At 73.0% G+C, this 40,611-nt stretch carries 44 protein-coding genes and 1 tRNA gene (1 of these 45 cut by a window edge); 32 read left to right on the plus strand and 13 right to left on the minus strand.

What is annotated here, in order from left to right; genetic code table 11:
• Positions 1 to 257: the 5' portion of a hypothetical protein gene (locus AB0F11_RS04030; RefSeq protein ID WP_362168101.1), read on the minus strand. The gene continues 220 nt to the left of window position 1, outside the view; the window shows 257 of its 477 coding nt (coding positions 1–257); it begins with the start codon at positions 255 to 257; the stop codon falls past the left edge of the window.
• Positions 258 to 268: 11 nt separating this feature from the next.
• Positions 269 to 739 carry an NUDIX domain-containing protein gene (locus AB0F11_RS04035; protein ID WP_362168103.1) on the minus strand — a complete coding sequence of 157 codons (471 nt, stop codon included), beginning with the start codon at positions 737 to 739 and terminating at the stop codon, positions 269 to 271.
• 18 nt (positions 740 to 757) lie between these two features.
• On the opposite strand from AB0F11_RS04035, the gene AB0F11_RS04040 reads away from it, so the two are divergent.
• The 11 genes from AB0F11_RS04040 (at position 758) to AB0F11_RS04090 (ending at position 7,805) form a co-directional block, all read left to right on the plus strand.
• Positions 758 to 1,537 carry a GntR family transcriptional regulator gene (locus tag AB0F11_RS04040; protein ID WP_362168106.1) on the plus strand — a complete coding sequence of 260 codons (780 nt, stop codon included), beginning with the start codon at positions 758 to 760 and terminating at the stop codon, positions 1,535 to 1,537.
• Positions 1,538 to 1,673: 136 nt separating this feature from the next.
• Positions 1,674 to 2,012, plus strand: coding sequence for a hypothetical protein (locus tag AB0F11_RS04045; RefSeq protein WP_362168108.1), 339 nt, complete (start codon positions 1,674 to 1,676; stop codon positions 2,010 to 2,012).
• A 2-nt stretch (positions 2,013 to 2,014) separates the two neighbouring features.
• The gene (locus AB0F11_RS04050; protein WP_362168111.1) at positions 2,015 to 3,343 is read left to right on the plus strand and encodes an FtsK/SpoIIIE domain-containing protein; all 1,329 of its coding nucleotides are present in this window, start codon (positions 2,015 to 2,017) and stop codon (positions 3,341 to 3,343) included.
• A 108-nt stretch (positions 3,344 to 3,451) separates the two neighbouring features.
• Positions 3,452 to 4,090 carry a DUF2637 domain-containing protein gene (locus tag AB0F11_RS04055; RefSeq protein ID WP_362168112.1) on the plus strand — a complete coding sequence of 213 codons (639 nt, stop codon included), beginning with the start codon at positions 3,452 to 3,454 and terminating at the stop codon, positions 4,088 to 4,090.
• Between the two features lie 9 nt (positions 4,091 to 4,099).
• Complete coding sequence (locus AB0F11_RS04060) at positions 4,100 to 4,291, plus strand: mobile element transfer protein (RefSeq protein WP_361712970.1); 192 nt, start codon at positions 4,100 to 4,102, stop codon at positions 4,289 to 4,291.
• Between the two features lie 18 nt (positions 4,292 to 4,309).
• Entirely contained in the window at positions 4,310 to 4,468 is a 159-nt protein-coding gene (locus AB0F11_RS04065; RefSeq protein ID WP_107087187.1) for a hypothetical protein, read from the plus strand.
• A gap of 23 nt (positions 4,469 to 4,491) precedes the next feature.
• Complete coding sequence (locus AB0F11_RS04070; RefSeq protein WP_362168115.1) at positions 4,492 to 4,803, plus strand: SpdD protein; 312 nt, start codon at positions 4,492 to 4,494, stop codon at positions 4,801 to 4,803.
• 89 nt (positions 4,804 to 4,892) lie between these two features.
• A complete protein-coding gene (locus AB0F11_RS04075) occupies positions 4,893 to 5,078 on the plus strand; it encodes a hypothetical protein (RefSeq protein WP_362168117.1) in 186 nt (61 codons plus the stop codon).
• Positions 5,075 to 6,466: a replication initiator protein RepSA gene (repSA, locus tag AB0F11_RS04080; protein WP_362168120.1), complete on the plus strand. Its 1,392-nt coding sequence runs from the start codon at positions 5,075 to 5,077 to the stop codon at positions 6,464 to 6,466. The genes AB0F11_RS04075 and repSA overlap by 4 nt, the downstream gene beginning before the upstream one ends.
• Positions 6,463 to 6,651 carry a helix-turn-helix domain-containing protein gene (locus AB0F11_RS04085; protein WP_361712978.1) on the plus strand — a complete coding sequence of 63 codons (189 nt, stop codon included), beginning with the start codon at positions 6,463 to 6,465 and terminating at the stop codon, positions 6,649 to 6,651. Before repSA ends, AB0F11_RS04085 begins: the two co-directional genes overlap by 4 nt.
• Positions 6,651 to 7,805 carry a site-specific integrase gene (locus AB0F11_RS04090; RefSeq protein ID WP_362168122.1) on the plus strand — a complete coding sequence of 385 codons (1,155 nt, stop codon included), beginning with the start codon at positions 6,651 to 6,653 and terminating at the stop codon, positions 7,803 to 7,805. The genes AB0F11_RS04085 and AB0F11_RS04090 overlap by 1 nt, the downstream gene beginning before the upstream one ends.
• Before the next feature lie 76 nt (positions 7,806 to 7,881).
• Here AB0F11_RS04090 and AB0F11_RS04095 read toward each other — a convergent pair.
• Positions 7,882 to 7,957 (minus strand) — tRNA-Arg (locus tag AB0F11_RS04095).
• A 161-nt stretch (positions 7,958 to 8,118) separates the two neighbouring features.
• Between AB0F11_RS04095 and AB0F11_RS04100 the strand changes: the two genes are divergently transcribed.
• The 3 genes from AB0F11_RS04100 (at position 8,119) to AB0F11_RS04110 (ending at position 11,451) form a co-directional block, all read left to right on the plus strand.
• Positions 8,119 to 8,379: a contact-dependent growth inhibition system immunity protein gene (locus AB0F11_RS04100; RefSeq protein WP_362168208.1), complete on the plus strand. Its 261-nt coding sequence runs from the start codon at positions 8,119 to 8,121 to the stop codon at positions 8,377 to 8,379.
• A 272-nt stretch (positions 8,380 to 8,651) separates the two neighbouring features.
• Positions 8,652 to 9,254: a hypothetical protein gene (locus AB0F11_RS04105; RefSeq protein ID WP_362168124.1), complete on the plus strand. Its 603-nt coding sequence runs from the start codon at positions 8,652 to 8,654 to the stop codon at positions 9,252 to 9,254.
• Positions 9,255 to 9,330: 76 nt separating this feature from the next.
• Positions 9,331 to 11,451 carry an NB-ARC domain-containing protein gene (locus AB0F11_RS04110; protein WP_362168125.1) on the plus strand — a complete coding sequence of 707 codons (2,121 nt, stop codon included), beginning with the start codon at positions 9,331 to 9,333 and terminating at the stop codon, positions 11,449 to 11,451.
• Here the strand turns inward: AB0F11_RS04110 and AB0F11_RS04115 are convergent.
• A complete protein-coding gene (locus AB0F11_RS04115) occupies positions 11,338 to 13,086 on the minus strand; it encodes a hypothetical protein (protein WP_362168127.1) in 1,749 nt (582 codons plus the stop codon). The two genes, AB0F11_RS04110 and AB0F11_RS04115, sit on opposite strands and share 114 nt — an antisense overlap.
• Before the next feature lie 68 nt (positions 13,087 to 13,154).
• On the opposite strand from AB0F11_RS04115, the gene AB0F11_RS04120 reads away from it, so the two are divergent.
• Together AB0F11_RS04120 and AB0F11_RS04125 are read left to right on the plus strand one after the other, a co-directional pair.
• Complete coding sequence (locus AB0F11_RS04120; RefSeq protein WP_362168130.1) at positions 13,155 to 13,619, plus strand: hypothetical protein; 465 nt, start codon at positions 13,155 to 13,157, stop codon at positions 13,617 to 13,619.
• Between the two features lie 133 nt (positions 13,620 to 13,752).
• A complete protein-coding gene (locus AB0F11_RS04125; RefSeq protein WP_362168133.1) occupies positions 13,753 to 14,631 on the plus strand; it encodes a xanthine dehydrogenase family protein subunit M in 879 nt (292 codons plus the stop codon).
• Here AB0F11_RS04125 and AB0F11_RS04130 read toward each other — a convergent pair.
• Positions 14,618 to 15,895, minus strand: coding sequence for a M6 family metalloprotease domain-containing protein (locus AB0F11_RS04130; protein WP_362168136.1), 1,278 nt, complete (start codon positions 15,893 to 15,895; stop codon positions 14,618 to 14,620). The genes AB0F11_RS04125 and AB0F11_RS04130 overlap by 14 nt on opposite strands.
• A gap of 281 nt (positions 15,896 to 16,176) precedes the next feature.
• On the opposite strand from AB0F11_RS04130, the gene AB0F11_RS04135 reads away from it, so the two are divergent.
• The 4 genes from AB0F11_RS04135 (at position 16,177) to AB0F11_RS04150 (ending at position 20,801) form a co-directional block, all read left to right on the plus strand.
• A complete protein-coding gene (locus AB0F11_RS04135; protein WP_362168139.1) occupies positions 16,177 to 16,905 on the plus strand; it encodes a helix-turn-helix domain-containing protein in 729 nt (242 codons plus the stop codon).
• A 104-nt stretch (positions 16,906 to 17,009) separates the two neighbouring features.
• Positions 17,010 to 18,557, plus strand: a complete 1,548-nt coding sequence (locus AB0F11_RS04140; protein WP_362168142.1) for an MFS transporter — start codon at positions 17,010 to 17,012, stop codon at positions 18,555 to 18,557.
• Positions 18,558 to 18,691: 134 nt separating this feature from the next.
• Positions 18,692 to 19,459 carry a class III extradiol ring-cleavage dioxygenase gene (locus tag AB0F11_RS04145; protein WP_362168211.1) on the plus strand — a complete coding sequence of 256 codons (768 nt, stop codon included), beginning with the start codon at positions 18,692 to 18,694 and terminating at the stop codon, positions 19,457 to 19,459.
• A gap of 364 nt (positions 19,460 to 19,823) precedes the next feature.
• Positions 19,824 to 20,801: a sigma-70 family RNA polymerase sigma factor gene (locus tag AB0F11_RS04150; RefSeq protein WP_362168145.1), complete on the plus strand. Its 978-nt coding sequence runs from the start codon at positions 19,824 to 19,826 to the stop codon at positions 20,799 to 20,801.
• A 104-nt stretch (positions 20,802 to 20,905) separates the two neighbouring features.
• On the opposite strand, the gene AB0F11_RS04155 is transcribed toward AB0F11_RS04150, so the two are convergent.
• Positions 20,906 to 21,874, minus strand: coding sequence for a YafY family protein (locus AB0F11_RS04155; protein ID WP_362168148.1), 969 nt, complete (start codon positions 21,872 to 21,874; stop codon positions 20,906 to 20,908).
• Positions 21,875 to 21,937: 63 nt separating this feature from the next.
• On the opposite strand from AB0F11_RS04155, the gene AB0F11_RS04160 reads away from it, so the two are divergent.
• Positions 21,938 to 23,509, plus strand: coding sequence for an MFS transporter (locus AB0F11_RS04160; RefSeq protein ID WP_362168151.1), 1,572 nt, complete (start codon positions 21,938 to 21,940; stop codon positions 23,507 to 23,509).
• 108 nt (positions 23,510 to 23,617) lie between these two features.
• Positions 23,618 to 24,568 (plus strand): 1-phosphofructokinase, encoded by a 951-nt coding sequence (pfkB, locus tag AB0F11_RS04165; protein WP_362168153.1) that lies wholly within the window; start codon positions 23,618 to 23,620, stop codon positions 24,566 to 24,568.
• Between the two features lie 12 nt (positions 24,569 to 24,580).
• Here the strand turns inward: pfkB and AB0F11_RS04170 are convergent, their stop codons facing one another.
• Positions 24,581 to 25,363 carry a DUF6227 family protein gene (locus AB0F11_RS04170; protein WP_362168155.1) on the minus strand — a complete coding sequence of 261 codons (783 nt, stop codon included), beginning with the start codon at positions 25,361 to 25,363 and terminating at the stop codon, positions 24,581 to 24,583.
• 192 nt (positions 25,364 to 25,555) lie between these two features.
• Between AB0F11_RS04170 and AB0F11_RS04175 the strand changes: the two genes are divergently transcribed.
• Positions 25,556 to 26,197 (plus strand): vitamin K epoxide reductase family protein, encoded by a 642-nt coding sequence (locus AB0F11_RS04175; protein ID WP_362168157.1) that lies wholly within the window; start codon positions 25,556 to 25,558, stop codon positions 26,195 to 26,197.
• Positions 26,198 to 26,346: 149 nt separating this feature from the next.
• Here AB0F11_RS04175 and AB0F11_RS04180 read toward each other — a convergent pair whose 3' ends face one another.
• Positions 26,347 to 26,757 carry a rodlin gene (locus tag AB0F11_RS04180; protein WP_362168214.1) on the minus strand — a complete coding sequence of 137 codons (411 nt, stop codon included), beginning with the start codon at positions 26,755 to 26,757 and terminating at the stop codon, positions 26,347 to 26,349.
• A 229-nt stretch (positions 26,758 to 26,986) separates the two neighbouring features.
• Here AB0F11_RS04180 and AB0F11_RS04185 point away from each other — a divergent pair, with 229 nt between their 5' ends.
• Positions 26,987 to 27,502, plus strand: coding sequence for a hypothetical protein (locus AB0F11_RS04185; protein WP_362168158.1), 516 nt, complete (start codon positions 26,987 to 26,989; stop codon positions 27,500 to 27,502).
• A 172-nt stretch (positions 27,503 to 27,674) separates the two neighbouring features.
• Complete coding sequence (locus tag AB0F11_RS04190) at positions 27,675 to 27,914, plus strand: chaplin (RefSeq protein WP_362168160.1); 240 nt, start codon at positions 27,675 to 27,677, stop codon at positions 27,912 to 27,914.
• 80 nt (positions 27,915 to 27,994) lie between these two features.
• Here AB0F11_RS04190 and AB0F11_RS04195 read toward each other — a convergent pair whose 3' ends face one another.
• The 5 genes from AB0F11_RS04195 to AB0F11_RS04215 all read right to left on the minus strand — a co-directional run bounded on the left by AB0F11_RS04195 (position 27,995) and on the right by AB0F11_RS04215 (position 31,062).
• Positions 27,995 to 28,342: a hypothetical protein gene (locus AB0F11_RS04195; protein ID WP_362168163.1), complete on the minus strand. Its 348-nt coding sequence runs from the start codon at positions 28,340 to 28,342 to the stop codon at positions 27,995 to 27,997.
• Positions 28,343 to 28,502: 160 nt separating this feature from the next.
• Positions 28,503 to 29,702 (minus strand): chaplin family protein, encoded by a 1,200-nt coding sequence (locus tag AB0F11_RS04200; protein WP_362168166.1) that lies wholly within the window; start codon positions 29,700 to 29,702, stop codon positions 28,503 to 28,505.
• A 122-nt stretch (positions 29,703 to 29,824) separates the two neighbouring features.
• Entirely contained in the window at positions 29,825 to 30,058 is a 234-nt protein-coding gene (locus AB0F11_RS04205) for a chaplin (protein WP_362168167.1), read from the minus strand.
• Between the two features lie 220 nt (positions 30,059 to 30,278).
• Complete coding sequence (locus AB0F11_RS04210) at positions 30,279 to 30,689, minus strand: rodlin (protein ID WP_362168216.1); 411 nt, start codon at positions 30,687 to 30,689, stop codon at positions 30,279 to 30,281.
• Between the two features lie 130 nt (positions 30,690 to 30,819).
• Positions 30,820 to 31,062, minus strand: coding sequence for a chaplin (locus tag AB0F11_RS04215; RefSeq protein WP_362168169.1), 243 nt, complete (start codon positions 31,060 to 31,062; stop codon positions 30,820 to 30,822).
• A gap of 181 nt (positions 31,063 to 31,243) precedes the next feature.
• On the opposite strand from AB0F11_RS04215, the gene AB0F11_RS04220 reads away from it, so the two are divergent.
• The 7 genes from AB0F11_RS04220 to AB0F11_RS04250 form a co-directional block, all read left to right on the plus strand.
• A complete protein-coding gene (locus AB0F11_RS04220) occupies positions 31,244 to 32,347 on the plus strand; it encodes a DUF3344 domain-containing protein (protein WP_362168172.1) in 1,104 nt (367 codons plus the stop codon).
• A gap of 121 nt (positions 32,348 to 32,468) precedes the next feature.
• The gene (locus AB0F11_RS04225) at positions 32,469 to 33,608 is read left to right on the plus strand and encodes a glycosyltransferase (RefSeq protein WP_362168175.1); all 1,140 of its coding nucleotides are present in this window, start codon (positions 32,469 to 32,471) and stop codon (positions 33,606 to 33,608) included.
• Positions 33,605 to 35,116, plus strand: a complete 1,512-nt coding sequence (locus AB0F11_RS04230) for an exopolysaccharide biosynthesis polyprenyl glycosylphosphotransferase (RefSeq protein ID WP_362168178.1) — start codon at positions 33,605 to 33,607, stop codon at positions 35,114 to 35,116. Before AB0F11_RS04225 ends, AB0F11_RS04230 begins: the two co-directional genes overlap by 4 nt.
• 138 nt (positions 35,117 to 35,254) lie before the next feature.
• Positions 35,255 to 36,583 carry an O-antigen ligase family protein gene (locus AB0F11_RS04235; RefSeq protein ID WP_362168218.1) on the plus strand — a complete coding sequence of 443 codons (1,329 nt, stop codon included), beginning with the start codon at positions 35,255 to 35,257 and terminating at the stop codon, positions 36,581 to 36,583.
• Positions 36,580 to 38,460, plus strand: a complete 1,881-nt coding sequence (locus AB0F11_RS04240; protein WP_362168180.1) for a lipid II flippase MurJ — start codon at positions 36,580 to 36,582, stop codon at positions 38,458 to 38,460. The genes AB0F11_RS04235 and AB0F11_RS04240 overlap by 4 nt, the downstream gene beginning before the upstream one ends.
• Entirely contained in the window at positions 38,441 to 39,229 is a 789-nt protein-coding gene (locus tag AB0F11_RS04245; protein ID WP_362168183.1) for a polysaccharide deacetylase family protein, read from the plus strand. The genes AB0F11_RS04240 and AB0F11_RS04245 overlap by 20 nt, the downstream gene beginning before the upstream one ends.
• 62 nt (positions 39,230 to 39,291) lie before the next feature.
• Positions 39,292 to 40,611 (plus strand): glycosyltransferase (locus AB0F11_RS04250; RefSeq protein WP_362168220.1); only part of this gene is annotated, 1,320 nt, incomplete at its 3' end.

Here is a 40,611-nt window from a genome sequence, read left to right on the forward strand (position 1 = left end):
GCCGTGCATTGGTCTGAGAAGTCGTACGGCAGGTAGACGGTGCCACCCACACCACGGAGCCCATCGACCTGAGTGCTCCACTGCTCCAGCAAGCGCGCGAGCGCGCCACCCAAGTCATCTGTGTCAGTCGGGTAGAGGTCAATCGTTAGGTACGACGAATCGCATATGTGCTCAAACGAGTCGATGGTCAACTTGAGGTCATCGTAGGAGAACGTCTCAGGTAGGCGATCGAAGCTCAGGGCAACGTCACCCGACACAGCGGATTCCTTCACCTTGTGCTCGCGGCGAGCTGTCGGCCGTCGTGGCTGCGGACGTGGGGGCCCGCGTTGTCCAAGGCGTCCAAGAGGCGGATCGCGTAGACCTCGGACATCTGGGCTGAGATCTCCTCCGGGGTGAGCCAGGCGACCGCGGTCGATTCCTCCGACGTGCGCTCGGTCCCGCCGGTCGGCTTGCAGCGGAAGACCAGGGCGACGATGCCTCGGGTGGTGTTCTTGTAGACCCCGGTGAGCTCGGCGACGTCGACCTCGATGCCCGTTTCCTCCAGGACCTCGCGGCGGACGCCGGCCTCCGGGGGCTCGGTGAGTTCGAGGACTCCGCCCGGGAGCTCCCAAGTTCCGTTGTCCGCTCGGCGGATCGCCAGGAGTCGGCCGTCCTCGCGGATCACTGCCCCGGCTACGGACACGGAGTGCAGTGGCGTTGACTTGGCCTGCGGGGAACCCGTACTCATGTACAGGAGCATAGGAGGAAGAGAAGGACTATGGGAACCGCAGCGGGAGGTGGCCGCGCCGTACCGAGGTACGTGCAGATCGCCGATGACATCGTGCAGCAGATCCGGGCCGGGGTGCTGGGCGCCGGCGACATGGTGCCGAGTGAGTCCGAGCTCGTGGACCGCTACGGCGTCTCCGGCGGGACGATCCGGAAGGCCATGGTGGAGGTTCGGGCCAGTGGGCTCGTGGAGACTCGGCACGGCAAGGGGTCGATGGTGAAGGCCCGGCCGCCCGTGCGGCACCGGTCCTCGGACCGCTTCCGGCGTACGCATCGGCAGGAGGGTAGGGCGGCGTACCTCGCCGAGTCGGCTCAGTCCGGGGCAGAGGCCAAGGTGAGCGTGCTGTTCATCGGGCCCATGGAAGCTCCGGAGGAGGTCGCGGAGCGGCTCGGTGTCACCGCGGGGACTCAGGTACTGGCCCGGCGGCGGCTGTACTTCCGGAACGGGACACCCGTGGAGACGGCTACTTCGTACCTGCCGTGGGACGTGGTGAAGGACATCCCCGAGCTGTTCGCCGAGAACCCCGGTCCCGGTGGCATCTATGCGCGGCTGGAGGACCACGGCCACGTCTTCGCCGAGTTCGTGGAGACGCTCCAGGCCCGGCCGGCGGCCAAGGCTGAGGCGTCCGAGCTGTCGCTGAGTCCCGGCGCGCCGGTGGTTCACCTCCTTCGTGACGCCGTCACCGAGGAAGGTCGTGTGGTCGAGGTCTGCGACACCCTCATGGCCGCTGACCAGTTCGTTTTCGAGTACAGGATCCCCGCGCGCGACTGACGCCCGCTCAACTCCCCGCAGCCCGCTACGAGTTTCTCTTCGTAGCGGGTTGACTCATGTATAGGAGTCGGGCACTCTTCTTCATGTCACTCATATACATGAGTGGCGGAGTCCGACCTCTATAGAGGAGTGATCTGTGCGTCAGATTCCCGTCGACACGAGCGGCGCGACCGTCATGGTTGCCCTGCCCCCGCAGCTCAAGATGCGCGACAAGAAGACCGGTCAGGTCGCGCAGGACAACGAGACCGGAAGCAACCTCATGACTGTTGACGTGCTGTTCGTGATGAACGGCAACGCCGAGGTCATCTCCGTGACCGTGGCGGAGCCCGACGTCTCCGGCGAACTGGCCATGGGCACCCCCGTCGCGCTCACCGGCCTGGTGGCCCGCCCCTGGGAGAACGAGTTCAACGGCCAGAAGCGCCACGGCATCAGCTTCCGCGCCGTCGCCGTCACCTCGCTGGCCAAGGCGGGCTGAGCATGAACGCCTTATGGATCACGCTGCTGGTGGTCCTGGCCCTCGCGCCCCTCCTGCGCTGGCTGCGGCCCACCTGGTACTGGATGACCTTCGGGGTCACCTTCGCGACGATCCGCGTCCTGATCCGCTATCGCTCGGTGATGGATGCGTGCGGGCTCACGGTCCCGCCCTCCCGCTGGCGGCTCACTGTCGCCCGGGTCAGCAACCGCCCTGTCCCCGAAGCCCGGTCGCCGCGCATCCTGCGGCTTCGCCCCACCGCGACCGGCCTCGTCCTTCGGCTGAAACTCCGCCCTGGTCAGGACGCGTTCGACTTCTCCGCTTCCTCCGATCGGCTACGGCACTCCTTCGCCCTCCACAACGTCGTCTCGCGGGAGATCCGGTCCGGCGTCGTAGAGCTGCGGATGACCGGATACGACGTACTCAAGCGGGTGCGCATGCCTGCGGTCCTGCCCTCTGACGTGCTCCGGGTGCCGGTGGCCCTGCGGGAGGACGGGGAGGTGCACTACCGGGACTACCGACAGGTCCCGCACGCCCTGAACGTCGGCGCGACTCAGTCGGGGAAGTCCGTCTACCAGCGCACCCTCGTCGCCGGTCTCGCACCGCAGAACGTCGCCCTCGTCGGCATCGACTGCAAGAACGGTGTGGAACTCGCCCCGCTGGCCGCGCGGTTCACTGCACTGGCGGACCATTCGGATGCCGCGGCCGAGTTGCTCGCCGCGCTCGTCGAGCACATGGGCCGCGTTTATCAGCTCATCCGGACCGAGCAGCGCATCAGCGTCTGCCTGCCGGACGCGGAGATCACCGCCGATATCTGGGATCTGCCCGCGCACCTGCGTCCCGTACCCGTCGTGCTCCTGGTGGACGAAGTCGCAGAACTGGCCCTCGCCGCCAACAAGGCGGAGGAGGCCCGGCGGGACCAGATCGTCACCCACCTGGTTCGTCTCTCCCAGCTCGGCCGCGCCGCCGGCATCTATCTGGAGATCTGCGGGCAGCGCTTCGGCTCCGAACTCGGCAAGGGGATCACCATGCTCCGCGCCCAGCTCACCGGCCGTACCGCCCACCGCGTCAACGACGAGACCTCGGCGAACATGGCCTTCGGGGACGTCTCCCCGGACGCCGTCCTCGCGGCCGTCCAGATCGACAAGGACCGCCCCGGTACCGCCGTGGCCGGTGACTCCTCCGGCGGCTGGTCCCGCATCCGGGCCCCGCACACCACGCTCCGCCAGGCCGTGGACACCTGCAACGCCCACGCGCACCGCACCCCGAGCATTCCGGAGCTGGACCGCTTCCGGCCTGCGGTCCCCGTGCGTGTCCTCGTCGGCAAGGTTTAGCCGAAGTCCGCCTCGGCGCCTGCCTTCTGATCACTCGTCCTACCCGGTCGGCGCGGCCTCATCGCGCCAGGTCCCTACCCACCCCATGCCTGCAAGGAGGTGAAGACCATGACCCGCCTGGTCCGACCGGACGCCGTCCTCGTCCAGGCCGTCATTGCCGGGGCTCTCTCCTTCGCCCACCTGCATGACCTCGCCGAAGCGGCGGGACAGCGCGGCTGGAAGGCCTGGGCCTACCCGATCAGCGTGGATCTGCTGCTCGTCGCCGCCTGGCACCGCCTGCGCAGCCTGCGGGCCGCCGGGGAGCCCTCGCGCTCGGCTTGGTCCTGGTTCGCTGTCGCCCTCGCGGCCTCGCTCGGCGCGAACGTCGCAACTGCCGGCCTTCTCGATCTGAGGGACGTCCCGGCCTGGCTCCGGATCCTCGTCGCCGGTTGGCCCGCCCTCGCCTTCCTCGGCGGCACGCTCCTGGTCCACCGGCCTACCTCGCCAGGTGAGCCGGATCCAGAGTCTGCCCCGGCACCCCCGCCCGTGGTCGAGCGGGAGCCACGCCCCGAAGCCGAGGCTCCGCCGGTTCCTGTCCCGGCCCTGCCCGCGCCGGTCACTGCGCCGCCCGCCCTCGTCGCCCACGCCCAGAAGATCGCCGCCGACCACCGAACGCGTACCGGCTCGGACATCGACACCGAGACCCTGCGCGCCCGGCTCGGCGTCCCGTCCCCGATGGCCGAGGCCATCGCCGCCCAGCTCGCCTGAGGAGACCCGATGCCCGCCCGGATCAACTTCCGCTCGCTGATGAAGATCGGCCCCGTCCAGATCGGCACCTACCGCGACCGCCACGGCCGCACCAAGGACGCCGCCGTCTGCACCGCCGACTCCTGCGGCTGGTCCTCCGACTACAGCTCCTCGACCGCCGCCCAGCTCGCCGCCCGGTCCCACCGCTGCCGCGTCAGCTGACACGAAAGGCCACACGTCATGGACGTCCCGCTCTGGCTCGCTCTGATCGTCGTCGGCGCCCTCGGCATCAAGCTCATCCGCCCGCCCTGGTGGCTCGTCGCCGTGATCCTCCTCGGCGGCTTCCTCCTCGCGGACAGCTTCCTCGCCCCCGCCATCGACACCGCGATCAACAAGTAACCCGCCCCGGAAGGAGAACGCCCATGTTCAAGCCCGAGTACCCCAGCCCCGACACGTATATCCCGGCGACCATCCGCTCGGCCCCTGCGCCCGCCGAGCGCTCCGCGTCGGCTCCAACCCCCAAGCTCTCCAGCGCCCTCGGCGGCCTCGTTCAGAACTCGCCCGGTACCGCGCTGGCCCTCGCCGCCGGCGGAATCGCCGGAGTCCTCGCCTTGGCCTCCGTCGCCGTCTCGCTGCTCCTGGCCGTCGCCGTCACCGTGGTCGCCCTGTCGGTCAGTGCCGTCGTGCTGCTCTTCCTCGTCCGCGCCCTGCGCCAGGAGTTCAAGAGCCGTTGACCGGCCCCGGGACGGCCTCAACCGCCAAGTCTCCGCCGTCCCGGCGCCGCGCTCCTGCCCGATCCAACGAACCGGAAGGAAGCACCATCATGGACCAGCCCACTGCCTCGCCCGCCCAGGTCTGCCCCGACTGCGACGGCTTCTCCGCCGTGCACATCACCCTCGGCGGCCGTGACCGTACGGGCGCCCTGCGCACCATCACCGCCCACTGCCCGACTTGCCACGGCACCGGCCACCGCTCCGTCCGCCGGGCACGCCGGGCGGTGATCGCGTGACCAACCCCGCGACCGCCGCGGACCTGGACCCTGGCCTCCTCGGCGACATGCTGAAGGTGGCCGGGGCCCCCGGTTACGCCCGGTGGGAAGACCAGATCCGCCGCACCGGCGGCTGCTCCGATCCCATCCACATCACCGGCTGGACCGTCGCCAAGGACAAGACCTCCGGCGAGATCCTGCACCGCTACTCGACCGCCGACGAACCCGGCGCCCGCCTCCGGATCGCCTGCGGCAACCGCCGTGCCTCCCGCTGCCCAGCCTGTGCGTGGACCTACGCCGGAGACACCTACCACCTCATCCGTGCCGGCCTTGCCGGAGACGACCGCCGCGACATCCCCGCCACCGTCCGCGAACACCCCCGCGTCTTCGCCACGCTCACCGCCCCGTCCTTCGGCCCCGTCCACAACCGCCCCGCCGGCCGTCCATGCCGCTGCGGCAAGCACCACCAGGAGGACGCGCCCGAACTCGGCACCGCCCTTGACCCGAGTACGTACGACTACGCCGCCGCCGTCCTCTTCAACAACCACGCCGGACAGCTGTGGCAACGCTTCACGACCCGCCTGCGCCGTGAGATCGCCGCCTACGCCGGACTGACCCAACGCGAACTCAGGGAGGAAGCCCGCCTCTCCTACGGCAAGGTCGCTGAGTTCCAAAAACGTGGCGCCATCCACTTCCACGCCGTGATCCGCATCGACGGCCCCGACGGACCTGCCAGCCCTCCGCCCGCCTGGGCCACCACGGAGCTCCTCGACCGCTCGATCCGCGCCTCGGTCGCCCACTCCTACACCTCGGTCACCGTCCCGGCTGCCGCCGACCAGCCCGCCCGCACCTTCCGGTGGGGCATGCAGCTCGACGTCCGCCCCATCAAGGCCTTCGGGGACGGCTCCGACATCACCGAACAGGCCGTCGCCTCCTACGTCGCCAAGTACGCGACCAAGGCAGCCGAGAACACGGGCACCCTCGACCGCCGGATCGGCAATCGTGAGGCCCTCGTCCTTCTCGACGTGCCCGACCACGCCGCCCGCCTGATCGTGGCCTGCCTCGACCTGGACCCGCTCTACCCGGACCGCCGCCTCGCCGCCTGGGCCCACATGCTCGGCTTCCGCGGCCACTTCTCCACCAAGTCCCGCCAGTACTCCACCACCCTCGGTGCACTCCGCCAGACCCGCGCCGACTACCGCGCCGCCCAGGAACGCGAAGCCCGCGGGCTCGACGCAGTAGAGCCGGACACCGTGCTCGTCCTCGCCTCCTGGCAGTACGCCGGCCACGGCCACAGCCCGGGGGAGTCCGTCCTCGCCGCCACCATCGCCCGCGGGATCCAGCTCAACCGCCAGACCGCCCGCGAAGCCCTGTCCGACCAACTCGCCCTGGAAGGAGCCGCGTCATGACCACCGCCACCCCCGAGCTGCTGACCGTCCCCGAGGTCATGGGGCGGCTCAAGCTCGGTCGCTCGACCGTCTACGACCTCATCCGCTCCCGGCGCCTCGTCTCCATCACCATCGGCCGCGCCCGCCGTATCCCCGCCGATGCCGTCCGGAAATTCATCGACCACGAGATCGAGGAGGCCGCCTGATGGCCACCCCGCGCAAGCGCAACCCGAACGGCGCCGGGACGATCACCAAGCGCAAGGACGGCCGCTACCAGGCCGCCGTCTACGTCCTCCAGCCCGACGGCACCCGCGCTCGGAAGTTCGCCTACGGCAAGACCTGGGCCGAGTGCGACGCCAAGCGTCGAGAGCTGCTCGCCAAGGTGGACCAGGGCGTGCCCGTGCCCACGCGGTCGGCCAAGCTATCCGAGTGGCTGCCGTACTGGCTGGACCACTACATCCAGCCGCCCCGGCGGACCCCCGCCACGTACGAGAAGTACGAGGCACACGTCCGTCTCTACCTGGAACCCATGATTGGCTCGAAGCGGCTCGAATCCCTGGGCGTGACCGACGTCCGCGGCTTCCTCAAGCGGCTGGAGGCGCGGACCACGGCCGCCACGGCGAAGGAGGCCCACCGGGTGCTGCGCTCGGCGCTCTCCGCGGCGTGCCGGGAGGAGCTGATCACGCGCAACGTGGCCAAGCTGGTCGAGCCGCCCCGGGCAGCCTCGCGGGAGCTGTCCCCGTGGTCGCTGGACGAGACGCTCGACTTCCTCGCCGCCTCCCGCCGGGACCCGCTCTACGCGGCCTTCGTCCTCGCCATCGCCATGGGCCTGCGGCGCGGGGAGATCGTCGGGCTCCGGTGGTCGGACATCGACCTCGACAAGAGGGTCCTCCACGTCCGCAACCAGACCCAGCGCCGACGCGGGGTGCTCTACGACGGGGATCCGAAGAGTCGCCGGCGCCGGGTCGTCCCGCTCCCCGGGCTGTGCGTTGCTCCGCTGCGCTGGCACCGCATGCGGCAGGCCGAGATCCGGGCCAAGGCGGGGGATGAGTGGGAGGACTCCGGGCATGTCTTCGTCACTCGGAGTGGTCGCCCGGTCGAGCCGCGGAACGTCTACCGCTCCTTCACCCGGGTTGCGCAGGCCGCCGGGCTTCGCGTGATCCGGTTGCACGACGCCCGCCACGGCACCGCGACGCTCCTCACGGCCGCCGGCGTCGCGCCCCGCGTCGTGATGGAGATCCTCGGACACAGCCAGATCAGCGTCACCATGAACGTATACACGCACGTCGTCCAGGACACGCAGCGCGAGGCCATCAGCCACATGGACCGGCTGCTCAAGAGACGGCCCAACCGCCCCTGACCGCCGCCGTTGATGTCAGGCATAGATGTCCGAGGGGGGTCACATACCGAAATCGGTATGTGACCCCCCTCTGATCTGGTGCCCCCGGCAGGATTCGAACCTGCGACACCCGCTTTAGGAGAGCGGTGCTCTATCCCCTGAGCTACGAAGGCGTGCCGGCAACCGGTACAGGCCCGGCCACCGCCGCCAGTGTAGCGGGTGGTGACTGATCCGTAAGCGGAGATACTTGCGCCACGGATCAGGCCTTGAGGGGAGAGGCGATCCTGGGCCGTAGGGGGCGAGGGCACTGACCGAACGTGAGCGCTTTCCGGAGCTGGCGCATTTGCTGGGGGCGTACTTCCACCAGGACTGCCTGTGCGAGTACGCGTCGCATGAGGAGGCGCTGGCCGACTACCTTTCAGGCGCTTCGGAGAGCGACCGCCGAAGAGCGGCGGAGGAGATCCGTGACCTCTTGGGCGCCCATGCCTCGGATGCGGACCTCAAGCAGGCCGCTGTTGCACTGGGACTCTGCGTGCTTCCGCCGCGGCGGCTTCGGCGGTGGCTCGCGGAAGTGCAGGAGGCGATGGCCCCGTGACGTACAACCTGCTCGTTGTGGATCGGCTTCGGGTTGAGGGGATGGGGGTTGCGGTTGCGCGGGGGGTTGGGGTGGATGTCGGGGCGGTGGAGGTTGCCGATGCCGATGGGGATCCCGAGCTGCGGAACTGGGATGCGGACGTCTCGTGTGAATTCGTGGGTGTCCTTGGGGACTTCGCCTGGTCGTTGAGCATTTACGTTCAGGATGTGGTCGGACCGCGGCCGACTGAGGCGGAGTTTGCCGCGCGGTTCGCGGAGGTTGCGGGGAGCACGGTGCTGTATCCCGCCGTGGAGGCGCCGCCCAGTGCCTACTGGGCCGTGACGCCGGAGGGGCTCGTCGCCCGGGCCCGGCTTGAGCTGTCCGACGACGAGCCGCCCGTGCTCACCGTCACCGCGGTCGAGGCGCCGGTGCCGCAGCTGCCGCGGGCGGCGGTGACGTGGTTCGAGGAGATCGTGCGGGAGCAGCGGCCCGCCACCCCTGTGGCCGAGGGATTCGTGGCGGCGGTGGGCGGGCGGTCGGACAGCGGGCTGCTCAGGTCCGTGACGGGCTCGCTGGTGGTGTGGGAGCGGCTTGTCCGGCAGATGGAGTCCGGGTGGGCTCCGTCGGGCTGGTACCCCGCCGCTCTGTACCGGGAGCGGCTGGAGGCCCGCGACTGCCTCGCGGAGGACGCGCCCCGCCTGCCGCGTGATGTTGCCGCGCTGCTCGGTCGGGCGCTGGAGACCCTGGACGGGCGCTTCGCCGAAGCAACCGAGGAGGACTGCGCCGGTGAGCTCCTGAGAGGGCTCGAACTCCGGTCCGACGTGGCCGCCCCCGTCGGGTGGTGGTGGTTTCGGCGGCCCGCGGTCGTGCCGTGGGAGCGCGGTCAGGGAGGGTAATCGGCCATCGGGGTGGGCCAGTTCGGGAATTGCTGCGAGACTGCGCGGCGTGGAGGCGTACTCGGGATCGGGTGATGTGCGGAACAGCATTTCGGGCGGGACCTTCTACGGGCCCGTGGTGATGGGGCGGGATGTCGGCGGCCCGCTCGTCGGGGGCTTCGGCTCCGTTGTGCCGCGGATGTTGCCCTTCGGGCCCGACGGGTTCGTCGATCGGGACGAGGCCCGGGCGCGGCTCGATGCGGTGCTCGCCGGGCGCGAGCGGCAGAGCGCGCCGGTGCTGGTGGTGCTGCACGGCACCGTCGGGGTCGGCAAGACCGGGCTGCTGCTGCACTGGGCGCAGCAGCAGCCCAAGGAGGCTTTCCCCGGCGGGGTGTTCTACGCCGCCATGGGCGAGGGCGTCGAGGACGCGGCCGTGCTGGAGTCGTTCATCGGGGTGCTCGGCACGCCGCGGGCCGAGTTGCCCGCGACTCCCGACGCGCTGGCGGCGCGGTTTCGGAGTCTGACCGCCGACCGGGCGTGTCTGGTGGTGCTCGACGGGGTCGTCTCGGCGGCGCAGGTGAGCCGGCTCGAGCCGGGCCATCCCGGCAGCATGGTCGCCGTCACCAGCCGGTTCCGCCTCTCCGCGATCGAGCAGCAGGATCCGGCCGGGCGGCTGCCGGTCCGGCTCGCCGTGCCCGAGCTGGGGGCCGAGGCCTGCGCCGAGTTGTTCCGGACGGTCCTGGGGGACGCGGCCGGTCCCGACGGCCCGTCGCTCGACGCGGTCGTACGGGCCTCCGCCGGGCTGCCGTACGTCGTGCGGATCGCCGCCGCCCGGGCGGCGGACCCGGTGTCCGACGGGGTCGAGGGGCTGGCCGCCCGCATCGCGCGGGAGAACATCCTGGAGGCGCTCGACATGCCGCGACGCGTCTTCGACCTCGCCTACGAGGGCCTTGAGCCCCATGTGCAGCGCGGGTTCCGGCTCCTGGGGGCGCATCCCACGGCCGAGTTCGCCGACGCGCTGCCGGACGAGCTGGCGCCGGGCGTACGAGGGCCCCTGTACGCGGCCGGGCTGCTGGAGCGGTCCGGGCCGGGCCGCTCCCGCCTCAACGGGGTCGTGCACGGCCACGCGCAGCTCCTCGCGGCCGCCGACCCGGAGGCGCCCGGGCTGCTGCGGGCCGTCGTCGACTGGTACGTGCGCCGGGCCGCGGCCGCCGAGCTGCGGCTGTCCGGGCGCTGGCGGCTCGGGGCGCTCTTCTCCGGCCCCGGCGCCCCGGCCGGTGTGTTCGCCGACAAGGCCGAGGCCCTGGCGGCGCTGGAGCCCGACCGGCACAACCTGCTGGCCGTCGCCGAGCTCCCGCAGACGGAGCCCGGGCAGCTGTGCCTGCTGGCCGAGGCGGTGCACGGGCTGTTCCTCGACCGGGGCCACCACACCCTGTGGATCCGCATCGCCCGTCTCGCCGTCGCCGCGGCCGGCGACACCGCGGCCGGCGACCCCGCAGCCGACGGGCTGCTCCTGGCCCGGATGCACTTCGAGCTGGCCTTCGCCCTGACCGACCGCGGCTCCGCCGAGGACCTGGAGGAGGCGCGGGCCCACTACGACGCGGCCCGCGAGAGCGCCCGCCGCGCCGGGGGCCACCCGCGCACCGAGTCCTCTGCCCTGGAGGGCCTCGGCCGGATCGCGGCCGCCCGCCGGGACCCGCGGGCGGCGATGGAGCTGTACGGGCAGGCCCTCGCCGCCCTCGGCGATACGGAACACCCGCGCGGGCGGGCCCTGTTGGCGTACCACCGCGGGAACGCGGCCAGCGCGGCCGGGGAGCACGAGCAGGCCGCCGCGCTGCTCGGCGAGGCGCTGGAGGCGTTCCTGGCGCTGCCCGAGCCGGACACGCAGAACGCGGCCAAGACCCGGCTGCGCCAGGCCATGGCCCGCCTCGCGGCCGGCCACCCCGCCGAGGCGCTCGCCCCGCTGGCGGCGGCCCTGGAGGCGTTCGCCGCGCCCTCGCTCAACCGGGCCGACGCCGTGCTCGTACGGGGGGACGCGGCCGAGGCCCTCGGTGACCCGGCGGCCGCCCGGGCCGACTGGCAGGAGGCCCTGGATCTGTACACGTCACTGCGCAGCATCCGCGTCGAGGAAGCCCGCATCCGCCTCGCCCGCAGCGACGGCGCCCCCGGCCCCGACAGCCCCGCCCGACGCGACGGCCCCCACAGCCCCGAGCCGTAGCTCTGAGGCCGCACCCCCGACCCGGACCGTGAACGGCCCCTGCGGATCGAGGCCTTCGCCCAGCACCGCCAGCAGCACCGACCCCGCCACCCCCGGATCCACCCCGCCCGGCACCGTGAACTGCCGTCCCGACCGCAGCACGAGCCGCCCCGGCCCGGCCACCAGCACGCAGCCGGGGTTGCGGGCGAACACGCCCGCCGGATCCGCCCCGGGCCGCGCCACCAGCACATCGGCGAGCCCGCGCAGCCGCGGATCCGGCTCGGCGGCTTCGGCCGCCACGTGCGGATCGGGGCCCAGGTAGGGGCCGCCGCCGCGCTGCGGTTCGGCCGGGTAGCGGCGTACGCGGACCTCGCGGCCGGCGACGCGGACGTCCACGTACAGCGCCGGCGCGGCCGGACCGCGCCCCGCCGTACCGGCCTGCAGAGGCACCGCCGGCACCGGCACCGGACGGGCCACGCACGCCGACTCCGGTTCGGGCAGCCCGAGGTGGCGGTAGCACAGGGCGCGGAGCAGGGCGAGCGCGCGGCCGGGGCGCGAGGTGATGCGGGCCGCCGCGGACGGCAGGGCGACGGCCCCGGCCAGCTGGGCGGCCAGCGGACGCATCGGGTCCAGCCGGGGGAGCCGCTCGCCGAGCCAGGCCATGGGGGAGTCCGGCGCGACGGCCTGCGGGTCGAAGGCGGCGAGCAGCCCCGGCAGCCCGCGGGCGGCGGCGTACAAGGAGAGCGAGCCGTGGTCGCCGAGGAAGACGTCCGCGGCGCAGAGCGCGGCCTTCCAGGTCTGCCCGGCCGGCGGCGGCAGGACCAGCCCGGCGCGCAGTGCGGGCTCCAGCCAGTTCCGGATCTGCCAGCCCCCGTGGCCGTACCAGGCATTCGGGTGCACGGCCGCCACGACGCGGTATTCGTCGTACGGCAATTCGGCCAGGGCCCGGCGCACGGTGTCGAACGAGGCGCCCAGAACGGAATTCCCGCCCCAGGTGGAGGTGATCAGGAGGAGTTTCCGGCCGGGCCCCACACCGAGGGCCTCGCGGTATTCCTCACGGAAAGGCGCAGAGGCTTCGAGCTGGTCCGCGCAGGGGTCGCCGACGACGTGCGCGTAAGGGGCTGCCTCGGGGCAGTGGCGGCCGAGGCGGGCGTACTGCTCCTCGTGCGAGAGGACGATGGCGGACGGGACGACCTCACCGTCGTGCAGCAGCCACTCGGCAGACAGGCCGAACGCCCCGGCCCCGTCCCCGGACCCGACCCCGCCCCCGGATTCCGGATTCCGGATTCCGGATTCCGGATTCCTGCTGAGTTTTTTATTGTATCCGGCGCCGTGCGGCGCCCCGACGACAGGGGCCCGGATCTTCTCCAGTTCCCCGCCGCGGCTCGTGCTCACCGCGAGGTCGAATTCCCGCGCGAGCGCCTCCTCCCAGGGAATCAGGAAAAGCCCGTGCTCGGCGGCGAACTCCGCGACGCCGCCGTCCAGCGCCGAGGACCCGGTGCAGGTGAACACGGTCCGTACCCGGGGGTCGCCCTCGAAGACGGCGAGCACGTCGAGCAGCCGCGTCGCCGAGGTGACGTTGTGGATGACGCCCAGGACCGTGCGCACCGCCGGCACCGTGAGCCACCGCCGCTCCGGCAGCAGTTCTCGCCCCATCCGCATCACGTCACCCACTTTCCGGAACCGCCCCCGCGGCCGTCAACCCGCCGGTTAGCGTGAAGGACATGGATGTTGCAGCGCTGGTGCAGGCAGGTGCGACGACCCTGGTGGGTCTTATGACCACCCAGGCATGGACCTCGGTCAGCGGCCGGTTCGGCCGGCTGTTCGGGCGGCCCGAAGCGGAGGCCGAACTCGGCGCCTCCCGCGCCGAACTCCTCGTGGCCCGCGCCGACGGCAACGAGGCGGCAGCGGCGGACGTGGAGCAGACGTGGCGGGACCGGCTGCGCGAGGTGCTGGAGACCGACCAGGCCGCCGTGCGCGAGCTCGCGGCGCTGCTGGACGAGGTGAACCCGGGCTGGCGCGGGACCGAGGGCGGCCGGGCCCCGAAGGTCAGCAACTTGATCAGCGGCGGCACCTTCAACGGCGGGGTCTTCCAAGGCGGCGACTTCGGGAACATCACGCTGAACCAGTCACCCCACCGGGCCCAAGAGCTCGATGCACCGCACGAGCCCGGGACGCAGCACCCGTAATTTCCTTCCCCGGCGTTTCCCGATCCGGTGTGAGGCCGGCCGCCGCGGTTCGTGGGACGGTGGGCAGGAGGGCGGAGCCCCCCGTCCTCCGGCTGCCCTGCGCCGCGCCGCCGCCCGAGGAATGCGAGCCACCATGGACTTCCTGCGCCCGGCCGCCTGGGAAGAGGCGCTCGCCGCCAAGGCCGCGCACCCCTCCGCCGTGCCCATCGCCGGCGGCACCGACGTGATGGTCGAGATCAACTTCGACCTACGCCGCCCCGAGTACCTCATGGACCTCAACCGCATCGCCCTGCTGCGCGAGTGGGAGGTCGGCGAGGAAACGGTCCGCCTCGGCGCGAGCGTCCCGTACACGGAGATCTTCGAGCAGCTCGCCACCCCGCTGCCCGGGCTCGCCCTCGCCTCCCGCACGGTCGCCTCCCCGCAGATCCGCAACCGCGGCAGCGTCGGCGGCAACCTCGGTACCGCCTCCCCGGCCGGGGACGCCCACCCGGCGCTGCTCGCCGCCGGCGCCGAGGTCGAGGTGGAGTCCGTACGGGGTGCCCGGCGGATCCCGATCGACCGGTTCTTCACCGGCGTCAAGCGCAACGCCCTCGCCCCCGACGAGCTGATCAAGGCGGTCCACATCGCCACCGCGGACGGCCCCCAGCAGTTCTCCAAGGTCGGCACCCGCAACGCCATGGTCATCGCCGTCTGCGCCTTCGGCCTCGCCCTGCACCCGGCGACCCGCACCGTCCGTACGGGCATCGGCTCGGCGGCGCCGACTCCGGTCCGGGCGACGACCGCCGAGGAGTTCCTCGTGGCCGCGCTCGACGAGGGCGGCTTCTGGGAATCCCGCAAGCCCCTCACCCCGTCGGTCGTGAAGCAGTTCGCCGTCCTCGCGGCCGCCTCCTGCAACCCGATCGACGACGTCCGCGGCACGGCCGCGTACCGGCGCCACGCCGTCGGCGTCCTCGCCCGCCGCCAGCTGCTGTGGACCTGGGAGGAGTACCGCGGCGACGTCAGGGCCGGCTGATGCGCACCTGGAAGCTCCCGTTGGGCAGCTCGCCCACCACCGAGATGCTGACGCCCGCCTTCTCGTCGGTGAACGTCTCGCCCGGCCGGTACGGCGCGTCCGACAGCTCCCCGTGCACATTGGGCCGCCGCGTGCAGCCGCCGCTGGCGGAGGCGCTGTCGGCGACGGTGACCGGGCCGCGGCCCGTGTCGACCTCGGAGTCCACCTTGTAGATCAGTACGCCGGGTTTGCAGACGGCCTCGTCGTTCCCGGCCCGGGTCCGCACCTCCACCGCGTACCCGGTGCTCGCCGACAGCGGGACGAAGGCCAGCTTGGTGCCGCCCTCGACCGCCAGCGGCGTCAGGACGTGGTCGCTGACGCCCGACGCCGAGGCGCAGCTGATCTGCGAGCCGTCGAGCCAGCCCAGCTTCCACTTGTGCCAGCCCAGCAGGTCGTTGTTGGCGCCCCAGTCCTCGCTCATGATGTCCCAGTGGCCGACCGCGCCGCCGCCGTCGGCGGTGTACAGGTCCGGCAGGCCGAAGACGTGCCCGTTCTCGTGCGGGAGCACCCGGTAGCCGGTCTCCCGGTAGGAGCCCGAGCCGTCGTCCTGGCGGCTGTAGACGAACGAGGTGTTCGCCAGCGGCACGCCGTCGGCGACCGGTGCCTCGCCGTTGCCGGAGAAGGTCACCGACAGCACCGTGTCCAGGGCGGAGGGGCCCGCGTTCGGCGTCACCAGGATGTTGACCAGGTCGTACTTGCTGAAGTCGACCTCGCTGTCGGCGGCCTTCACGATGTGCTCGACGAGCTGCCGGTAGCCCGGTTCGTACGGGGACCCGCGCTCGATCCCGTACGCGGCGAACGGCATCGGCATCCGCAGCCAGGCCTTGATCGGGGCGTCGGCCCGGTAGCTGAGCCTGCCGTAGGAGCTGGTGCGGAACCAGTCGGAGGTCTGCGGGAAGAACTCCGCCAGCCGGTCCAGCGCCGTGCCCTCGCCCTTGGCGTCGGGAAAGTCGATCATCAGGTTCAGGGCCCGGATCTCGCCGGTCGAGCGGGAGTACCCGGGCGGTGTCGGCAGGCCCTCGGACATCTGCACGCCCATCGCGCCGGAGATCCGGCAGGGTGCGAGCGCCGCCTCGGCGGTCGTGGCCACGGGCCCGGCCGCCGAGTGCCCGCGCCCGGATATGCCGGTGCTCGCGGTCGCGGTGACGCCGAGGGCCAGCGCGGTCAGGCCGATGTAGGCGCGGGCGCGGCGGGGCTTGCGTATCCGGTGGCGGGTCTGCGTCATGGAGATCGCCTTCGGGTCCGCGGCAGCCGGCCGGGCCCGGGCTGCACTCCGTGCGATCACCCTCCGACGGCGGAGGCGCGCCCGCGCGCCGGGTGCGGCCGAACGGGGAGCGGTGGTGTGAGCCGGCTCACACGGGAGGGTGAAATAACCGGGGACTGGATCCCCGTTTGAACGTGTGTCCCCGGAAGCGGGGACCGGCTCCCCGGTTACGGGGTCCGCACGACGCCGTATCGCCGTACTCCGGTACCGCCGTACTGCCGTACCGCCAGGGAGGCCCCCCGATGAAGCGCTCCACCGCCGCCGCGACCACGCGGGCTCCGCGTCCGCGCGCGGACGCCGTGCGCAACCGGGAGCGGATCCTGGCGGCGGCGCGCGAGGTGTTCGTGGAATTCGGCTCGGGCGCCCCGTTCGACGAGGTCGCCCGCCGGGCCGGCATCGGCAACGCCACGCTCTACCGGCACTTCCCCGACCGGGCCGCCCTCGTCCACCACGTCGTGCTGTTCGTCATGGACCGGGTCACCGCCGGGGCGCGGGAAGCCCTCGCCGCCGAACCGGACGCGTTCGCCGCGCTGTGCCGCTTCACGCACGCCGCGGCGGACGAGCGGATCGGCGCCCTGTGCCCCATGCTGGACGGCGACTTCGACCGGGAGCACCCGGAACTGCACGCCGCCCGCGAGGAGTTGGCGGCCGCGGTCGAGGCCCTGCTGGCGGCCGGCCAGGAGGCGGGCCTGGTCCGCGGCGACATCGGAGCCGGTGACCTGATGGTCGCCCTGTCCCAGCTCAGCCGCCCGCTGCCCGGCGTGACCTGCATGGACGTGGACACCTTCGTCCACCGCCATCTCCAGCTCTTCCTCGACGGGTTGAGGGCTCCGGCCTTCTCCGAGCTCCCGGGCTCGGCGGCCACCCTCGAGGACATGCGCCGACTGGCGCAGCAGGCCGCGCAGAACACGCAGAACACGCAGAAGACGCAGAACACGCAGAACACGCAGAACACGCAGAAAACCATGTGACGTCGCAGGGCGACGCCCGATAGCGTCACAAAGTACCGCCCAATAGCACCAAGCCGTATTAACCCGGCTTTTCCGTCATTCCGCACACCGAAGTGGGTACCTCCATGCCGAAAACCGCCGCGACAGCCGCAGCACCCCCGGCGGCTGCCGATTCCAACCGCTGGAAGGCGCTCGTCTTCATAGCCCTGGCGCAGCTCATGGTCGTCCTCGACGCGACGATCGTGAACATCGCGCTGCCCTCCGCCCAAACGGACCTCGGCATCTCCGACGGAAACCGCCAGTGGGTCATCACCGCGTACGCGCTCGCCTTCGGCGGACTGCTCCTCTTCGGCGGCCGCATCGCCGACAAGTGGGGCCGCAAGAACGCCTTCACCGTCGGCCTCATCGGCTTCGCCCTGGCCTCCGCGCTGGGCGGCGCCGCGGGCGGCCAGGCCATGATGCTGGGCGCCCGCGCCCTGCAGGGCGCGTTCGGCGCACTGCTCGCCCCGGCCGCCCTGTCCCTGCTGGCCGTCATGTTCACCGACGCCAAGGAGCGGGCCAAGGCCTTCGGCATCTACGGTGCGATCGCGGGCGGCGGCGGCGCCGTCGGCCTGATCCTGGGCGGCTTCCTCACCGAGTACCTCAACTGGCGCTGGACGTTCTTCGTGAACATCCCCTTCGCCGTCGTCGCCGCCGCGGGCGCCTGGATGGTCATCCGCGAGCCCTCCGGCGGCCGCAACCGGGCCCCGCTGGACATCCCCGGCGTGATCCTGTCGACGCTCGGCCTGGTCGCGCTCGTGTACGGCTTCACCCGCGCCGAGTCGGCCGGCTGGTCGGACGCGGTGACCGTGGTCATGTTCATCGCCTCGGCGGCCCTGCTGGCGGCGTTCGTGTTCGTCGAGTCCCAGGTGAGGTCGCCGCTGCTGCCGCTGCGCGTCCTGCTGGAGCGCAACCGGGGCGGTGTCTACCTCTCCCTGGGCCTGGCCGTCATCGCCATGTTCGGCCTGTTCCTCTTCCTGACCTACTACCTCCAGGTGGTCAAGGGCTTCTCGCCGGTCAAGACCGGTTTCGCCTTCCTGCCGATGATCGCCGGCATGATCACGGGCTCGACGCAGATCGGCGCCCGCCTGATGACCCGGGTCGCGCCGCGGCTGCTGATGGGGCCGGGCTTCCTGGTCGCCGCCACTGGCATGCTGCTGCTGACCCAGCTGGAGGTCGGGTCCTCGTACCCGCTGCTGATCCTGCCGGCGCAGCTGCTGCTCGGCCTCGGCATGGGCACGGCCTTCATGCCCGCGATGTCCCTGGCCACGCACGGGGTGAACCCGGCCGACGCCGGTGTGGCCTCCGCCATGGTCAACACCTCGCAGCAGGTCGGCGGTGCGATCGGCACCGCCCTGCTGAACACGATCGCCGCGTCGGCGACCACCGCGTACCTGACCGACCACGCGGCCGAGGCCGCGGCCGGCGGCCCGGCGGCCAAGCTGGTCCAGGCCCAGGCCATGGTGGAGGGCTACTCCAGCGCGATCTGGTGGGCGGTGGGCATCCTCCTCGCCAGCGCCACGGTGGCCCTGACGCTGATCAACACGGGCCGTCCCGGCTCCGCCGGCCCCGTCGCCTCCGGCGGGGGCGAGGCCGCGGACGCCGAGGTGAAGGTTCCGGTGATCGCCCACTGACGGGCGGCGGGGTACCCCGGGAATGACAGCCGACCCCGCGTCGTTCAAATTTGAACGACGCGGGGTCGGTCCTGTTCTCCGGCCCCCTCGCCCCGAACGAGGAGCCTCCCGTGACCCAGCAGCACCCCGCCCGGATGCCGACGCTCTACCTCAGCCACGGCGCGCCGCCGCTGGCCGACGACCCGGTCTGGCCCGGCGAGCTCGCCGCCTGGTCCGCGGCCCTGCCCCGCCCCCGCGCGATCCTGATGGTCTCCGCGCACTGGGAGGAGGCCCCGCTCGCCCTCGGCGCCACCGAGCCCGTGCCGCTCGTGTACGACTTCTGGGGCTTCCCCGAGCACTACTACCGGGTCCGCTACGACGCCCCCGGCGCCCCCGCCCTGGCCGCCTCCGTACGGGCGCTGCTCCAGGCTCCCGGCACCCCGGTCCAGGACATCCCCGACCGCGGCCTCGACCACGGTGCGTACGTCCCGCTCGTGGAGATGTACCCGGAGGCCGACATCCCGGTCCTGCAGATCTCCCTGCCGACGCTGGACCCGCGCCGCCTGATGGACGTCGGCCGCAAGCTGGCGCCCCTGCGCGACGAGGGGGTCCTGATCGTCGGCAGCGGCTTCTTCACCCACAACCTGGCCGCACTGCGCCACACCGGGCCCGGCGTCCCGTCCTGGTCGGCGGAGTTCGACGCCTGGGGCCGCGAGGCGCTGGAGGCCTCCGACGTCGACGCCCTGCTGGACTTCGAGGCCAAGTCCCCGGCCGGCCGCCTCGCGCACCCGCGCACCGAGCACTTCGCCCCGCTGTTCGTCGCCCTCGGCGCGGCCGACGCCGCCGGCGACCTCGGCCGCCGCACGGACGCGGTGGACGGCTTCTGGATGGGCCTGTCGAAGCGCTCGGTCCAGTTCGGCTAGTGCCACGGGCAACCGCAGAGCGTCGGAGCTCGTCTTGTAGGGCAGGAGTGCAGCAGCCGCGACGGGCTGGAGGGCAGGAGTGCGGCCGCCTGACCGGCCGGGCCGTTCCGGGCGCGGTTCCGGGTCGGCCGCCGTCACCCGCCTGACCTGCACCACTTCGCGTTCGTGACGCCTCCGCACCCGCCCACGGGGGCCGGCGGGGCAGGATACTGCAAGATCGCGAAAAAAGGGGACCAACATGGGAATTCTGTCCCGATTCCAGTCGTTGTCCCCTTCGGAAGCGGGCACTCGGGAGAGTGTCCAGGGACGCAGAGCCGCGTTCCAGCAGCCGCACCGCGACCTAACACTTTGCAAGGGAGCACGCATGGCAACCCGCGCCGTCGCCCGTCGTCAGTCCACGGGCAGCGCCCGCGCTGTGGGCGGGGAGATCGCAGACCGCGACCTGGTAGGCATGTACCTGGACGAGATCGCGCGCACCCCGCTGCTCGACGCGGCCAAGGAAGTGGAGCTCTCGCAGATCATCGAGGCGGGCGTCTACGCCCGGGAGATCCTCGACGGCGCGATAGAGCGCGAGGGGGAGGCTCCCGCGCGCGAGGAGCTGGAGGCCCTGGCCGCCGAGGGGGAGCGCGCCAAGGAGATCTTCATCCGCTCCAACCTGCGCCTGGTCGTGGCCGTCGCCCGCCGCTACCCGCGCAGCGGCCTGCCCCTGCTCGACCTGATCCAGGAGGGCAACGCGGGCCTGGTCCGCGCGGTGGAGAAGTTCGACTACACCAAGGGCTTCAAGTTCTCCACGTACGCCACGTGGTGGATCCGCCAGGCCATCACCCGCTCCATCGCCGACCAGTCGCGCACCATCCGCCTGCCCGTCCACCTCGTCGAGGAGCTCGGCCGGATCCGCCGGATCCAGCGCGAGTTCAACCGGGAGAACGGCCGCGACCCCGAGCACGCGGAGATCGCCACCGCGCTGGACTCCACCGAGCAGCGCGTCAGCGACGTCCTGGACTGGGCCCGTGACCCGGTCAGCCTGAACATGTCCGTGGACGACGAGGGCGAGACGCAGTTCGGCGACCTCCTCGAGGACACCTCCGCGATCTCCCCCGAGCAGTCCGTCCTCTCCCTGCTGCGCAGCGAGGAGCTGGAAGACCTGCTCGGCAAGCTCGACCAGCGCACGGCGTCGATCATCAAGATGCGGTACGGGATCGACGACGGCCGGGAGCGGACCCTGACGGAGGTCGGCAAGCAGCACGGCCTGACCCGCGAGCGGATCCGCCAGATCGAGAAGCACGCGCTGCTGGAGCTGAAGCGCATGGCGCGCGACACCGGCTTCGACGCCGTGGCCTGACCGACGGCCCGCCCACCGCGCCGCCCGCCGCCCGGCCGGTCGACCGACCGGGCGCGGCGAGCCCTTGAGACCGCCCCCGGCACCATCCCCCCAGGTGCCGGGGGCTACCCCTGTCCGGCCCCGGCCCCGGCTGCCGCTCCGGCGGCCGACAGCCGGGCCGCCAGCTCCCGTGCGGCCGCCGCGAGGAACTCCGGCGCGTGCACGGTGAACGGCAGCCCCGTGAGCGCCAGCCGGGCGGCCTGCCAGTCGGGGGAGTCCCCGCTCTCGAACCGCACCCGGCAGCCGCCGCCCGCGGGCACGGCCCCCTCGCGCAGCCAGCCCGGCAGGGCCTCGGCCGGCGCGTCGAAGGAGACGTCCACCGGGTACGTCTGGCGGCCGTGCAGCCCGCGCCGCACGAACTCCACGGCGTCCATCGGCAGCGCCCGCGGGGCGAAGCGGGCACCGGTGGCGAAGGGCTCCGCCACCCGGTCCACGCGGAAGGTCCGCCAGTCCTCCCGCTCCAGGTCGTAGGCCACCAGGTACCAGCGGCTGCCCGTGCTGACCAGCCGGTACGGCTCCACCAGCCGCCGCGTGCGCACCCCGTCGCGCGCCTCGTACGCGAACCGCAGCCGCTCCGGCCCGGCCACCGCCGACGCCATCGTGGTCAGCGTGTGCGGGTCCACGGTGGCCCCGTCCCCGCGGACCACCGCCGTGGTGGCCGACTGCAGGGCGCTCACCCGGTGGCGCAGCCGCCCCGGCAGGACCTGCTCCAGCTTGGCCAGGGCCCGTACGGAGGCCTCCTCCACGCCCTCGACGGCATGCCCGGCCCCGGCCCGCAGCCCCACCGCGATCGCGACGGCCTCCTCGTCGTCCAGCAGCAGCGGCGGCATCGCCGCCCCGGCCACCAGCCGGTACCCGCCCTCCGAGCCGAGCGTGGCCTCCACCGGATAGCCGAGTTCGCGCAGTCGGTCGATGTCGCGGCGGATCGTGCGCGTACTGACCCGAAGCCGTTCGGCCAGCTCGCTCCCGGGCCATTCGCGCGGTGTCTGCAGCAGGGAGAGCAGAGTCAGCAGCCGTGCGGGGGTGTCTGTCATGAAATACAGGCTGCCAGCGAAATAGGACGCAACCTGACCTACATCACGTCTACGTTTCTCTTCATGAGCAGCGAGACGTCCATGACATCGCCCGAGCGGCAGAGCGGGCCCGTACCAGCAGAGCGGAACACCACCGTCCCCGACGCATCAGCACCCGTATCGGCCGAGGCCGACCGCCGCCGGTGGCTGGCCCTGGCCATCGTGATGGCCGCGTCCTTCATGGACCTGGTCGACGTCACGATCGTCAACATCGCGATACCCCGGATGCGCGGCGACTTCGGCGCCTCCACCAGCGCCATCCAGTGGATCACCGCCGGATACGCGCTGGCGTTCGCCGCCGGCCTGATCACCGGCGGCCGTCTGGGCGACATCTACGGCCGCAAGCGGCTCTTCCTCATCGGCATCTCCGGCTTCACCGCCGCGTCGCTGCTCTGCGGCATCGCCCCCAACCCCGAGGTGCTCGTCGCCTCCCGCCTGCTCCAGGGCGGCATGGCCGCGATGATGGTCCCGCAGGTGCTGGCGATCATCCACGCCACCTTCCCGCCGCACGAGCGCGGCAAGGTCTTCGGCATGTTCGGTGCGATCGTCGGCCTCGGGGCGGTCTCGGGCCCCATGCTCGGCGCGCTGCTCACCGAGTGGAACATCCTGGGCCTCGAATGGCGCCCGATCTTCCTGATCAACCTGCCCGTCGGCATCCTCGGCATCATCCTGGGCCGCCGGTTCATCAGCGAGTCCAAGGCCCCCAAGGCGCTGAAGCTGGACATCGTCGGCGTCGTGCTGGCCACCCTCGGCCTCGTCATGCTGATCTTCCCGCTGACCCACGGCCGCGAGAACGACTGGCCGCTGTGGGGCTTCGTCTCCATGGCCCTCGTGCCGTTCGTGTTCGCCGGCTTCATCGCGTACGAGAAGCACAAGATCCGCAAGGACGGGTCCCCGCTGGTCGAGCTGTCCCTCTTCAAGGTCAAGAGCTTCGCGGGCGGTATCGCCGTGCAGCTCACCTTCGGTGTGGCGACCGGCATGTTCTTCCTGGTCTGGACGCTGTACATGCAGGTGGGCCTCGGCTGGAGCGCCCTGCGCGCCGGCCTCACCGGCATACCGTTCTCCCTCGCCGTCTCCGCCGCCGCGGGCATGTCGGTGCAGAAGCTCGTCCCGCGCTTCGGCCGCAAGGTGCTCCAGGCGGGCGCGCTCGCCATGGCCGCCGGCGTCATGCTGTACATCTGGGAGTCGCAGCGCTACGGCATGGCCATCGCCTCCTGGCAGATGGCCGCCCCGCTGATCGTCATGGGCATCGGCATGGGCCTGATCGTGGCCCCGCTGACCGACACCGTGCTGTCCGAGGTGCCGCGCGAGCACGCCGGCTCCGCCTCCGGCCTGATCAACACCACCGGCCAGATGGGCAACGCGCTCGGCCTGGCTCTCACCTCGGTCTCCTTCTTCGGCCTGATCGACGACGACACCGCCTTCGGGGCGCCGTACGCCGAGGCCTTCCGCGGGGCGATGTGGTGGGTCGTGGCCGTGATGCTCGTGATCTTCGCCGTGATGTTCGTGCTGCCGCGCAAGACGCTCCCGGTGGAGCAGCGCGAGGGCGCCCCGGGCGCCGGCGCCGCCTCCCCCGAGGCCGTCCCGGCCGGGTAGTCCGCCCCGGCGCGCGAGCGGCCCGACGGGCATGTCCGCTCCCCGGGGGCGGGCATGCCCGTTTCGCTTTTGAACCGCCACAAAACGAGGCGTACCGTAAAGCCGCATATGATCCTCACCGTCACCCCGAACCCCTCCCTCGACCGGACCTACGAGGTGCCCTCGCTGGAGCGCGGCGCGGTGCTGCGCGCCGCCGCCGACCGGGTCGACCCCGGCGGCAAGGGCGTCAACGTCTCGCGCGCGGTCGCCGCCGCGGGCAGAGCGACGACGGCCGTCCTCCCGCTCGGCGGAGCATCCGGAGCCCTCATCGCCGAACTGCTGGGCCGCCAGGGCGTGGACGTCACCGCGGTCTCGATCGCCGGGCAGACCCGCTCCAACATCACCCTCGTCGAACCCGACGGCACCCTCACCAAGATCAACGCGCCCGGCCCCGAGCTCACCGCGGCCGAATCCGCACTCCTCCTGGACACCGTCCGCACCTGCGCGAACAGCCCCGACTGGATCGCGGCCTGCGGCAGCCTCGCACCCGGACTGCCCGACGACTGGTACGCCGGCCTCGTCACCCGCGGCCACGAGGCCGGGGCCACCGTCGCCCTCGACACCTCCGGCCCGGCCCTGCTCGCCGCACTGCCGGCCCGCCCGGACCTCGTCAAGCCCAACGCCGCGGAGCTCGCCGGGGCCGTGGGCCGCCCGCTGGCCACCCTGGGCGACATCGCCAAGGCCGCCGAGGAGCTCCGCTCCCTGGGCGCGGGTGCGGTCCTGGCCTCGCTCGGCCCCGACGGCCAACTGCTCGCCTGCGCCGAGGGAATCTTCCACGGCACCGCCCCGGCGGCCGCGGTCCGCAGCAACGTCGGCGCGGGCGACGCCGCCCTGGCCGGCTTTCTCCTCGCCGGCCGCCCCGGACCCGAAGCGCTCGCCGCGGCCCTGGCCTACGGTGCGGCCGCCGTCCAGCTCCCGGGCAGCGCCCTGCCGGCCCCCGCCGACCTCAGGCCCGACGCCGTGCACCTCACCGCCCGGCCGCCGCTGGACCTCCCGCTCACCGAGCCCGCCGCGCCCTGACGGCGGCGGCCGTCACCGCACGCGGGCCCGGACCTCCATCGCGCCGCGGGCGGCCGCCTCCGTCTCGTACACCTCGCACATGTGGCGCCCGTCCGGCGTGGCCGTGTGCTCGACCTCCCACAGGCTGATCTCGCTCCCGTCCAGCAGGACGAACGCGTGCTCGTACAGGCTGAATCCGGCGTCCCGGCCGTCCGCGAGGCACTGCCGGGTGCCGAACGCCTGGGTGATCTGGTGCGCGTACGCCGATCTCAGCAGCACCGCCGTCCCCTCGCCGGGCCGGTCCGGGTTCTCGGCGCGTCGCAGCACCCGCCGGGCGTGGTCGGCGGACTGGTCCACCGCGTACTCCCGGTGGCGCCGGTCCGCCGCCGAGGCCGCGAACAGGGCGCTCAGCGCGGCCACGTCCTCATCGGGCCCTTCCTCCGCCGCGGCGAGCGCCCGGTCCAGCGCCGGCTCGAAGGCCGACTCCGCCGGGCTCTCGCCGAACAGCCGGGCGACGGCGAGGCGGAGCTCCGCCCGGCTCGCGAAGACCTCGTGCCGGATGGTCCGGTCAGCCTCGTGCCGGTACACCAGCTCCCACAGCGACGCGGACGTGCCGTCGGCCAGCAGGTACGTGTGCCAGTGGGTCTCCCGCCACAGCCCCGCGGCCGGGCTGTGGCGGGTCGTGTGGAGCGAAGAGCTGTGGGCGAGCGCCGTCCCGAGGCGCTCGACCAACCGGTCCGGCAGGTCGAAGGAGTTGAGGGCGCGGCCCAGGAGTCGCTCGAGGTGCGCCTCGGTTGTCTCGTACGGATCGCTCAAGGTGGGTCTCCAGGCCGTCGCAGCATGTGACTTCGCGGAAGCTCAACGTAGCCCCTGGCTCTGACATCACGTCCGGGGTTCGGTAAAACGTCCGGGACGCAACGGGGGTTCCCGCCACCCCTTCAGGTCAACTTGTGCCGGGCTCCTCATGGTTCGCCCCGGTGTGTGCCATGGCGCGGGACGATGGGCCGCATGGCAACGAAAACAGTGGGGGTGCCCCGCCAGCTGGGGCGGCCCCGTACGCGAGACGAGGGCGAACCGGCGGACACCCCAAGGGCGTTGGCCTGGCTGCTTCTGCTCACCGGGGCCGCCGGGGTGCTGGCCTCCTGGGTGATCACCCTCGACAAGTTCCTCCTGCTGGAGGACCCGGACTTCAAGCCCGCCTGCAGCCTCAACCCGGTGGTCTCCTGCGGCAGCGTCATGAAGAGCGAGCAGGCCGCGGCCTTCGGCTTCCCCAACCCCATGCTGGGGCTGGTCGCGTTCGGCGTGGTGGTGTGCGTCGGGGCGGGCCTGCTGGCCGGCGCCCGCTACCGCGGCTGGTTCTGGCTGGGGCTCAACGCCGGCACGGCCTTCGGCGTCGGCTTCTGCACCTGGCTGATGGTGCAGTCGCTCTACGAGATCAACGCGCTGTGCCTGTGGTGCTGTCTGACCTGGGTGGCCACGCTGCTGATGTTCTGGGCCGTCACCGCCCACACGGTCCGCACGGGCGCCCTGCCGGCCCCCGGCCCGGTGCGCGGCTTCTTCGAGGAGTTCGCCTGGGCTCCGCCCGCCCTGCACACCGGCGTGATCGGGATGCTGATCCTCACCCGGTGGTGGGAGTTCTGGACCGGCTGACCGTTTCTCCTGCGGCTCCCGCGGCCCGCGTACGGCGGGCCGCACGGCATGCGAAGGCCCCGGCAGCCGGATGCTGCCGGGGCCTCGTCACATCGCTCCACGGGCGCGGGGCCCGTACCGCAGAAAGCAGGGAGGGGGAGGAGCGGGGATCAGCTGTTCGCGGAGAGGTTGCCCGACAGGATCGGGATGTTGTCCAGGATGTGCGAGAGGGACTCGTCGCCCTTGGCCTGGGTGGAGTTCTCGGTGCACTGCTGGTTCATCGGGTTGGACAGGACGTTGACGTCCTGGAGGCCGATCGGGACGGCGCCGACCAGCGACTGCACGTTCACCTTCACGGGCAGGGCGACGCAGGGCTTGTTGAGGGTGCCCTGGACCAGGCTGAGCTGCGGGCTCAGGTCGCCGGCGGTCTTCTGGTTGCCGTAGATCTGCTGGGATCCGTTGCCGTTGATCGTGGTGATTCCCTCGTCGTTGCCGATGGCCATGGCCGGGGCGGCAACAGCAGCGCCCGCGCCGACGGCGGCGGCGGTGACCGCGGCGGCAGTCATGATCTTCTTGAGCATCATTGGTCCTTTTGTCGCACGAGTGCCCGCTAGTGGAGCGCCCTGGTCAACTGCCGTGTAGGGGTTTGGTTCCGCGGCTTCACTCAATCGGCCTGCCATGGCGCGGCTTTTCCCCGCCGCGGGTGAGTCGGCACCGGACGCGTGCGCGAAGCCCGTACGAAGCCAGCAGGGCGGGTGCGGCCCGCGGGGCTCCGGTTGCGCTCCGTAGAAGGTGTTCGCACGGTGGGCAATGAAGCGGATCGCTCAGGTCCGCTTCTGTGCGACCACCGAAGGGACCCCCATGCACCGCTCGAAGCCGTCCCGCCTGCGTGTCCTCGTCCCGTCGGCCCTCGCCGTCGTCATACTCACCGGCGCGGCAGCCCCTGCGGGCGCCGCGGACGGCGGCAGCGCCGCCGCCCTGAGGAAACGAGTGGAGGCCGTCAAGAAGGAGGTCGACCACCGGCAGGCCACGGCCCCGACCGGCGTGCTCGACGACCTCCTCGCCTCCGTCTCCGCCACCCTGGACGGCCTCGTCAAGAGCCTCCAGACCCTGCTGCCCGGGGTGACGCTGCCCCCGATCCAGCTGCCGACGTTCCCCGATCTGCCGGAGATCCCGGACCTGCCGATCGAGATCCCCGGGCTGCCGATCACCCTCCCGCCTGTGGGGGAGGCGCCCGAGGTGCCCGAGATCCCGGAGATTCCGGAGACCCCCGAGACCCCCGAGACCCCCGAGATCCCTGAGGTCCCGGAGATCACGCTGCCGTAGCGGGGGCCCGGCCCGGACGGCCGAACACCCGCCGCAATGACGGGCCTTGGGGCGAAAAATTGAGCTGAACAGGTTTGATCCGCCGAAGGCCGTGTCCGTACGGGAGGTTGGACCGTTCTGCTCGGTGTGAGCCCCGGTCGGGGCAGAACGTCGAACAGAAGGTGCACTTCCCATGAACACTGCCAAGAAGGCAGCCCTGGTCCTGGCCTCTGCCGGTCTCGCCGCGGCGGGTGCCGCCGGCTCCGCGATGGCCGACGCGAACGCCGAGGGCCTGGCCGCCGGTTCCCCCGGTGTCATCTCGGGCAACCTCGTGCAGGTCCCGGTCCACGTCCCGGTCAACATCTGCGGCAACACCGTGAACGCCGCCGGGCTGCTGAGCCCCGCGTTCGGCAACGTCTGCGTCAACAGCTGACGCAGCGGCACCACCCCTGTGGGCGCCGCCGGCCTCGCCGGCGGCGCCCACGTCGTATGTCGGGAGCCGCGTCGGCAGGCTCAGTTGCTGCCGCCGTTGAGGGCCACGCCGTGCAACGGGCCCGAGGACTGGGTGACGCCGTTCGCCACGCCCAGGACCGTCCCCGGCACATCGTTGCGGATCTTGTTGACCTCCTGGGCGGTGCCCACGACCTTCCCGACCGTCTCGCCCTGCTCGGCAATGCCGTTGCCCAGAGTCTCCGGGGCGTGCTCGGTGACCGGTGCGAGCGCGTTGAAGGCCTCGGTGGCGCCGCTCGTCAGGCTCATGGGGGGCAGCGCGGCCGTGTTCTCTGCCGCGAAGGCGGAAGCGGAGGCGCCGAGGGCGGCAACGGAGCCGGCGATGACCGCGGCGACCTTCGTGAGCTTCATTATCGAAATCCTTTTCCAGCGGTGACCGTCGCACCGCTTTCGCCCTGGGTAACGATTCCGTGCCGCCGTGGAAACGCGTACGGCGCGCACGCACGACAGCGGCCGGAGAATCCGGGAGGGATTCTCCGGCCGGCATTTCTTCCGATTACCGGTATTGCCGTCAGGCGATACGGGCCCTGCGGTACAGAATCGCGCCGCCCAGGATCAGGGCCGAGGCGAGGATCGCCGCGGCACCGGTCTGGCCCGCACCGGTCTCGGCGAGCACCGGAGCGGGCGCGGGGAGGGGAGCGGGCGCCGGGGCCGGGGTGAGGTGGACGGGGACGTCCCCGGCCGGGGCGGACGGCGGCTGGTCGGCGGGACGGACGACCTCCGGCGCGGGAGCCGGGGCCGGGTGCGTCACGGGCATGCTGCCGCGCGGCGGCGCGGGCACGGTGGCCTCCTCGACCGGCGCCGGCGCGGGGAGCGTGTGGGGCGCCTCCTCGACGGGGGCCGGGGCCGGGAGCGTGTGGGGCGCCTCCTCGGCCGGGGCCGGGGCGGGCTGCGGCGGCGCGGGGACCTCCGCCGGCGGAGCAGGGGCCTGCTGGACGGGCGGCGCCTCCTCGACCGGGGCGGGCTGCGGCGCCGGCCTCGGGGCGGGGGCCGGGGCCGGCAGGGGCTGAGGCTGGGGCGCAGGGTGCTCCGCAGCGGGCGGCCCCGGGTGCGGCTGGGGCTGGGGGTGCGGCTGCGGGGCGGGGGGCGCGTGGTGGACCGGTGCCGGTGCCGGGAGGGGCTGCACGGGCTCCTCGCAGTCCTCGTCCCCGGAGCCGCCGCGTCCGCCGTAGCCGCCCTCGCCACCCGGGTTTTCGTGGTGCGCGGCCGCGTGGCGGGGGGCGGCGTGGCGGGGCGCCCGGTGCCGGGGCCCCTCCTCGCGGGACCCCCCGTACCCGGAGGCCTCGTCGCGGCGCTGCTCCGGCAGCGCGTGCCGCCCCTGGTGCTCCTCGAGGAAGCGCCCGATGGCCTCCGACTGCTCGGGGCTCAGGTAGCGGGAGTGGTCGGCGTCGTCGTGGTCCGAGTGCCGGCCGCCCTGCTGGGTGTGCTGCTGGGTGTGCCGGGAGCCCGAACCGGTGTCGTTGACGCAGGTGTTCCCGAACGCGGGGTTGAGGGCCGCTCCGCCGTCCACGCTGTTGCCGCACACGTTCGCCGAGAGGGTGACCGGTACCGAGACGCTGTTGCCGGACAGCACACCCGGCGAGTGCGAGGCTTCGGACACCGCCCCGGGGTGCGCGTAGGCCGCGCCGGTCGCGATCGACAGCAGGCTCGAGGCGGCCGCGGCCGTGAGTACTCCCTTGCCCAGTACCTGTCGGCTCAGTACCTGTCGCATGGGTCCTTCCCTGTCTACCGGCGCGGGGGCCGGTGCTGAATCGAAGGTGGCCCCGGAGTGCACCGCCGTGCACTCCGGGGCCACCCCGAGGAGGTCTGCCCTTGCGGGCGGGAGGCGCTGCGTCAGTGGTTGATGCAGACGTTGCCGAACGCGGGGCTCAGCAGCGCGGCGGCGTTCACGGTGTTGCCGCAGAGGTTGACCGGCACGTGGACCGGGACCTGCACGAGGTTGCCCGAGATGACGCCGGGGGAGCCGATGGCCTGCCCGTCGGCGTTCGCGTCGGCCATGGCGGGGGAGGCGGCACCGGCAGCCATCAGAACGCCGGCGGTCAATACCACTGCCTTCTTGTACGTCATGTGAATTCGATCCTTCCCGCAGGGGCTTGTCCACTGCAGAAATAACAACGAGTGGGTCGGGGAAAAGAAACCGCTTATTTCCTCGGCCGGGCCTCCGGTACGGTAATTCATCCCGTCGCGTCCGCCGTAGGAAATTCGGAGTGGAATTACGGGTCGCGCCGTCACGCGGCGAGGCCGCCGCGACCCGAAGGTGCGACGGCCTCGGTGGTGCGGGGTGAGATCAGCTGCCGCTGGAGACGTTGCCGGACAGGATCGGGATGTTGTCCAGGATGTGCGACAGCGGCTCGTCACCCTTGGCCTGGGTGGAGTTCTCGGTGCACTGCTGGTTCATCGGGTTGGACAGGATCGGGACGTCCTGGATGCCGATCGGGACGGCGCCGACCAGCGACTGGAGGTTGGCCTTCGCAGGCAGGGCGATGCAGGGCTTGTTGAAGGAGCCCTGGATCAGCGCCATCTGCGGGCTCATGTTGCCGTAGGTGGCCTGGTTGCCGTAGATCTGCGCCGCGTTGTTGCCGTTGACGGTGGTGATGCCCTCGTCGTTCCCGATGGCCATCGCCTGCGGCGCCATGCCGGCACCGATGCCCGCGACCGAGGCTGCAAATGCCGCGGCAGCTGTCATCTTCTTGATCATCATCGTCCCTTTTTTGCAGGATTGCCCGGTACCTGAGCACCCGGACCAACGCGCCGGCTCCGGCTCGGGTTGCGTCACTTCACCCGGATGCCGCCGTTTCGGACGGCGCGGTTGACGGTCGGGTGTGCGGTCAGCGGTTGATGCAGACGTTGCCGAAGGCGGGGTTCAGGAGCCCGACGACGTTGAGGCTGTTGCCGCAGATGTTGATCGGGATGCTGATCGGGACCTGGATGTCGTTGCCGGAGATCACGCCGGGGGACCCGACGGCGGCGCCCGTCGCGTCGCTGTTGGCGGAGGCCATGCCCGCGCCGCCCAGCAGGATCGCGGCGCCCGCGGCGGCCGTGGTCGTGGTGCGCATGACCTTCTTGTTCATCTGCGCATTTCCTTTCGGTTCGAACTTCGAACAGTGGCGCATCGCATAACGACCCGCCGCCTGCGGGGGTGCGTGTTATCGCCCAAAAGGCCGTACGTGCGAGTCCGGCGTGATTTCCCGCCCGATATCTGCCAAGGTTCACTTCTGTTTTGTCCCCTTGATCGAAAATGGAGACGGGGTCATGGGTTCGTCCCGCAGAATCCTCGGCACGCTCGGTCTGCTGTCCTGCCTCGTGCTTTCGGCCCAGACCTCCGCCGCGGGCGCCGAGGCCCCGCCGGGCCCCGGGCAGGCGCCCCGGGTTCCGTTCACCCAGCGTTACCAGGCCGTGCAGCACGGCGGGCTGGTCCGCGCGTCCAACTCCTCCATCGGCTGCCGCAGGGAGCAGGCCCCCGGGGCCGAGCCGTGCGCCGAGGTCGACAAGGGGGCGGCGGGGGCCAACGGCGACTTCGAGATGTTCTACAGCGAGGTCGACAAGGACCCCGACACCTACAACTCCACCCGGGCCGAGCTGAAGGTCCCGCAGGGGGCGAAGGTGTCGTACGCCCGGCTGTACTGGGGCGGGAACCTGCGGGTCGGCGAGCAGAAGCCGCCGGAGGACAACGACCGGGTGCTGGTCGCCGAGCCGGGCGGCGCGTACAAGGAAGTGCTGGCCGACACCGTGATCGGGCACCGCACGGACGAGGGCAGCGACGCCTACCAGGCTTCGGCGGACGTGACCCCGCTGGTGCGCAAGGGCGGCGCCGGGATGTGGACGGTCGCCCAGGTCAACATCGCCATGGGCCACTCCCCGGTGGGCGCCTGGGGCGGCTGGACACTGGTCGTGGCGTACGAGCAGCCGCAGGAGCCGCTGCGCCGGATCTCGGTGTGGGACGGCTTCGAGTCGATCGCCGCCGGTGCGGGCGAGGCGGCGGGCGAGACGGTCGAGATCGCGGGCGTCAACGCCCCCGCCGGAGCCGCCGGCAAGGCGGGAGTGGTCGCGTACGACGGCGACCGGGGCACCCTGGGCGACTCACTCACCGTGACCTCGGACAGTGGGCGCCGGATGAGCGTCAACGATGCAGAAAATCCTTTTAATGATGTGATGAATTCCACGATCACGGAATTCGGACGTCCCTCGTTCGTGCGACAGCCCGAACACCTGAACAATCTCGGATATGACGCGGACGTCTTCGACCTGAGTCCCGCCCTGTCCGGTGGCGCCCGCAGCCTGAACTTCAGGTTCGCGGGCGAAAGCCAGGGTCAATTCCTCGGCGTGCTCTTCGTTCAGACAGACGCGCGCCGCTGAACGTAGGAGACCGCTCCGCGTGCCGACACAGCCTCCACCCCCAGCTCCATCCCCACCTCCATCGCCTTCTCCCTCTCCTTCCTCTCGTGCCTCGGCAGTCCCGCTGACGGTGCTCCACCTCGTGCAGCCCGTCGACGGCGGCGTGGCCCGGGTCGTCCTCGACCTCGTCCGCGCCCAGTCGGCCGCCGGCCTGCGGCCCGTCGTCGGCTGCCCGCGCGGCGGCCGGCTCGCCGCCGACGCCCGCGCGGCGGGGGCCGAGGTGCTCCCCTGGCGCGCCGGCCGGGCCCCCGGCCCCGACCTGGCCGCCGAGGTGATCGGCGCCCGGCGGGTCATCCGCCGGGCCCAGCCCGACGTCCTGCACGCCCACAGCGCCAAGGCCGGACTGGCCGGCCGGCTCGCCGTCCGCGGCCGCGTCCCGACGGTCTTCCAGCCGCACGCGTGGTCCTTCGACGCCGTCGGCGGGGCCACCGCCGCGCTCGCCCTGCGCTGGGAGCGCTTCGGGGTCCGTTGGGCCGACCGGGTGCTCTGCGTCAGCGAGGCCGAACGCCGGGTCGGCGAGGCCGAGGGGATCGCCGCCCACTGGTCGGTGATCCGCAACGGGGTCGACCTGGACCACTACCGGCCCGGCGGGCCCGACCGCGCCGCGGACCGGGCCGCCGCGCGCACCGAACTGCCGCTGCCCGCCGCGTTCCTGGGCGACGGCCCGCTCGCCGTCTGCGTGGGCCGGCTGTGCCAGCAGAAGGGCCAGGACATCCTGCTGCGGGCCTGGCGGGAGGTGCTCGGCAACCTCCCCGAGGCCCGCCTCGCCCTGGTCGGGGACGGCCCCGACACCGAGCGCCTGCGCCGGTCCGCGCCGCCCGGTGTGCTCTTCGCGGGCGCGACCCCCGACATCCGACCGTGGCTTCGGGCCGCCGATCTCGTTGTACTGCCGTCGCGGTGGGAAGGCATGGCGCTCGCCCCGCTGGAAGCCATGGCCTGCGGCCGACCGGTCCTGGTCTCCGACGTCAGCGGTGCCCGGGAGAGCCTGCCGCCCGGCCAGGGACGGCTCTGCCTGGTGCCGCCGGAGGATCCGACGGCCCTGGCGAAGGCCCTGGGACGGCTGCTCGCCGAGCCGCGGCTGCTCGCCGAACTCGGCGAGCAGGCCCAGCAGCACGCCCGGACCGACTTCGACGTGCGGCGGACCACGGACGCGGTCACCGGTCTGTACCACGAACTGCTGGGCAGGCCCCGGCCCTTGAACCAGGAGCGCATCAGCCGATGACGATGGACAGCGCACCCGCCCGGCACACCGGGCAGGGCGGCACGGGGCGCGCAGGCGGCAGCGCCGGAACCACCGCCGTCCCACGGGCCGTGACCGCCATCCACCCCCCGCGCCGGCCCGGGATCGACCAGGCCCGGCCGCTGGTGCGGCCCGGGCGGGTCCGGCGCCGCGACGGGGTCGTCCCGCTGGTGGCCGCCGATGCGCTGGCCGCCGTACTCACCGCGACGGCCGTACCCGGGCTGGAGCTCCCGCGCGAGGCGGCCGGGTCGCTCGCCGTCCTGATCGCCCTGCTGCACGCGCAGGCCGGGCTGTACCGGCCGCGGCTCGCGCCGTCCGCGCTGCTCGAACTGCCCGCGCTGGCCGGCCGGGTCGCCGCCTTGTGGTGCGGGACCGCGGCCGTCGTGGCCGCCCTCGACCCCCGCCAGGCCCTGGGCTGGTCCGTGCTGCTGGCCGCGGTCTGCCTCCAGACCGCCCTGACCTGCGCGGGACGCGGGCTGGTCAACCAGCTCCGGCGGCGCGCCGCCCGGCGCCGGCCCGCCTCCGCCCTGGTCGTCGGCCCCGGCGCCGGAGCGAGCGCCGTCGCCGCCGCCCTGCACGGGCGCCCCGAGTACGGGCTGCGGCCCGTCGGCCTCGCCGACACCGGCGCCGGGACCGACGGGGACGGCGCGGTGCCCGTCCTCGCCACCCACGAGGACATCCGGCGCGCCGTGGTCCAGAACTCCGTGCGCCACGCGGTGTTCACGCGCCCGCCCGAGGCCGACGAGCGCACCGCCGCCCTCGTCCGGCTCTTCCACGACCACGGCTGCCGCCTCTGGCTCGCCGACCCGGCCGGCACCGCCAAGGTCACCGGCATGCGGGTCACCCAGCCCGCCGACCAGCTGTGGGGGTACGCCGTACAGCCGCTGCTGCCGCGCCCGTCGCGGCGGCCGGAGCGCTGGGTCAAGCGGGCCATCGACGGCCTGCTGGCCGCGCTCGCGCTGATCGCCGCCGCGCCGGTGATGGGCCTGTGCGCGCTGGCCGTACGGATCTCCGACGGGCCCGGGGTGATCTTCCGGCAGGAGCGGGTCGGGCTCTACGGACGCCCGTTCACCCTGCTGAAGTTCCGTACCCTGCGCGCCGACGAGCACGAGTCCGCGACCCGCTGGACGGTCGCCGGCGACAACCGGATGAGCCCCGTCGGCTCCTTCCTGCGCAAGTCCTCCCTGGACGAGCTGCCGCAGCTGTGGAACGTCGTGCGCGGTGACATGAGCCTGGTCGGGCCCCGCCCCGAACGCCCGTTCTTCGTCGCGAAGTTCAGCAACGTCCACCCCGGCTACGAGGCCCGCCACCGGATGCCCGTCGGCATCACCGGGCTCGCGCAGATCAACGGCCTGCGCGGGGACACCTCCATCGAGGACCGGGCCCGCTTCGACAACCACTACATCGACACCTGGTCGCTGTGGCAGGACCTGTGGATCCTCGCCCGCACCGCGGCCTCCTTCTTCCGCTTCCGGCTGGGAGGCAGCTGATCCATGAGTCTCGCCCTAACCGTGGGCGGCCGCGGCCGCCGCAGCAGCCCGGGCAGCAGCGGCCGCGGCTCCGGGCCCGGCCTGCCGCGGCTGCTGCGCCGGCACTGGCCGCTGCTGCCGCTCGCCGCGACCGTCCTGATGCTGCTCGTCCCCGTCCCGGCCGGCGACGCCAGCACCTCCGGCAAGGTCGGCCCCGCCGACGCCGCCTCGCTGCTGCTGGTCCTGGTCTGCGGGGTGCAGGCGCTGCGCGGCCGGGTGCAGCGCCCGAGCCCGCTCGCCGTGCTCGTGCTCGGGGTGCCCGCCGTGGGCCTGGCCGTCGCCACCGCGACGGCCGGGGACCCGTACGCGGCCCTGCCGGGCTTCGTGCGCTACCTCCAGGTCTTCGTGCTGGTCCCGGTGGCGATCGTGCTGCTGGTGCGCGACGCCGGGGAGTTCAGGATCGCCGCCGGCTGCTTCGTGGTGCTCGCGCTGGTGCAGGGGGCCGTCGGCGTGGTGCAGTACGCCACCCACACCGGGGCCTCCTACCAGGGCGAGTACATCCGGGCCGTCGGCACCTTCGGGCCCGGCGACGTCATGGGCATGGCCACGGTGGTGGCGTACGGGCTGGTCGTCGCGACCGCCGCGGCGCTGGCGCCCGGTCTGCCCCGCCGCGTACGCCGCACGGCCGGCGCGAGCGCGCTGCTGCTGGTGCTGCCGCTGGTGCTGTCCTTCAGCCGGGGCTCCTGGATCGCCACGGCCGGGGCCGCCGTGCTCGTCATGGGGCTCGCCGGGATCCGGCGGGCCGTACAGGTCCTCCTCGCGCTCGCCGCGGCCGGCGTGGTCCTGGTCGGCGGCCTCGGCGTCGGGTCGGAGATGGTCGCCGAGCGGCTCACCTCCATCACCCAGGTCTCCAGCGCCCCCGACCAGTCCGTGACCGACCGCTACACGATGTGGGCCGCCGCCGGGGCGATGTGGCGGGAGCGGCCCGCCGCCGGCGTGGGCCTCAAGGGCTTCCCCGCGAACCGCGACAGCCACGCCTCCCTGGGGCTGTCCTCCGGCAGCGACACCGCCGGCGCGGGGCAGGGGTACATCCGCCAGCCGCTGCTGTCCCCGCACAACATGTACCTGCTGGTGCTGAGCGAGCAGGGCCTGATCGGGCTGACCGCGCTGGCCGGCGGGTGGGCGGTGCTGCTCGTCGCCGGGATCCGCCGGTACGTCTCGGGCGGCGGGGCGCTGCGCGACTGCGGACTGGTCGCGATCGGCCTGCTGGTGTGGCAGCTGACCGACTTCCTGTACGCGGACATCGGCGGGCCGTCCACCGTCCTGACCGGGGTGATCATCGGACTGGCCGCCTGGTGGGCGCTCCCGTCCGGCGCCGGTTCCGGCGCCGACGCGGGCGCGGGTGCCGCGGCGGCGGCCGGTGCCGCGGGCGGGGGCACCGGCCGTGCGACCGGCCCGCGCTCCTGTTCGGGTGCGGCCGGCCGGTGACGGACACCACGCCCTGGCGGCGGCCCGCGGCCGCGGCGACCGACGTTGCCGCGGCTGCGGGCCGTCCGCCGCGCCCGCCCGAACCCGCCGACCCCGGCCCGCGGGCCGCTGCAGCGTCGGGGGCGCCCGGGGCTGCCGGGGCACCGGGCGGTGGAGGGGCGGCCGGTGCAGCAGGCGGAGCTGTCGGGGGAGCCGGGCCGGCCCAGCCGATCGGATCCCCGGCCGCCGGGCCCGCCGGAACCGGTGGGGGCGTCGGTTCGTCCTCCGCGGCGCCGCTCGGCCGGTTCCTGGCCAAGGCCGCCGCCGTCACCGCCGGGCTGACCGCCGCCGGGGCGGTGTTCGGGCTCGTACGTGACCAGACCATCGCCCACCTCTTCGGTGCCGGGCACGACAGCGATGCCTTCCTCATCTCCTGGACCGTCCCGGAGATGGCCTCGACGCTGCTGATCGAGGACGCCATGGCCCTGCTGATGGTGCCCGCGTTCAGCCACGCCCTCGCCCGGCGCTCGGCCGCCCGGGCCGGGCTCAGCCGCAAGGAGGCCCGCGCCCAGGACCCCGTACGACTGCTGGTCGGGGCGACCCTGCCGCGGCTCGCGGTGTTCCTGGCCGCCGTCGCCTCCCTGCTGGTCGTCGCCGCACCGCTCGTCGTCGCCGTGCTCGCGCCCGGGCTGCCGGATCCCGCACTCGCCGTCGAATGCACCCGGATGACCGCGCTGACCGTGCTGTCCTTCGGGCTCGCCGGATACTTCAGCGCCGCCCTGCGCGCCCACCGCTCCTTCGTCCCGCCCGCCGCAATCTACGTCTCGTACAACGTCGGGATCATCGGCACGATGGTGGCCCTGAACGCCGTGTGGGGCGTGCGGGCCGCAGCCGCCGGGGTCGCCGTCGGCGGGCTGCTGATGGTCCTCGTCCAACTGCCCGCCTTCATCCGGAACGTGGGCTTCGGCCCGCCCCGGCCCAAGGCCGCACCGCGCACCCAGCGCGACCGCGACCGGCCCACGCTGATCGCCGTCGGGATGATCGCCCCGGTGATCTGCTTCGCCGTCTTCCGGCAGTCGCAGGTCCTCGTCGAGCGGTTCCTGGCCGCGTCCCTGCCGTCCGGCGCCATCTCGCACCTGAACTACGCGCAGAAGGTCGCGCAGATGCCGATGGTGCTGTCCCTGATGATCTGCACCGTCACCTTCCCCGTCGTGGCCCAGGCCATGGCCGGCGGCGAGCGCGAGAAGGCCCGGCGCCGCGTCGAACAGGACCTGGCCCTGGCCTCGCTCGCCGTCCTCATGGGCACCGCCCTGGTCATCGGGTACGCGCCCCAGATCATCCAGGTGCTGTTCGAGCGGGGCGCGTTCACCCACAAGGACACCCTGGCCACCGCCGCCGTCATGCGGGTCTACGCCCTCGGACTGCTCGGGCACTGCCTCGTCGGAGCGCTCAGCCGGCCCTTCTTCTCGAGCGCCCGGCCCACCTGGTTCCCGGCGCTCGCGATGGGCGCCGGACTGCTCGTCAACACCGCCGGCGGGGCCGCCGCCGTCCGCTGGTGGGGCACGTACGGCATCGCCGGCGCCAACGCCGCCGGCATCTCCACCACCGCCGTGCTGCTGCTCACCGGCATCGGCTCGCAGATCATCGCGATCCAGGTCCGCCGGGTCGCCCTCAGCATCGCCCGGCTCGCCGTCGCCTCCGTCGCCGCCTGCGCCACCGGCTGGATCGCCGGGCCGATGATCCCGGACCCGCTGCTCAGCGCCGGCCTCGGCTGCCTGCTGATCCCCGCCATGTTCGGAGCGTCCGGCATGGCCATACGGGCGCTCGAAGTCACCGCCCTGTCCGCCCAGATCGCCCAGACGACCCAGAGGTTCCGCCATGTCCGCAACGTCCGCTGACCCCGGCACGGCGCCGGCCGCCGCGACCGCCCGCGCCCGCCGCCGGACCGGTTCGCCGTGGGTCCTGATGTACCACTCGGTCACCGAGTTCACCGACCCCGCCGAGGACCCGTACGGCATCACCGTCACCCCGCGCACCCTGGAGGCCCAGCTGCTGTGGCTGCGCTCGCGCGGGCTGCGCGGGGTGTCCGTCGGCGAGCTGCTGCGGGCGCGCGCCGCCGGGCGCGGCGCCGGGCTGGTCGGGCTCACCTTCGACGACGGCTACACCGACTACCTGACCGGGGCGCTGCCGCTGCTGCGCCGCTACGACTGCACCTCCACCCTGTTCGTTCTGCCCGGGCGGCTCGGCGTGGACAACGTGTGGGATCCGCTGGGGCCGCGCAAGTCCCTGCTCACCGCCGAGGGGATCCGCGAGGTCGCGGCCGCCGGGCAGGAGATCGGCTCCCACGGGCTGCTCCACCAGGACCTCACCGCCGCCTCCGACGACGTGCTGCAGCAGGAGCTGCGGGGCAGCCGGGAGCTGCTGCGCGAGCTGACGGGCACGCTGCCGCAGGGGTTCTGCTACCCGTACGGCTACCTCGACGCGCGGGTCGTCGCCGCGACGCGGGCGGCCGGGTACGGATACGCGTGCGCCATCGACCCCGGGCGGCTGGCCGGCCCGCACGCCCTGCCGCGCACGCACATCAGCCAGGCCGACGGGGCCGGGCGGCTGCGGATCAAGCAGCTGCGGCACCGGGCGCGGGGGCTGCGGCGGGCGGTGTCCCGATGACGGAAGGGCTGCGGGACGGGCCGGAGCAGCGGGGTTCGCAGGATCTGCGGGACCTGGCGGATCTGCGGGTGCTGCACGTCATCACCGGGCTCGGGGTCGGCGGCGCCGAGCAGCAGCTGCGGCTGCTGCTGCGGCACCTGCCGATGCGCTGCGACGTGCTGGCCCTGACCAATCCGGGCGCGGTCGCCGAGGGGCTGCGGGCCGACGGGGTCCGGGTGGTGCACCTGGGCATGCGCGGCAACCGGGACCTCGGGGCGCTCCCGCGGTTGCTGCGGTTCATCCGCGCCGGCCGCTACGACCTGGTCCACACCCACCTGTACCGGGCCTGCCTGTACGGGCGGCTCGCGGCCCGCATCGCCGGCGTGCGGGCGGTCGTGGCCACCGAACACTCCCTCGGCGACGGCGAGATCGAGGGCCGGCCGCTGTCGCGCGGGGTGCGGGCGCTGTACCTGGCCGGCGAGCGGATGGGCGCGGCCACCGTGGCGGTCTCCGACACCGTCGCGGACCGGCTGCGCGGGTGGGGCGTGCCGGGGGAGCGGGTGCACGTCGTCCCGAACGGCATCGAGGCCGCCCGGTTCCGCTTCGACGCGGAGGCGCGCCAAGCCGTGCGGGCCCGGACCGGGCTGCCCGAGCGGGCGTTCGTCGTCGGCGGGGTCGGGCGGCTGGTGCCGGGCAAGCGGTTCGACGCGCTGGTCCGGGCGGTCGCGGCTCTGCCGGGCGCGCACCTGCTGCTGGCCGGGGAGGGGCCGGAGCGGGGCGCGCTGCGCCGGCTGGCCGCCGAGCTGGGCGCGCAGCACCGGATCCACCTGCTGGGCGAGCGGGACCCGCTGGGCGACAGCGCGGACGGCCGCACCTTCGGGATCCCCGCGCTGCTGTCCGCCATGGACGTGTTCGTGTCGCCGTCGCGGGAGGAGGCGTTCGGGCTGGCGGTGGTCGAGGCTCTGGCGGCCGGGCTGCCGGTGCTGCACGTGACCTGCCCCGCGATCGACGACCTGCCGGCCGCCGAGGCGCCGGGCGCGCGGCGGATCGGCACCGGCGACGAGGAACTCCTCGCGGCCCTGCGCGGGCACATGGAGGCGGGAGCCCGCCGGCTCCCGCCGCCCCCGGTGACCCGCCGCTACGACGTCGCCCAGACCGCCGAACGCCTCCTGACGGTCTACCGCCAGGCCCTGACGTCCCCGGGCACCGGCCGGGTCGCGGCTGCCGACCCGATGCCCACGCCCGGCGCCGCCGTCCCGTCAGCCTCCGGGCAAGGGCCCGTCGAGGCGTCCGGCCGCGATGTGTCTGCGGGCACCCGGCTCCGCCCGGACCCTCCCCCAGACTTCGTCCGGGGGGACCCCCACTCAAACGCCGGCGGGGCTGAGTGTGCGGCGCGGCGCTGC

The sequence above is a fragment of the Streptomyces sp. NPDC032472 genome (genome assembly GCF_040636955.1).
Lineage (GTDB): Bacteria > Actinomycetota > Actinomycetes > Streptomycetales > Streptomycetaceae > Streptomyces.

What these genes read in the sequence shown, in the direction of transcription:
- AB0F11_RS04035 (WP_362168103.1), bottom strand. Translation starts at nt 739, where the DNA reads ATGCTCCTGTACATGAGTACGGGTTCCCCGCAGGCCAAGTCAACGCCA.
- AB0F11_RS04040 (WP_362168106.1), top strand. Translation starts at nt 758, where the DNA reads ATGGGAACCGCAGCGGGAGGTGGCCGCGCCGTACCGAGGTACGTGCAG.
- AB0F11_RS04050 (WP_362168111.1), top strand. Translation starts at nt 2,015, where the DNA reads ATGAACGCCTTATGGATCACGCTGCTGGTGGTCCTGGCCCTCGCGCCC.
- AB0F11_RS04055 (WP_362168112.1), top strand. Translation starts at nt 3,452, where the DNA reads ATGACCCGCCTGGTCCGACCGGACGCCGTCCTCGTCCAGGCCGTCATT.
- AB0F11_RS04060 (WP_361712970.1), top strand. Translation starts at nt 4,100, where the DNA reads ATGCCCGCCCGGATCAACTTCCGCTCGCTGATGAAGATCGGCCCCGTC.
- AB0F11_RS04065 (WP_107087187.1), top strand. Translation starts at nt 4,310, where the DNA reads ATGGACGTCCCGCTCTGGCTCGCTCTGATCGTCGTCGGCGCCCTCGGC.
- AB0F11_RS04070 (WP_362168115.1), top strand. Translation starts at nt 4,492, where the DNA reads ATGTTCAAGCCCGAGTACCCCAGCCCCGACACGTATATCCCGGCGACC.
- AB0F11_RS04075 (WP_362168117.1), top strand. Translation starts at nt 4,893, where the DNA reads ATGGACCAGCCCACTGCCTCGCCCGCCCAGGTCTGCCCCGACTGCGAC.
- AB0F11_RS04085 (WP_361712978.1), top strand. Translation starts at nt 6,463, where the DNA reads ATGACCACCGCCACCCCCGAGCTGCTGACCGTCCCCGAGGTCATGGGG.
- AB0F11_RS04090 (WP_362168122.1), top strand. Translation starts at nt 6,651, where the DNA reads ATGGCCACCCCGCGCAAGCGCAACCCGAACGGCGCCGGGACGATCACC.
- AB0F11_RS04115 (WP_362168127.1), bottom strand. Translation starts at nt 13,086, where the DNA reads ATGGGGCGAGAACTGCTGCCGGAGCGGCGGTGGCTCACGGTGCCGGCG.
- AB0F11_RS04120 (WP_362168130.1), top strand. Translation starts at nt 13,155, where the DNA reads ATGGATGTTGCAGCGCTGGTGCAGGCAGGTGCGACGACCCTGGTGGGT.
- AB0F11_RS04125 (WP_362168133.1), top strand. Translation starts at nt 13,753, where the DNA reads ATGGACTTCCTGCGCCCGGCCGCCTGGGAAGAGGCGCTCGCCGCCAAG.
- AB0F11_RS04130 (WP_362168136.1), bottom strand. Translation starts at nt 15,895, where the DNA reads ATGACGCAGACCCGCCACCGGATACGCAAGCCCCGCCGCGCCCGCGCC.
- AB0F11_RS04135 (WP_362168139.1), top strand. Translation starts at nt 16,177, where the DNA reads ATGAAGCGCTCCACCGCCGCCGCGACCACGCGGGCTCCGCGTCCGCGC.
- AB0F11_RS04140 (WP_362168142.1), top strand. Translation starts at nt 17,010, where the DNA reads ATGCCGAAAACCGCCGCGACAGCCGCAGCACCCCCGGCGGCTGCCGAT.
- AB0F11_RS04145 (WP_362168211.1), top strand. Translation starts at nt 18,692, where the DNA reads ATGCCGACGCTCTACCTCAGCCACGGCGCGCCGCCGCTGGCCGACGAC.
- AB0F11_RS04150 (WP_362168145.1), top strand. Translation starts at nt 19,824, where the DNA reads ATGGCAACCCGCGCCGTCGCCCGTCGTCAGTCCACGGGCAGCGCCCGC.
- AB0F11_RS04155 (WP_362168148.1), bottom strand. Translation starts at nt 21,874, where the DNA reads ATGACAGACACCCCCGCACGGCTGCTGACTCTGCTCTCCCTGCTGCAG.
- AB0F11_RS04160 (WP_362168151.1), top strand. Translation starts at nt 21,938, where the DNA reads ATGAGCAGCGAGACGTCCATGACATCGCCCGAGCGGCAGAGCGGGCCC.
- pfkB (WP_362168153.1), top strand. Translation starts at nt 23,618, where the DNA reads ATGATCCTCACCGTCACCCCGAACCCCTCCCTCGACCGGACCTACGAG.
- AB0F11_RS04175 (WP_362168157.1), top strand. Translation starts at nt 25,556, where the DNA reads ATGGCAACGAAAACAGTGGGGGTGCCCCGCCAGCTGGGGCGGCCCCGT.
- AB0F11_RS04180 (WP_362168214.1), bottom strand. Translation starts at nt 26,757, where the DNA reads ATGCTCAAGAAGATCATGACTGCCGCCGCGGTCACCGCCGCCGCCGTC.
- AB0F11_RS04185 (WP_362168158.1), top strand. Translation starts at nt 26,987, where the DNA reads ATGAAGCGGATCGCTCAGGTCCGCTTCTGTGCGACCACCGAAGGGACC.
- AB0F11_RS04190 (WP_362168160.1), top strand. Translation starts at nt 27,675, where the DNA reads ATGAACACTGCCAAGAAGGCAGCCCTGGTCCTGGCCTCTGCCGGTCTC.
- AB0F11_RS04195 (WP_362168163.1), bottom strand. Translation starts at nt 28,342, where the DNA reads ATGAAGCTCACGAAGGTCGCCGCGGTCATCGCCGGCTCCGTTGCCGCC.
- AB0F11_RS04200 (WP_362168166.1), bottom strand. Translation starts at nt 29,702, where the DNA reads ATGCGACAGGTACTGAGCCGACAGGTACTGGGCAAGGGAGTACTCACG.
- AB0F11_RS04205 (WP_362168167.1), bottom strand. Translation starts at nt 30,058, where the DNA reads ATGACGTACAAGAAGGCAGTGGTATTGACCGCCGGCGTTCTGATGGCT.
- AB0F11_RS04210 (WP_362168216.1), bottom strand. Translation starts at nt 30,689, where the DNA reads ATGATCAAGAAGATGACAGCTGCCGCGGCATTTGCAGCCTCGGTCGCG.
- AB0F11_RS04215 (WP_362168169.1), bottom strand. Translation starts at nt 31,062, where the DNA reads ATGAACAAGAAGGTCATGCGCACCACGACCACGGCCGCCGCGGGCGCC.
- AB0F11_RS04220 (WP_362168172.1), top strand. Translation starts at nt 31,244, where the DNA reads ATGGGTTCGTCCCGCAGAATCCTCGGCACGCTCGGTCTGCTGTCCTGC.
- AB0F11_RS04230 (WP_362168178.1), top strand. Translation starts at nt 33,605, where the DNA reads ATGACGATGGACAGCGCACCCGCCCGGCACACCGGGCAGGGCGGCACG.
- AB0F11_RS04235 (WP_362168218.1), top strand. Translation starts at nt 35,255, where the DNA reads ATGCTGCTCGTCCCCGTCCCGGCCGGCGACGCCAGCACCTCCGGCAAG.
- AB0F11_RS04245 (WP_362168183.1), top strand. Translation starts at nt 38,441, where the DNA reads ATGTCCGCAACGTCCGCTGACCCCGGCACGGCGCCGGCCGCCGCGACC.